Here is a 45,862-nt window from a genome sequence, read left to right as displayed (position 1 = left end):
TCCGTCAGAAGAAGATTGTAAAATGACAAGAATTGATCAGCAAGGGCGGACTGAACAGGCAAAGCCTGACAACACAAAGAGAGGTCTATTTTTTCGGAACTGACTGACTACTCGTTACCACCGCGCAAGCGGTTTAGTTCTGCAGGTCAAAACAAACGCCTTCAGATCTTTTCAGAGGTTTCTATTTCCAGGCGTACTCCTCATAGAGTTTCGACTTGTGATAACTGCGAAGAAGATGGTTCCGGCAGCGAGGTTCAGCAATGAAAAGAAGAAAGGGACCACCAATAGGAAGAATGGTAATAAGTATCTGTCCTGGGCTTATGCGGAGGCAGCAGAGCTTGCGCGGCGGTTTGACCCGGAAGCGAGGGCCTATTATGATCGGAAACGTAGGTACACAAACGAACCGGTTGCCTATAATGCGCTCGCAAACAAATTGTCGAGAGCAGCCTATCACATTATGAGAGACGGCGTTTTGTTTATGCCTGAGAGAATGTTTACATAACCGGCTGGAAGGATACGGAGTCGATCAGGGAGAGAGTCTCAGGCAGATCAGGGCTAGGGCGCGAAGAGCAAAACTCGTCCGGGAACTGGAACCGTTCCGGGGTAACGATATCCACGAGGGGATCGAAAAAGCAAGAGCTGAAGAATTCAGTTTTGCCCTCGCCGTCGTTCTTACCCCGCCCGTAATCGCGAGAGAAGTCTTAAGGCTGTTAAAGGCGCATCATGTGAGCTCATGAACGTCAGCAAGTATAATGACGCAAAATCATAGTCGGAAAGGATTGAGACTTTCGTTTGCCCAGACCAGGATGTATGAGGTCAAGCTGGTCAGCTATGGGAGTTGAAAAAAAGCTTGACATATTAATTTCTATTTGTTAATGTTGATAGTGATTATCATTATCGTAATGTCATTATGAGTGCGAACAACGCAAAAGACATTTTCAGAAACTGCATAATAGAAAAAGGATTGCGCAATACCAGGCAAAGGGAAGTGATTCTTGATGCATTCCTGTCTGCTAACAAGCATATCACGGTTGAGGAATTATTTAACGCAGTAAAAAAGAAGCATCCAGAGATTGGCTATGCAACGGTCCATAGAAATCTGAGTCTCTTCTGTGAGTGCGGCCTGGCCGACGAAATAAAGATCGGCAAACAGAAAACACGATATGAGCAGAAAGTCGGCCACGAGCACCATGACCATCTCGTCTGTCTGAAATGCGGACAATTCATCGAAGTTCACGATGAAAAAATAGAAAAGCTTCAAAACAAACTTGCAGAAGCAAACGACTTTATTCCGATGAGGCATAAGCTGGAGATATACGGCATGTGCAGTAAATGTAGATAATTTTTTTTACTCCAGTAATGATAATGCATATCAGTATTAAGAAGGCATAAGAGAATCCAAGGATGCTCAGGATGAATCACAGCATTTGTGAAAAAAGACGTCCATCGAAAAGATGCTCAGACGGAGAGCGGCAATTACGATGCGGATGCGGGAGTCTCATGGCGTGTGTAACAACCGGAGGCATAGAGCTCAAATGCCGCCGCTGCAAGAGGATTTGCATCATTCCTCTTGTAAAGGCAGATTTTGAGAAGTTGTGTCAGGGAAAACAGATATTAAATCAAGAAGACCAGCGGCCTCTGAGTCCAGAGTCAAGAAAGGAGAAAAAAGATGAAAAGGATTCAGAAGCCGGAAATAAAGAATAAGATTCTGTGGGTTGTATTGTTTTTTATGATTAACTCAGGAGAGGCATTTGCTGCCATTCCCCTCATTACGGATGATACGGGCACGCAGGGCAAAGGGAATGTTCAGATCGAGCTCTTTGGGGAGTACGGACATGACCGTGAAGGACGGGTTACGACAAAGAACAGCGACATCTCGGCAACATTGACGTATGGGCTCATCGATACGCTGGATCTAGCATTTATCAGTATCCCCTATCAGGCCTGGAGCTCTGACGGTGCCGGATCCTTGATAAAAGGGGACGGACTGGGGGATATGGCTATAGAGGCAAAATGGCGGTTCTATGACGAGGACGGGTTGAGCCTCGCCCTGAAGCCGGGCCTCACCATCCCCACAGGCAATGAAGATAAAGGCCTCGGCGCAGGAAAGATGACCTATTACCTCAACCTGATCGCCTCTAAGGAACTGAATCCCTGGGCGTTTCACATCAACCTCTCCTATGTCAGGAACGACAATAAGGTCGACGAGAGGAAGGACCTGTGGCATGCCTCTTTTGCCGCAACGGTTGATGTAATTAAGAATCTGAAGCTCGTGGGGGATATCGGCCTCGCGACCAACCCTGACAGTGCGTCGACTAATCCGCTGGCATATATCCTCGGCGGACTGATCTATTCTCTGAGAGAGAATCTTGATATCGGTCTTGGCTTAAAGGGCGGCTTAACAAAACCCGAAATGGATATCTCCATCCGGGGCGGCATAACCTGGAGATTTTGATGTCTCATGAAAAAGGAGGACAAAAGACGATGGCACCACTTGGGCTTCTGAGCAGAGGCGACAAGGCCGTGATTGTGGAGATAAAGGGACAAAAGGGCGTCTGTCATGGAACCAGCAGGAATCAATTATGCCATGCGGAGGATATGGGGCTTCGCATCGGGAAGAGCGTGGAAATGCTGAACAATGAGGGGCGAGGCCCTATCCTCCTGAAGATCGACGAATCGAGGATCGCCATCGGTCGCGGTATGGCAATGAGGATAATGGTGAAAAGACAATAGTCAGCAGGCATAGGCTTTCGCCTGCATTCAGAATGCGTAAGGAGGTGTTTTGATGAACTTAGCGATGTTGAAGCCGGGCCAAAAGGGGAAAATAACAGCAATGGGAGCGATTGGTCCGCTCAAAAGAAGGCTTATGGACATGGGAATACTCATAGGAGAGGAAGTAAAGGTAGAGAAAGTGGCGCCCTTGGGCGATCCCATAGAGGTGACAATAAAAAACTATAACCTTTCTCTGAGAAAGAAGGAAGCGGAAGGAATAGCAGTGGAGGTGCTGAAATGAGCTTAGAGTTGGGAGTTAAGAGTTTAGAGTTAAAAGAAAAGGGTGCAGAAACAAGGACAATAACCGTTGCAGTTGCAGGCAACCCTAACTCCGGCAAATCAACCCTGATAAATGCAATTGCAGGAACGAGGCTCCATGTGGGCAACTGGCCGGGCGTGACCGTAGAAAAGAAGGAGGCCCTTTTCGAATTTGAAGGGACGAAGATCAAACTCGTCGATCTTCCCGGTACTTACAGTCTCAGCCCTTATACGCAGGAAGAGATCATTGCGCGGGACTACCTTGTCCACAATAAGCCCGATGTCATCATTAACGTTGTGGACTCGACCAATCTCGAGAGGAACCTTTATCTCACCATCCAGATGATGGAGCTCGGCATCCCGATCATAATGGCCCTGAACATCTACGACGAGGCGGAGAAAAAGGGTTACAAGATCGATACGAAGGCGATATCGAAAATACTCGGGATCACCGTAGTTTGCACCGTTGCCACGAAAAAGGTGGGTATGGATGAACTTGTCAAAGCAGGGATCCTTATCGCCGGTAACCCGGCTGCTCACGCGCCGAAACGACTTAATTACGGCGGCGACATAGAGGCAGCAGTCCATGCTGTGGAGAATCATCTTTTCAAAGACCATTCTTCCGTTGCGGCGGCATACCCGCCAAGGTGGCTCGCCTTCAAGTTGATGGAAGGAGATGAGCATGTTCTCGAAGAGACCGGTCTCGACGAAAGCGGTCTCCTTGGCGAAACTCTCCGGCACCTCCGGGCAGCCCACGACGAGGATATTGAATCGGTGATGGCAGATGCGCGGTATGCTCAGGCAGCGGGTCTTGCGAGAGAGGTTTTGAAAAGACCGGAGATTAAGAAGATGGAGATGACCGAAAAGATAGACAAGATCGTCCTCAACCGGTTTCTCGGCATCCCGATATTTTTTGCAGCGATGTGGCTCGTCTTCAAGCTCGCCTTTGATGTTTCAAAACCCTTTTCCGACTGGATTGATGACGCAAGGACCGGTCCGCTTAAGAGATGGGCCGATGCAATGTTGGGTTTCATTCATGCACCCGGCTGGATACATTCCCTCGCCACCGACGGTGTCATTGCCGGCGTTGGCTTTGTCCTCGTGTTCGTCCCCGTCATCGCCGCCATGATGTTTTTCATCACCTTCCTTGAGGGAAGCGGCTACATGGCCCGGGCAGCCTTTGTGATGGACAGGCTTATGCACGCCCTGGGACTCCACGGAAAGTCCTTTATCCCCATGCTGCTGGGGTTCGGCTGCAACGTCCCGGCTATTTACGCCACAAGGGTCCTTGAAAGTGAGAGGGACAAAAAGCTTACCGCGTTCCTAATACCTCTTATGTCCTGCGGGGCACGGCTTCCCGTATACGTGGCATTCATAGGAGCCTTTTTTGTAAAAAATGCAGGAACGGTTCTCTGGTCGATGTACGTTCTCGGCATCGTCATGGCAATCCTTCTTGGTTATCTCTTAAAGAAGACCATGTTCAAGAAAGAGGCGCCCATGTTCATTATGGAGCTTCCGCCATACAGGATCCCGACTTCGAGAGACCTCATGATCCACACATGGCAGAAGCTCAAGCATTTTGTCGTGAAGGCGGGGACCTATATCTTCGCCGTTTCCATCCTTGTATGGTTCCTCCTTAACATTCCATGGGGAATCGAAAATAAAAGAGACTCGTTGTTGGGCAAGATGGGACAGGTCATCGCCCCGGTACTCGAACCAGCAGGATTCGGGAAATGGGAGGCTGCATCATCCCTCGTGGCAGGCGTAATCGCAAAAGAGATCGTTGTGGGGACGATGGCAGAGATATACGTTCCCAAGAATGAGGAGAAAAAGGAAGCGCCTGTTTTCATCGACGACTTGAAAAAGATGGGCACGTCCTTTCTAAACGCCTCAAAGAATGCGGTGGTCAACGTAGTTTCAGGGATTGGAATCACAAGTCTATCCTCTGAGGAATCGCAAGAAGAAAAAGAAGAAAGGTCCCCTTTGAGGCAGGCGTTACAGGGTGTTTTCAGCCCGCTCAGCGCCTATGCCTTCATGGCTTTTGTCCTTCTTTACTGGCCGTGCGTGGTAGTCGCCGCAGCGATGAAACAGGAGTTCGGGACCTGGAGGATTTACGGTCAGGCCGTGCTCATCCATTCGATTCTTGCATGGGTTGTGGCGGTAGTGATCTATCAAGGCGGGAAATTGTTAGGGATGGGAGGCTGAGATGGGGTTAGGAGATATCGTATTGATGGCAGTAATCGTCTCAGGGGCGGTATATCTTTTATACCGCCCCTTATGGAAGAAGAAAGGGCATTGTGCCGGGTGCAGTTCTGAGGCATGCGGAATGAAGAAGCATAATTCAACGAATTGCTGAAACAAAAATTCATCTTATGAAATCAACGGATGGCTTGACAGGGGCGGATAGTGAGGTAAAATTTAATTGAGAGTCATTACGGATTAGAGGTGCTTCACAAACCCTGTAGAGCCATAGCCTTTGCAGAGAGGGTTCATGCATCGAATCACCTTAATGCATTGAATGGAAGCAACCTCACCATCGATAACCTTGATACCGCCATTGATGGAGAAAAGTTCGAGGTCAATGAGATGTATCCGTCGCATAAAACAGTTGCAGAATTGCAGGATGAGAAAAAAGCGGTAAAGTCCATGCACTATGCCCTTGAGGCGGAGAAGATACACGCGGCGCTCTACGTAGAGGCAAAGGATTCCGCCAAGTCGGGGCAGGACATGGAGGTCGGCGATGTTCATATTTGCCCTGTCTGTGGTCATACTGTTGTCGGCAAAGCGCCGGATAGATGCCCCATATGCGGCGTCCAGGGTAATAAGTTCAAGAAATTCGAAAACATATGATGTTTTGAGTTTTGTTGATACTGAATTGCGTTTTCTGTGGTCCGAACTGTGAAGGTATTCCGGAATGACTTGAAGACCGGCCACATAAGGCAGACATATTGACAGGGGAAACCGACCGTGGTACTATTTCCAAATAGGAATCATTCCTAATTGATGAGCAAATCTCTGTGGCTGCCAGGGGAATAAAAGACAAACTCATCGAGACCCTCAGAAAAAACAATCTGAAGCTCACCAGGCAGCGGTTGGAAATTATCGAGGTCCTTGCCGTTGACAGGAGCCATCCGAGCGCTATGGAAATCCTGGCAAAGGTGAGGAAGAAGGTCCCAAAAATAAGTGCCTCTACGGTCTATTACACATTGAACCTCCTGAAAAGAGAGGGGCTGATAAAAGAGCTTGAATTTTACGATAGAGAAAACAGATATGAGGGGGACATAACCGACCATCTCAACCTCGTTTGTACGCAATGCGGGAAGATAGAGGACTTTCACGGAGAGATACCATTTCAGGCAAAGCACGTGGAGCGAAAAACAGGATTTCGGATTCAACAGATACGCTTCGAATACTATGGGTTATGCAGGGAGTGCCAGGCAAAGAGACGCTGATGTTTTTTTTCTTAATCGGAACAATTCCTGTTTGGATAAACATGCGAGACATCGCACCCCAGCCTTGCTAGGTACACCATCGTTTGTTACCCCGTCTTCGGGGTGAACACAGAAAGGAGATTGTTATGGCAGAAAAGAAGAGGAGGTATCACCAGAAGGGGAGATTTGCTGCTTGATAAAAGGAAATTAGTTAACAACTCATGGCGCATCAGTCAGATCGAACAATGGGATAGTCCGTTCACTCTAAGGGCTATGAATAGAAAGGAGGCATTACCATGAAAGACAACGACCGCAAACCCACAACAACAGATGCCGGGATCCCAGTGGCCAGTGAGGAGTTTTCCCTCACCGTGGGGCCCGATGGCCCGATTCTGCTGCAGGACCACTACCTGATGGAGCAGATGGCCAACTTTAACCGCGAGATGATTCCGGACCGCCAGCCCCACGCAAAGGGCTCCGGGGCCTTCGGATACTTCGAGGTGACCAAGGACGTCAGCGCTTACACCAAGGCGGCCGTGTTCCAACCGGGTACGAAGACCGGCGTACTGGCCCGGTTCTCCACGGTGGCCGGCGAGAGCGGCAGTCCCGACACCTGGCGGGACGTGCGCGGCTTTGCGCTGAAGTTTTACACCACCGAGGGCAATTATGACATGGTGGGGAACAACACTCCTGTTTTTTTCGTACGCGACCCCATGAAGTTCCAGCACTTCATCCACTCCCAGAAGCGCCGTGCGGACAGCGGCCTGCGCGACAACGACATGCAGTGGGACTTCTGGACGCTTTCGCCCGAGTCGGCCCACCAGGTCACCATCCTGATGAGCGATCGCGGAGTCCCCAGGAGCTATCGGCACATGAACGGCTACACGAGCCACACCTATATGTGGGTCAATGCTAAAGGCGAGCGCTTCTGGGTGAAGTACCACTTCAAGACCGACCAGGGCATTGATTTCCTCACCCAGGAAGAAGCCGACCGGATCGCCGGCGAGGATGCCGACTACCACCGCCGCGATCTGTTCGAGGCGATCAAGCGGGGGAATTACCCCAGCTGGACACTGAAGGTCCAGATCATGCCCTTCAAAGAGGCCAAGACCTACCGCTTCAACCCCTTTGACCTGACCAAGGTATGGCCGCATGGTGACTATCCGCTGCACGAAGTGGGCCGTTTGACGCTGAACCGAAATCCAAGCGATTTTCACGCTGAGATCGAGCAGGCAGCTTTCGAGCCAAACAACCTCGTCCCCGGGATCGGCCCGAGCCCGGACAAGATGCTGCTCGCCCGCCTGATTTCCTACGCGGATGCCCACCGGGCACGCCTGGGGGTCAACTATAAGCAGATCCCGGTCAACCGGACGAAGAGCCCGGTGCACAGTTACAGCAAGGGCGGTACGATGCGCATTGAGAACGTCTCCGATCCGGTCTATGCGCCCAACTCAAAAGGCGGCCCCAAGGCCGACCCCAAGCGGTATCCCGAGGTGGCCATCTGGAGTGCCAGCGGCGAGTTCATCCGCGCCGCCTACACCAAGCGCAAGGACGACGACGATTTCGGACAGCCCGGCACCCTGGTGCGCAAGGTCATGGACGACGCCCAGCGCGATCGGCTGGTGTCCAACGTGGTGGGGCACCTGAAAAACGGCGTGTCCGAACCCGTGCTGCAGCGTGCGTTCGAATACTGGCGCAATATCGACAAGGAGATCGGCGACCGCATCGCAAAGGGCGTAAAAGGTCGCTGAATCTCGACAGGCCCTGAGAGAGATGACCAAATGGGTGAAAACAGTCCTTTCACCCGAAGAGTTGTCACACGAACTCCGGGCCGGGTATCCGGCCCGAGTATATAAATTGGAGGAGGAGGGGCCCTATGGCAACGGACATCTCGGTGACCTCCCCGCCCTTTATGTGGCTTCTGATGGCAAGGCCACCCTCCCTGTTCTTGCACCGCGTCTGAAGGTGGCGGACATCAGGGGGAGATCCCTTATGATCCATGCAGGAGGCGACAATTATTCTGACAGTCCTGCGCCACTTGGCGGGGGCGGCGACAGAGTGGCCTGCGGAGTGGTCAAGTAACAGCAAAAGATGAAGTGGCCTCTCTTCTGGAAATGAGGGGCGCCGCAAAACACGCTCGGAAGTGGAAAGGGAGAACGCGACGATATCAGAGCTGGTCTGGAAAAACTGGACAGGGACATAAGTGGTAAAGCTGCTCTAAAATAGATAATCGAAGGGGTATCAGACATCGAGTGGGTGTCTGATCGTTCCCTACAGGGCATCTGGTGAAGCCGAATTTGACCGGCAGCCCTGTAAAAGGCCGAAAGGAGCAGCGAAATGAGTAAAAGACCGAGGAGGAACCACAGTCCGGCATTCAAGGCGAAGGTCGCATTGGAGGCACTGAAGGAGGGGCAGACGCTTGTGGAACTGGCTGAACGCTTTGAGGTGCATCCAAACCAGATCACGGAGTGGAAGCGACAGCTCTTGGAGCGGGCGGAGGAAGTGTTTGGAAAGGATAAGCAGGTGGAGGACGGGCCAGACGTTAAGGCCCTGCATGCAAAGATTGGGCAGTTAGCGATGGAAAACGATTTTTTATCAAGCGCGCTCGGGCGCATAGCCGGGCCGAGCGCAAAGAAATGATCGATAGGGAGCACGAGTTGCCCTTAACACGTCAAAGCCAAGCCGGATCCTCGAACTATCCCGGTCGAGCTTGTACTATGAGGCAGCACCGGCAAGCGATCAGGAGCTTGAGTTGATGAGGCTTATTGACGAGATTCACCTGAAATATCCCTTTATGGGAAGCAGGAGCATTCGGGATCAGCTTCTGGAGAGGGGGCATGAGGTAGGCCGTCAACATGTGGCTACGCTGATGAAGAAGATGGGGATAATGCCCATGTACCGGAAGCCACGGTTATCCAGACTTCATCCTGACCATAAGGTCTACCCTTATCTGCTGAGGGAGCTGGAGATCAGCAGATCGAACCAGATGTGGGCCGCAGATATCACGTACATACCGATGGCGAGGGGTTTCTGTTACCTCATGGCAATCATGGACTGGGCAAGCCGGAAGGTCCTCGCATGGAGGTTATCGAACACTCTGGATGCTTCATTCTGTGTCGAGGCACTACAGGAGGCTCTTGCACGGTACGGAACCCCAGAGATTTTCAATACAGACCAGGGCAGCCAGTTCACTTCGGATGATTTTGTTAGAGTTCTCAAAGGTCAGGGTATCAGAATCAGTATGGAGGGCAGGGGCCGTTGGATAGACAATGTGTTTATAGAACGTTTGTGGTGGAGCGTGAAGTATCAAGATGTATATCTGAAGGCATACAGCTCAATTGCCGAGGCCCGGACGGGCTTAAAGAGTATTTTGACTTTTACAACAGTCAGCGGCGGCATCAGAGCCTTGACCGCAGGACGCCCGATGATGTTTACTGGAGTACACTACCTCAGATGCAGGTAGCGGCATGAGGCAGCGCAGCTTATCACTTAAGAACTGCTTTCAGCTGTCCAAACAAACCCGACCACCTCTATCCCTCGCGATTGGCTTAAACGAATCAAGGAAGTATTTGTCCATGAGCAAAGCTAAAGAAGCACTCAAGCGTTATATGGAAACAATTGAAAAGGGTGGTTGTGTGGAATGGGCTCGGAAGACTAAGTTTGTTCCGCAGCCTGATGGTTCCCTGCGCCGCATGGTGACGAGGAAAGACGGCACTGTAGAGAAAGACGAAATAATCCCGGAGTATCTCAGGAAAAGTTTGCACAACTGCTCGGCATCTCTCCCCGTACACTGCGTGACTGGGAGCAAGGCCGCAGGAATCCCTCCGGGGCGGCCAAGACGTTGCTTCTCATTGCCGCAAAACACCCTGAGGTACTGAAGGAAATAGCAGCTTAGACAAACTCAGGCTCGGAGACTTTCAGGGCTGTAGGTCTCAGTATTGCTCAGGAAAAAACTGTAGTAGTTTTTCTGCGGTTTAAGTCTCTGTCAAATAACACCGGTCTGCTCGATGATCTATCAAGTACAACAACCGTAAATTATATCCTCATATTGTTGTATGATTCTTTCAGGCGAGAAATCCTTTATCCGTTCCTTTCCCAATCTGGACAACCTTTCTCTCAGCACCCTGTTTTTCAGTAAGCTCACGATCTCACGTGAAAGGGCATCGGCATCTCCTGTGGGGACGAGCAGGCCATAGTGACCATTTTCCAGGATCTCTCTGGGTCCATATTTGCAATCTGTGGAAACAACAGGTATTCCGCATGCCATCGCTTCCAAGATGACCGTCGGCAACCCCTCATAATGGGACGAAAGGACAAAGACATCAGCCTTGGATATGAAGGCAAAGGGGTTATTCAGAAATCCTACGAAAGACACCTTTTCTCCTATTGCCAGATCATTAGCCAGCCTTGATAGTGATTCCTTTTCGGGGCCTTCACCCAAGATCATGAGTCTCGCATCCATCTCTTTGACAACCATGCTGAAGGACTTAAGGAGAACATCGTACCCTTTTTGTGGAACTAATCTACCGACAGATACGATGATCGGAACTTCCTCCCTAAAAAAACGGTGTTCTCCAGGGCAGCCGCATAACGCAGGGATGCGCTTCAGGTCTATCGGATTATGGATAACCCTGATATTATGAGGCGCTATCCTAAATTTCTCAACGAGATCCGTCTTAACTCCTCCCGACACCGCAATGATTTTATCCGCAAATCGATAAAATATTTTGACCAGATGGGCTGTAGAAAACCACAGCATCTGCCTTCCTTCCTTTGTCTTCGTTATCTCACTCAGTGTGTTGTGCTCGCCGATGATGATCTTTCCTCCGAAGAGGAGTTTCGCGGAAATAGCCATGATATTACTGTAGGTTAACATGCTCATGACGACGTGTGGCTTCTCGTCGTAGACAATCTTCAAGAACGCAGCATACTGTTTGATCTTCTGAAGGACATTATCAGACGCCCTCTCTACCACGATGATCTTCAAGCCTCGAGGTAAGTAGTCCCTGTAAGGAGAACTGTCACAGGGGTACAACAGAATGAGTACGGCCTCGATTTTCTCTTTATTCATATGATGGAGAATCTCTGACATGGCCCGCTCGGCACCACCACCTTCCAGCGAGGGTATAAAAAAGAGGGCCTTCACCTTTTCAACCATGAATGTCCTGATGCGTCCATATTTTCCCGATGATTCTTTCGGTCTCCTCGAAACTGTGCCTCATGCAGCCGGTTTGCATGATAAGGCCGACGTTTTTTGAGAGATTTCACTTTCTCCTTAAAGAAGGCGACTGGATTGACGAGATCAGTTCTCAACCATGATGAAAGGACGACGAGGGAATAGATGAGGTTATTCTTGGCTGAGGGTGCCTTTGTCAGGAATTTTCTGAATTCCGATCGAGCATCCTCAAAGCATCGGAACATGAGCAGATACAGGGCGCTGCTGTAAGGGATATGCCTTCTCATGTCTTCCCAGTGTTCCCTGAGTTCTCCTCTGTCATGAGAAAGACTAAGGCCGGCCATTTTAACCCGAAACTCAAGAAGAAAGTGTTCGAGAAACCTGATCTCATCGCTAAAAGCTACTTCCCGATTCTGCACAAAGGACGTCGAGGAGGCATGCTTTCTGTAGTATCCAAGACAACGGGGGACTGCTGAGAACGTGCCTTCCAGCGCAAGTCTGACCCACGTTGGAAAATCTTGTCCCATTCCTTTCACTTCCAGAAAACCACCAATTCTCAGGAGAGCATTTTTTCTCATCATGACTGTTGGGTTGACGATGAAGCAAGACTTTTCGACCAACAGGATCTTCAAAGCAGACCCTTTCGGGTTATTATTGGCTGAGCTGAGATCTTCCGGAATACCGACGAAGCCTATCTTCTTTCCTCCATGGTCCACGAGATACGATTCGCCGTAACTGAGGATAACGGACGGGTCATCAAAACTCTCTACCTGTATCTGAAGCTTGTCATGTGGCCAGTAATCATCGCCATCGATTAAGGCAATGAGGTCGCCGTTACACATCATGAGGGCCCTATTGAAATTCTTCGCAAGATGCCGTGATGCAGCGTGTTCCTGGAAAATATACCGTATCCTCTTATCGTTAACGCCCCGGATGATATCACCCGTACCGTCTGTCGACCCGTCGTCTACAATGACCCACTCCCAATCTTCATACGTCTGATTCAGGACGCTCTGGATGGTCTGTCCGATATAGGGACGATTGTTGAAAACAGATGATACGATGCTTACAGAAGGCTTATGAGTCATAGGGCTAGTTCCGGTATGACCGTGCCTGCCAGGATAGGGATTTCACGATCGAGCATGACTACAAGATTTCGTTCATCGGTTCACCGTCGACTTGTGGCAAGGTGACACCAAAGAAGCTGCTGAACGTAGGCGCAAAATCCATGAGAGAAACCGTTCTTTCCAGTCGACCTGCCCTTATCCCCGGTCCAAGAACGATAAAGAGACCATCGGGTCTATGATCACCGCTTCGGCAGTCGTGATTGACTCCCTCAATTATCCCTGTCCCTTCGGAAGTGAGCGTCAGTTTGCTCCTGTCGACATTCCCTTTGCCCCCGCTGCCCAACAATTTCTTATCGCTCCACTCTACCAGGAGATCGGGCAGGTGATCGAGGCACTCTCCCTGGTACAAGGTGTCTGTTCTTCTTACACTCTTTATCATAGGGATTCCCGTATCGTAGTCAACAATGGTTAACAACGCTTTAGTCAGATCATCACAGAACATATCCATTTCCGCTCCTCGCTTGATGACGCCATCAGGCTCTCTGCCTGCCACATTGATGCGAATACCGCCGACTGGTCCCCCGTTGTCCAACGGGAAGCACTTACTTTTTCTCAGATCTATATGTAATACCGAAGAAGGAACGTGGACATGGCCACGGTGAATCCAATCATAAAAACGATCAGCAACGGGCTTGAGCCTTTGTTTGATCCCCTCCGGAGTATATTTCCAACTCCAGGCAAAGAGAGCGTCCAATCTGTCAAGAATGTCGGGTGACCTTCCCATGGGGATCTTAGAAGAACAAGCCTCCGCTACCTGCAAGCGGACCAAAATATCTCTGAGGAGAAAGGGTGCGCCAATATTGTGGGCCATGCCATGACTTGCAAGGAAGACAACCATGGTGTCGTCGTCGATGTGCGTCAGGATATCTCCGATCGCAGCATCGATAGCCCTATAAACATCGAGGATGGGATCGCCTGTTATAGCAACAATCTCAGGATCATAATCTGGATGATTCGGATCATGGAGATGCCAGCATTGATGACCAACGCAATGGCTCTCGGAAAAGACCTGAGCAAAGAAGTCCCAACCACCATTATTCAGATAATACTTGGTCAGTTCCGCCTTTTTCTGTGCGCCCTGAATGAGAAGGTCTCTGAATCTGCAAACCTCTTCCGGAGTCCGTGCATAGGAGTCGCACGACTTTCGTAACGGGTGCCGGCCGAACCGAGTCAGCACCTCCTTCTTCAGTTTCTCCGGCCAGGTGCACAATCCATAATTGCGATCATGAGAGCCCCATTCCACCATCTGAATACCATTGATTTCGCGGGAGATCCCGGACAGAGGGATGTCAAGTATGGCGACTTTTCGTCCGGCGCGGCTAAGGTAATTCCAGAAGGGCTCAGGCTTTATAAACTCGCCGGTGAAGCACCGGTGGAACTCATAGGTTCCCGGATTCAATTGAATCATCCTATGGAAGCCGTGATGGCCGGGTGTCACTCCGGTAACAAAAGACGGCCACGTTGCTCCTTCAAAGAACCCTTCCAGGCTTATGGTATTTCCGACCAACCCTTCGGCAAGCAACGCACGAAGGGCAGGTAATGTCCCGGCAGCGGCCCAGGATTCTATGAGAGACTTATCCCCAGCATCCATAGCCAGGAAGAGCACTTTCGCGGGTGAAGCCACTCAAGCCCTCCTTTGACCCTGTCGCAAACAGATGCCTGCTGTCAGTAAGAGTACATCCAGCCGCATCTCTGACAGCCTGGAAAATGTTTCTCCCGCAATAACACCCTGCGAAATTTGTGTGCCTCTTCGCTGTTCCATATATTATGAAAACTATCATTGAGAATGTTGCCGAGAATATAGTCGTCAATCCATTCGTCAGGACAAAACGTTACGTCGCCGTTCGGTTTGATAACGGCAGCAAAGAACGAAGCAATACATCTCTTTCTCACGGTCGGGCTTTTCGAATAATACTTTATGATTTGAGTATATGATAAATCAGGATAACTCCTTACCTTCGGTAACCTGCTTACGTCCATAATTTCCGCGGCTAATCTCGCCGGATCAAGCACAAAAGAACCGGGGATTACGTGACTAGCAGCGCCTACTGCACATCGGCTCAGTTTCTCCGTGACCGCTGACTGATGTCGAGACAGCTCGCTTGGCGTAGCATACCAAAGATGATGAAGCCGGTAAAGATCAGCACCGTCATCTGTTGCGTTCCTTATTGCATCCATCGACTCCTTCACATGACCGATCAGATCGGACCTTACCGCAATATTCACTATAATAAGGGGTTTCACACCCATTCTTCTCTTTTTTATTCCGGAAAGTTTTCGTACGCTCTGGGTTACCTGATGAAAGACGCCTCTCCCCCGCACGCGGTCGTGCAGCTCTTCATTGCCGTCTATTGAGAAATAGACAGCATCAACGCCAAGGGCAACAAGCGTTTCTATCTTTCCCGAATCCAACAACGTTCCATTGGTAGTAAAGGAGACCGCAAGGTTCTTACTCTTCATGTGTCTGAGGATCTCCATAAAATCTTCTCGTATGAACGGTTCAGATCCGCCTATATATATACTGGAGGTATATTTTCCGATGTCATCGACTACGCCAAAGACCTCACGCGTTGTGAGTTCGCAGCCTTCATACCGGTCGCCAATGCCCTTTTCTCCATGAAACCAGCACATCCTGCAGCGTAGATTACAACGGTTGCTCAGCTCTATATCGATTTGTCTCAACCTGTCGCAACGCAGGTTCCGTAATCGGTGGGGAAACAGCCTATGAAGACGATTGAACACACTTTCTCGGATCAACGTTGCTTTTCCTTGACTTCTGCATGAGCCGAGAAGGCGTGGTTAGACTTTTTCATAAGTGACCATATTGTACCGTAATTCCTGTGAAAACGTTACCCCATTTCTACGAACGGAGGAAAGGGAACAGTATTCTGGATGAGGGAATGAGCAACAAACGAAAGAAGGCTTACGATGAAAAGCAACTCCCCTTACGCCTGTCCCTCCCCTCGTGAGGCGAAGGATGACGTGAAGACTCTCCTGATAAGCCAAAAGTCGAAGAAGGGGTCTCGAAGTTCATAGAGCTCATAAGAAAAGGAAAACTCGAAATCAGGATATGCATGAGGCCAAAAGAATCGTGCGGCATCGCAATTATTCCTTCTTTGCCGGCTGTATGGCGAAGCAGTCATACACAACTCTGTCTCCCTGATAGTTGGTACTGCCCCGGCGCACAATACGCCATCCCTTCAATTCGTGCCAGCTCTTATCGGTAATGGCTGCACCAAGTGTTTCGTCGTCTTTTGTGAGGTCGGCCAATTCGCGGTTCTGGGTAAGAACCACAGTCTTGATTCCGGGGCCGGCGATAATCATAAGGGGCTCGATGATCATGTTTTCCAACTCCGGAATAGTCACAGGAGCCACGACGGCGCGCGCCTTCAACTGAATCATTCTCGCACGAGTATCGGGTCCTGCATCCTCCATGGCAAAATGCGCCATGTCCAGCAGCCTCAGACGAACGGCATTCAGATCCTCTATCTGCTCAAGATCCCTGCATTCCCCATGCTTGCCCAGCACTTTGACAAGCGTCGAAACCTCTTTCAGATAGGGGCTCCTCTGGTTATCAGGAACGAGGAACATTATGATCAGCCGCACCGATGGCTCACCAGGTTTGCCATAATCTATACCGGCGGGACTCCAGCCTATCGAACAGAGTAATTCACCATCAAAGGTGACCGGGGCATGGGGGCAGGCCCAGCCATTTCCCAGAGATGTGTTGGAGACACTCTCACGGGACAGCACGGCGCCGACGATGTCAGTCCCTGCAGGCACTGAGGGGACCGCTTCCAGAAGGCTTGCCAGGACCGTAAAGGCATCTTTCTTGTCATTGTCAGGGAGCTCGATGACGCGGCCGTCTTCCAAGGCCTGAAGAATAGTATGCAGCATCTCATTCACCTCCGAATGTCTTGAAGAACCATTTCTTCACGGTATGTGTCAGTACACTATACATCAGCAAGAAGGCTGCGATCCATCCCCAGTAACTGAGCGGCAGCTGAACAAAGCCTAATGTTGAGGCGAAGGGAGAATAGGGCAGCCAGGCGCCGACAGCCATGACAACGAGGGTCGTCATCGTCATCGGAAGAGATGCGCGGCTCTGAATGAAGGGCAGGCGCTTGGTACGGATGATGTGGACGATGAGCGTCTGCGTCAACAGGGATTCTACGAACCACCCGGTCTGGAACAGCTGCGCATGAACCTCCCGTCCAGCCTGCCCCTCGGCAACATCGAGAAAGGCCCGGCTATTGAAGACGAACCACATGAGGGCGAAAGTCGCATAATCAAAGATCGAGCTCAACGGACCGATAAAGATCATGAACCACTTTATGTTGCCTATATCCCATTTGCGAGGCCGAGCAATCTGCTCCTCATCCACATGGTCGGTGGGGATGCCGGTCTGGGAGAAGTCATAGAGGAGGTTGTTCAGAAGAATCTGGACGGGCTGCATCGGCAGGAAGGGCAAAAGATAGCTGGCCCCCAGCACGCTGAACATATTGCCGAAATTTGAACTCGCCCCCATCCGGATGTATTTGATGATATTGGAGAAGACCTTTCGTCCCTCCAGAATGCCGTCTTCAAGGACCAGGAGACTCATTTCCAGAAGCACGATGTCGGCAGACTCCTTTGCCACATCAACGGCCGAATCCACCGAAATTCCTACGTCGGCAGCGCGCAGTGCGGGAGCGTCGTTGATGCCGTCACCCATGTATCCGACGACGTGGCCGGCTTGGCGCAACGACTCGATCACCCGTTCCTTTTGGAGCGGCGAGAGCTTTACCATCACATTCGCCTCGATGACGGACTTAGCAAACTCCTCCTGGCTCATGCGATCGAGATCCTCACCGCTGACTATGCGATGGACCTTCAGGCCCACGTCGCGGCATATCTTGCCGGTCACAAGAGCGTTATCGCCGGTCAGGATCTTAACCTGCACCCCCGTATCCTGCAGCAATGTAACGGCCCTGGCGGCCGAGTCCTTGGGGGGATCGAGGAAGGCGATATACCCAAGGAGGATCAGGGCAGATTCATCCTGGACGGTGAATCGCGCCTGTTCCCGGAGAAACTCCCGGTAGGCTATGGCGAGGCATCGGTAGCCTTCGTTGTTGAGACGGGCGACCTCTTCAAAAAGATCGTCCCTGATCATGTCGATCAGAGGATAAATCTCTCCGTCCAACTGGTAGTGCTTGCAGCAGGCGTAAACCTCTTCGACCGCACCCTTGCATATCAGGACATGGTCTCCCTCAAACTCGACCACCACGGACATGCGCCTGCGCTGAAAATCAAAGGGAAGTTCATCCACAAGACGGCAGGTTCGTTCCACCTCGAATTCAGTATGTTCAAGGACAGCCCTGTCGAGGAGGTTGCGGAGTCCTGTCTGGTAATAACTGTTCAGGTAACCGTAACGCAGGACGCTTCCGCTCTCCTCTCCGGTCACATCAACGTGTTTCTTCAGGATGACGCGGTCCTGGGTGAGGGTCCCGGTCTTGTCAGTGCAGAGGATGTCGATGGCGCCGAAGTTCTGGATGGCGGAGAGTCTCTTTACAATGACCTTTTTTCGGGACATCGATATGGCGCCCTTGGCGAGGTTCACCGTCACGATCATCGGCAGCATTTCAGGGGTCAATCCCACAGCAACCGCTACGCCGAAGAGAAGCGCCTCGAGCCAATTCCCCTTTGTGAGGCCAACGATCATAAAGCAGCAGGAGACCATAATTATCATGAACCTGATCATGAGCCAGGTGAAGGAGCGCACACCAAGATCGAAGCTGGTCTCTGTGGCCCTGTCAGAAAGCCGTTCGGCAATGGCCCCGAAAAATGTCCGTCCCCCCGTGTTTACCACAATGCCTCGGGCCGTCCCGCTGCCGACGCTTGTTCCTTGGAAACAGGCATTACCGAACTCAAGCAACGGCCGTCCGCCATTGCCGGAGACTTCCGCGTTCTTTTCCACCGGCATGGACTCGCCCGTTAGTGTTGCCTGGCTGACGAAGAAATCTCTCGCTGAGAGAAGCCTGAGGTCTGCGGGGACGATTGAGCCGGCCTGAAGGAGTACGATGTCGCCGGGAACCAGTTCAGCCAGGGGAAGCTCTGTCTCCTTGCCATCTCTCAAGACTACGGCACGGGATTGCACTCTCTTGCCCAGAGCTTCGACAGCCCGGCTTGAACGCCGGTCAAGCACATACGACAACCCAACGCTCAGCACGATCATAAAACTCACGATAATCGCCGACTTGAGCTCTCCGATTATGCCGGAGAAGACCGCTATCACGAGAAGCTGGACTACGAGGGGGCTCTTGAGCCGCCGTAGTACGTCCTGAAGAAAATTGAGACGTCTCGCCTGGGTAATTTCGTTGCGCCCATATTTTTCGAGGAGTTGTTCCGCGTCTTCCGTGCTGAGCCCCCGATCATTGCTGCCCATCATTTGCAGAGCTTGAACATCCGGCACTGAGCAGACTTCCAGAAGGCGTTTCTCATCCTCGGTGCGGGCGTGAGGAGCACTCGCCATACTCCGTATCCACGACGGCATAAAGAAGTCGTAGAGGAACTTAAACATGATCGCCTCCTCTTTCAGAATCCTTATCGGCGAAATGGATCAATTGACCCGCGCCAACAATGTTCTTGTCAGAAGGTATGCGCTCTGCGTTTGTTAAGAGGATAACCCGGATTGCAGGGATACTGCTGTGGTCTTTCATGATTCACCTCCATTTCAACCGCAAAGATCGTGGCGGCCAGAGGCGAATCGCTCGAAAGAGGATCAGAGGATGGAACGATTCAACACGGAGGCCGCATGGACTAACCAATGCGGACCAGGCTCTTTCTGTTCGGCTTGATCGAGATCTTGATTGAGATTATGAATAACGCACTGGCTACAACTTCCGTCAGGGCTGTCCACACGTCCTCCTCTCATTCGGTTCTTTCTGGCTCAAACGTCGTCCATCTGAAATTATATATTATCCAGACTGCCTTTGTTAAGAAGAAATATCTCACGTTAGGCAAGTAATGAATATTTGAGGAACTTGATTCCTATTTCCCTATACAGAACTCACTGAATATCTTACTAAGGATCTCCTCAGTCGTGACCACCCCGACGATTTCTCCGAGACTGTCGAGGGCATCCCGTATTTCGATAGCAACGATCTCGAGAGGCTTATGTGAAGCCAGGGCTTCAGACGTCCTCCTCAGTGCTGAGACCGAATGATCAAGGGCGACCTTGTGCCTCACATTCGTGACGATAACACCGGCAATATCGCCTGAAGAAGCGCCGTTTGCCGCCAGGTCCAGAAGCCTGTCCTTCAACCCGTCAAGTCCGCTGAGGGTCTTTGCCGATATCTCCAGGATATGGTCTGAGTAATCGCTGAGGTATGCATCGAGGGAAGGATCAGCAGCCGGAAGGTCTGATTTGTTTATGGCAACGACGCTCTTCTTCCCTCTGATTCTTTCGAGAACCTCTCTGTCCTGATCATCGGGCAGGATGCTCCCGTCAACGAGAGCGATAACGATGTCAGCTTCATCAAGGGCCTTAAGACTCCTGACCACTCCCTCCCTTTCAGCCATCTCATGGGACTCCCTGATGCCGGCAGTGTCCATGATCCTCACCGGGAGGCCTTTGATATTGAGATGCTCTTCGAGAACGTCTCTCGTTGTTCCGGGGGTTTCCGTCACGATCGCCCGCTCTCTCCTGAGGAGGGCGTTGAGGAGCGATGACTTCCCGACATTCGGTCTCCCGACAAGGGCGACCTTGAGTCCCTCCCTGAAGAAACGTCCCTCTTCAAAACTGCCGGAAAGGACAGAGAGCTCTCCTCTCAAATCCTGAATCTCCTTCAGCAGACTCTCTTGAGACGCGGGCTCGATCTCATCCTCAGGGAAGTCTATATACGCCTCGATGTGGGCGCAGAGAGAGGTAATCCTGTCCCTCAGGGCAGTGATCTTCCCGGAAAGTCCGCCGGAAAGCTGTTCGAGGGCAACCTTCCTCGATGCATCGGTCTTCGCCCGTATGACGTCAAGAACGGCCTCTGCCTGTGAAAGGTCCAGCCTTCCATTGAGAAAGGCCCGTTTTGTGAACTCTCCGGGCTCTGCAAGTCTCGCGCCCTGTCGAAGGATCAGCTCAAGAACGTTTCGCAGGGTGACCATCCCTCCATGGCAGTTTATCTCGACTACATCCTCTTTTGTATAGGTGTGAGGAGCCTTCATCACCGAGACGAGGACCTCATCAATCGTGCCGCCGGTAAAGGGGTCTTTGATAGAGCCGTAAAGGAGTCTGTGCGACTCAGCCCCCGACAGCCTCTCGCCTTTTCGGGAAGAGAAGATCGGTCCGGCAACCGCGATGGCATCGCTACCGCTCAGCCGCACGATTCCTATGCCCCCTTCGCCGAGAGGCGTGGATATCGCCGCGATGGTATCATCAAGAGGTGTCACGATTGATTCTCCATCTCCACGAAGCGCGCAACAAGCCCGGGTACCCTGAGACGCGCAGGGTTGCTTCTCGTTACAAGCAGCCTATGGATCATGGTTGTCTGTAAGGCCTTCGGCGAATCCCCGGTAAACTATTCGTGTGGAAATATCTTTCCGGGATTCAGGATGTTCTTCGGATCGAAGAGGTTCTTTATTCCCTTCATGAGCCTCATCTCCCGTTCCTTTATCTCCATCCCAATATACGGCGCCTTTGTGGTGCCGATTCCGTGCTCTCCCGAAATTGTCCCACCGAGGTCGAGGGTGAGACGGAATATCTCCTTTATCAGGGATTCTGCCTTACGGTACTCTTCCTCTTTGGATCTGTCGATCATGAGATTCACATGGATGTTCCCGTCTCCTGCGTGACCGAAGGTCACGATCTTGATCCCGCTATCTTCTGAAAGCAGCTTCAGGCTCTTCAGTGCCTGAGGGATCCTGTTTCGCGGAACAACGATATCCTCGCTTATCTTCGCGGGGCTCAGGTGGTAAAGGGCAGGCGATACCGAACGTCTGCACTCCCATAACCTCTCCCGTGCATCATCGTCCTCAGCCATGCTTACATCACCCTGCAACTTCATGCAGATATCGGCAATCTTCTCCGCTTCTTTCCTGATTGCCTCAGGATGTCCGTCGATCTCTATGAGGAGGAGGGCAGCAGCATTGTCGGGGATACCGAGAGGGTGAATCTTTTCGACTGCCTTTATGGCTTCCCCGTCCATGAACTCGACGGTCCTCGGAATAATTCTTGCCGCAGTAATGGATGAGACCGCCTTACCCCCTGCCTCGAGATCGTCAAAAAGACAGAGGAGGGTCACAATATCATCAGGCAAGGGGAGGAGCTTGAGCCGTATTTTCGTGGCTACGGCCAGGGTGCCTTCAGACCCGACAAGCAGCCGTGCAAGGTCGTAACCGACCACCCCCTTGTGGGTTCGCACGCCCACCATGATGAGATCGGCGTTGGGAAGCACCGCCTCGATCTCCATGACGTAATCCCTCGTGACACCATACTTCAAGGCCCTGGGCCCACCTGCATTTTCGGCGACGTTTCCTCCGATCGTACAGAAATTCATGCTTGCCGGATCAGGTGGATAGAATAATCCCTGCGCCTCGACCGCTCTTTGGAGCCTGCCGTTTATGATCCCGGGCTCAACAAGGACATTCAGGTTGTCGCTGTCCAGATCGATGATCCTGTTCATCCTCTCCGTGCTCAGGACAGCAGCGCCTTTCAGGGGGACGGAACCGCCCGTCATCCCGGTCCCTGCGCCTCTCGGTACCACAGGGATTCCGTTTTCAGAGGCGCCCTTCATGAGCGCGACTACGTCCTCTGCGGTTTCCGGCCAGAAGACGGCGGAGGGGAGTTCATTCGTGCCGGAGGCGTCAAAGCCGTAGCAGATGAGGTCCTCAGGGGCTGTTGAGGCCCTTATGCCTGGCAATGCGTCGATGAGTCTCTTCATGGGATCCTACGCGCGGCTACAGGGCCTTGTGGCGATGCTGTCCCAAGTATCTTCGTCGATCTCGTCCAGGTATTCCGCAACCGGAAACATCCTGCTGCATGACATGCAGCAAAAGACCACCGACGTTCAGCGAAAAGTGAGTCGCACCTCTCCTTCACAGTCCCGGCACTTCACGGCTTACACGGCATCGGCGAGTTGCATCGAGATAACCTTCGAAACACCCGGCTCCTCCATCGTTATCCCGTAGATGTAGTCAGCAGCCTCCATCGTTATCCTGTTGTGAGTTACCACAATGAACTGTATCCTGTCCGAGAGTTCTCTCAGCATCTTCCCGAACCTGCCGACATTTGCTTCATCAAGGGGCGCGTCAACCTCGTCGAGGATGCAGAGGGGGGCAGGCTTGATGAGAAAACTTGCGAAGAGGAGCGAGAGGGCGGTGAGGGCCTTTTCTCCGCCCGAGAGGAGATTGATGTTCTGAAGCTTCTTCCCCGGAGGCTGAGCGATGATGTCTATGCCGGTATCGAGGATATTGTTTTCGTCCGTCATGACAAGCTCCGCCTTTCCGCCGCCGAAGAGATAGCTGAAGACCTCCGAAAATTTTGCGCTCAGCTGTTCAAAGGCGTCCCTGAGTTTTTTCCTTGTCGTACTGTTGATCTTGGTAATGGCCTCTTCCAACTCGGCTATGGATTTATTGAGATCATCCTGCTGTTGCGTGAGGAACTCGTACCGGGTCTTCAGCTCCTCATACTCCTCGAGGGTTCCGAGGTTTACCAGGCCGAGTTCCAGAATCTTTTCCCGTATTGACGACAGGCGCTCCTCATCTTCGGGGGCCACCGGTTCAACCTCGAGGGAGGCTAGTGCTATGCCGTAATTCAGCCGGATACCTTCCGTCAGGTTTTCGAGCTTTATTCTGTGCTCAGCCATTGAGACATCGATCTCAGCCAGCCGTGCCGTCAGGACATCCAGTCTGCTGCGGAGGGCCTTTGACTCCTGCTCTATATGGGCGAGTTCTTCGGATTCGTTGTGGATGATCTCCCTGTTCTCCGAAATCACTCCCTTGAGGCCGTCAGCCTTCACAACGAGTTCCTTCAATGACTCATTGTTCTTCTCGATCTCCTCCCCGCACCTCGCTATCCTCGAATCGATCTCAGCCCTCTCCTCTACGAGACGTTCCCTGAGCGTCGTGAGATCAGAGAGCATCTTCAGGCCATGCTCGGACTCTTTCTTGATGGATTCGAGCCGCTCCTTGTATGAATTGAGGGACAACCGCAATTCGGTTATCGAGGCTCGTGCGGCCTCATAGCTCTCTTTATTCTTCTGAATGGCATCCTGCATGTCGGCAATGATCCCTTCGACTTCCGCCTTCCTTGCCCCTACCTTTTCGATCTCCTTCTCTTTTTCAGCAGCCATTGCCCTGAGAGATTCTCTTTCCCTGAGAACCTCTTCCTTTTCGATGTGGAGATATGCAAGCTTTCTGCTCGTCTTCTCTCTTTCTCCTCTCTGAGTATCGGCTGTCAGCCTGAGAAGGGAAATCTCTCTCTCCGTATTGATTATTGCCGTTTCGACATCCTTCAGCGATCCCTTCTTGTCCTGAAGAGAGGCTTCGCTCAGGGCAAGGGTGCTGTCGAGTTTTTCGATCTCCCTTTTTTTCTGATCTGTCAGGGCTTCGAGCTCCCGTATCTCACGTTTCCTTCGCAGGACGCCTCTCCCTTCACCGACGATAACAGCCCCTGAAGGTTCGATGATCTCGCCGTCAAGGGTCACGAAGGTGCAGGTATTCCGGGAGCTCAGGAGAGCGAGCCCGGCTGAGAGATCGCGGACAACGAAGACATTATTGAGCATGGCCCTGATAACCGGCGAAAATGCATCCCTGTCAGTCTGGATCCTCACTAGGTCCACTGCCCTTGCAATGACGGCACTGCTTTCAGGATCGGGCGTCTCAGCATCAAAGGTATGGATGACATCCTGCGGAATGAAGGCTGTCCTGCCGACCCCCTTTTGCCTCAGCATCGATGCCGCATGTCGGATATCTTCAAAGGAAGGCACGATAAAGCCCTTCACTTTTTCTCCAAGGGCGTTTTCGATCGCCTTCTCATAGGGCTCATCGACCTCGAGAGCCTCGGCAACTGATGCGAGGATATGGAGGTCTTCGGTTCCTGGTATGATCTCCTTCGAAAATTCCTCATGCATGATCTCCCTGAGCGAACCGAGGCGCGAAGAGAGGGACGCCAGATCCTCGCGGGATCCTGAAATCCTGGTTCTCAGGTCGTCGAGCCTGGTCCGGTATTCGTCGGTATCGGCGATAAGCTTGCCCTTTCTTTCATTGAGAAGAAGCTGGTCATTGTTCTTGCCGACGATAGCATTCTCAGTCTCCCTGATGCTCTCTTCGACGGCGGCAAGCTGATGTCCGGCATCCTCGGCTTCCTTGAGGGCAGCTGCACTCTTTCTTTCGAGATTCTCTATGGATGTGACGATCCTCCCGGTCTCGTTGCTCAGCTGACTGAGGTCTTCGGCTATCCTGAAGACTTCTCTCCGTTTTGCCTCGATGAGCCCCTCTCTTTCTGAAAGCTCAGCCTCCAGATCCCGGACGGCCTCATTTCTCCCGGAGAGTTCCTGCCTGAGCGTCTCAATTTCGACATTGAGGTTCGACTCCACAGAGATCAGTTCGGCTCTCCTCGCCTCTGTTTCACCGATCCTTTTCCCAATATCTTCTTCCTGATGGGTCATTCTCACGAGAGATTCCCTGAGGTGACTGCTCTCTGTTGACGATACGGCAATGGTCCTCTCCACTTCGGCTATCTGCCTTTCGAGACCCTGAAGGGCTGATGTGAGGGACTCGAGATGTTTCTCCTTTTCGAGAAGTGCGATGCGTCTCGTCTCCCTCGTGTTTTCGATAGTGTTGATCTCTGCCCTGAGGAGCGTCTCTTCTTCCTTTGAAGCGGTATGGCTCTCGGTGATGGCCTGCAGAGATTCGCTGAGTAAGGTGAAGTCACGTTTTGCCAGCTTCAGTTCGATCTCCCTCATCTCGGCAGAGAGTTTCTTGAAGCGTTCGGCCTTTTTCACCTGCCTGTCGAGGGAGTTTATCTGACGCTTCACTTCGGCGACGATGTCGTTAATCCTCTGGAGATTGAGCCTCGATGATTCAAGTTTCGTGAGGGCCTCGGCCCTTCTTACCTTATACTTCATGACGCCGGCCACTTCCTCTATGAGGAACCTCCTGTCCTGGGGCTTAGCGTTGAGGATCTCGCTGATCCTTCCCTGTTCGAGGATCGAATAACTCCGTATCTCGAGGCCCGTATCGAGGAAGAGGTCTCTGATATCTTTCAGGCGGCATTGACTCCTGTTCATGAGGTATTCGCTGTCCCCTGACCGGTAAAGCCTTCTCGACACTGAAGTGAGTGAATGGGAATCCCCGTTGCCCTGCTCAGGAGAATCAAAGAGGAGGATAAGGTTCACCTCGGACATGCCCCTCGGTTTCTTCGTTGCAGAGCCGTTGAAGATGACCTCCTCCATCTTCTCACCCCTGAGGCTCTTCGCGCTCTGTTCTCCCAGGACCCAGCGGAAGGAGTCGACAATATTGCTCTTCCCGGAACCGTTCGGTCCCACGATACAGGTTATCCCGGGGTGGAGATTAAAGGTCGTCTTTTCAGCAAAGGACTTGAATCCGATGAGCTCGATCTTTTCTATACGCATAGGTGTCCAGAGATACGAAAAACGATTCGGGTTTAGGGTAGTATAACCTCTCGACAGCGATTCTGACAAGTGACAGAAGAGAGGCTGGGATGACGAGGTTCGGAAGTGTTCTTGACCTGAACATTTTTGATAAGCAATTGTGATTCATTGATTAAATTTATTTATTTGACCGAAATTGGACGCATATATTACCCTTGAATGGCTTTAGTCCCGGTCCAGCGTTTCGGCAGGATAATATAAACAAGGAGGATGTTATGCCAAAGAAGTATGAGACTCCCTTATTGGATGAGCTCGAAAAGGGGCCCTTTCCAAGCTTTGTCACAGAAATCAAGAAGGCCGCTGCAAAGAGTGATATGGCGGCCGACGAGCTTGGACAGCTCGAAAAGTCTTACAGGGATAAACGCGGTTACTGGAAGCATGGTGGCATCGTCGGCGTCCGTGGCTACGGTTCAGGCGTTATCGGAAGGTATTCTTCCCTTCCCGAGGAGTTCCCGAATGTCGCAAACTTCCATACCGTCAGAATCAACTCGACATCCGCGTTTTTCTACACCTCAAAGTTCCTGAAAGAGATGTGTGACATCTGGGACAAGTACGGAAGCGGTCTCACCAACCTCCACGGATCAACAGGGGACCTCATTCTCCTTGGAACTGATACCGACAAACTCGAGCCCATCTTCGCAGAGTTCTCATCCCGCGGCTGGGACCTCGGAGGCTCGGGTTCAGCAATGAGAACGCCGAGCTGCTGCGTAGGACCGGCACGGTGCGAGTGGTCAAACATCAATACCCTCGATATCACCTACAACCTAACCCAGGAATTCCAGGACGAGATGCACAGACCTGCCTTCCCTTACAAATTCAAGTTTAAGACAGCAGGATGCGCCGTGGATTGTATCGCATCGATCGCCCGCGCAGACTGCTCCATCATCGGGACGTGGAAAGGAAAGATAGCAGTCAATCAGGACGAGGTTGCCGCCTATGCAAAGAAAGGCATGAATATATCCGATGAGGTCGTCAACAAGTGCCCGAGCAGATGCATGAGCTATGACGGCAAGGCCCTGAAGATCGAGGATGAAGACTGCATACGCTGCATGCACTGTATCGCAAAGATGACAAAGGCCCTGAAGCCGACCGGAGAAAAGGGTGCAACGATCCTCATCGGCAGCAAGGCCCCCTTCGTTATAGGCGCCACCCTCTCCTGGGTCATCGTTCCCTTCATGAAGATGGAGCCGCCTTATGACGAATTCAAGGACCTCGTACGGAAGATGTGGGAATATTGGGACGAACATGGGAAGAATAGGGAGAGGATCGGAGAACTCATCATCAGGCGCGGAATGAGGGAGTTCCTCGAATATATTGGAATTGAGCCTACCCCTCAGCAGGTGAAAGAGCCGAGGAGAGACCCGTTCTTCTTCTGGACCGAAGAAGATCTGCAGAAATAAATCCGGTTTAACAATATAAGGAGGAAGATTATGTCAGCACCCCAGAGAAAAACAGATATAGGCCCCCCCCATTACAAGGATTTTCTGCCGCCCGTAATCCAGAAGAATTACGGTGACTGGAAGTATCACGAAGTCTTGAGTCCCGGCGTAATGGTCCATGTAGGCAACGGCGGTGACAAGATATGGTCGGTGAGGGTAGCTTCACCGAGGCTCCTCAGCACCGCTACCATCAGGGATATGGCCGATATGGCCGAGAAGTACTGCGGAGGCTATATCAGATTTACGACAAGGAATAACGCCGAGTTTCTTGTTTCCGACGAAAAGAACCTCGTCCCCCTCCAGAACGAGCTCAAGAGCAAGAAGTATATGATGGGAGGCATCGGTTCGAGGATAAGCAACATCGTCCATACCCAGGGATGGATACACTGCCATTCGGCAGCGGCAGACGCTTCAGGAATAGTAAAGGCGCTGATGGACGAGTTCGCCGACTACTTTACGACAAAGGAGACACCGAATAAGGTGAGACTGGCTGTTGCCTGCTGTGTGAATATGTGCGGCGCGGTCCATTGCTCGGACATCGCCGTTGTCGCGATCCACAGAAAGGTCCCTGTGGTGGACCATGACAAGGTCAAGAATGTCTGCGAGATTCCGTCCACGATAGCATCGTGCCCGACAGGCGCGATCAGCCCTGACCCGGCGAAAAAGAGCGTGAAGGTCAATGCCGACAAGTGTATGTATTGCGGCAACTGCTTTACGGTTTGCCCGCCCATGGAGATCCACGACCCTGCATATGACGGCGTTGCGATCGTTGTGGGAGGTAAAGTCGGAAACCTCAGGTCGAACCCGAAGTTTTCAAAGCTCGCGGTCCCCTTCATCAAGAACAATCCTCCGAGATGGCCTGAAGTGACAGCAGCGGTCAAGAAGATCCTTGACGCGTATATTGCCGGCGCAAAGAAGCATGAAAGGGTCGGAGAATGGATAGAGAGGATAGGCTGGGAGAAGTTCTTCAAGCTTACCGGTCTGCCCTTCACCTTCCAGCACATCGATGATTTCGTGATCGCACGGGAGACCTTCAGGACAGCGGCAACCTTCAAGTGGTAAGGTGAGATAGGAAGAGATCGAGAGGGGGTCTTCGGCCCCCTCCCCGTATAAACGGTCATGTAGTGTGAACGAGGGGGCAGAATGGAAAAAGAGGAAGTCAAACAGAGAATCTACGCATTAGTCGAGAAGTCGGTGGGGAAAAAGAAGCTGAAATCTTCCGATATCCAGAAGACCATATCTGCGGAGGCAGGCATTACAAGGGATGAAGTAAAGGACGCTCTAAAAGATCTCGTCGATGATGGCAAACTGATCTACACCTATTTCGGCGGGAGCTTCGTAGAGATTCCTCCGAAATAGCTGTTCAAGAACTTTTCCTTCAAAAAAAGGCAGGTTCACTGAATGAGGTGAGGACTGCCTTTTTTGCTTTTCAGCGCCCTTCCCTCGAGTGAAGATCGGTTATAATAAGCGATGGAGACTTATCCGCGACTCGTCATTGCCGGGCTCAGGGGCGGTTCCGGAAAGACGACCGTTTCCCTCGGTCTCATTGCCGCTCTCAGGTCACAGAAAGGCCTCACCATCGTCCCTTTCAAAAAGGGTCCGGATTATATCGATGCCGGTTGGATGTCCGTTGCGGCAAAGAGACCGTGCTATAACCTCGATCCTTTCCTCATCCCGAAAGAGGATCTCCTCGATTCCTTTCGTTTACATGCCACCGGTGATATCGCGGTCATAGAAGGCAACAGGGGGCTTTACGACGGTATGGACGCAGAAGGCTCTTACAGCACTGCCGAGTTGGCAAAGCTTTTGGACGCCCCCGTTGTTCTCGTTGTCGACGTCACAAAAATGACCAGGACAACGGCTGCCTTAGTATTGGGGTGTATGCACTTCGACAGAGCCGTGAAGATAAGAGGCGTTGTTCTTAATCAGGTATCCGGAGGGAGGCACGAATCGGTAATACGGGCGTCAATAGAGCAATACTGTTCCCTGCCTGTCTTCGGTGCGATACCAAGAATGAAGTCAGGGGATTTCCCTGAGCGTCACATGGGGTTGACGCCATACCAGGAGCACCCTGACACTGTCCAGGCGATCTCCTTTGCTGAAGAAGTCGCCGGGAAGTATCTCGACATGGATGGGATCCTGGAAGCGGCAAGGTCGGTTGAGCCATTGGTGCTCGAAGGAGAAAAGAGAGTACTCGCGCATGGGGAGAAAGGAGGTTCACATCTCAGTCTCGGTGAGGCATCGTGTCATAGCGTCAATGTTCTTCCTCCTGTAAGAATCGGCGTTGTCCGAGACTCGGCGTTCCAGTTTTACTATCCGGAAAATTTCGAGGCCCTTGAGGACTGCGGCGCAGAGCTCGTTGAAACAAGCGCCCTCACAGCGAGCCATCTGCCTGATATCGATGCCCTTTATATCGGAGGGGGGTTCCCCGAGACCCACGCCATAGCCCTTGCTGAGAATACTGAGTTCCGCGACTCCCTCAAGAATGCCGTCAATGAGGGGCTGCCTGTTTATGCAGAGTGCGGCGGCCTCATGTATCTCGGTGACGGTCTGCTCCTCGATAGCAAGGCCTATCCCATGGCAGGCATCTTTCCCCTGGTCTTCTCTCTTGAAAGGAAACCCCAGGCCCACGGATATTCAATAGCCGAAGTCGTCAATGAAAACCCCTTTTATGCCAAAGGTACGGTGCTGAGGGGCCACGAGTTCCATTATTCGAAACCCCTGTACGGCGCTGATGACAGGGCCGGGGTTACCTATGCCTTCAGGATGAAGAGGGGTCATGGGATGCGCGACACTATGGACGGAATCTGTTTCAAGAATGTTTTGGCAACGTATACCCATCTCCATGCGCTCGGCGCAAGGGAGTGGGTTGAAGGGATGATAAGGCAGGCTGCAGCACACCGGAGAGCAAGGAGTGCTAAGCAGAATGCATAGGTCCTTTTAGACAGTCAGATCACTGAGGGAATTTGTGCCCTTACTCAAAGACGAAATTAAAGATGCGCTCAAGAGGAAAGACTTCGAAGGGGTGATAGGGCTTGCCCTGAAGAACAAGAAAGTCCTTAGCATCCTCATATCCCTCGCCTATGACAAGGAAGACGTTCTATGCTGGAGGGCTATTGAGGCGATGGGAAAGGCGGCAGGAGCGGTTGCCGAGGAGGACCCTTCCGCGGTCAGGAATATCGTACAACGCCTCATCTGGTCCGTCAGAGAAGAGTCGGGCAGTATCGGGTGGAGCGCGCCGGAGATGCTCGGGGAGATTGTTCGGAACAGCCCTGCGGCCTTTGCGGATATACCGTCCATCATCCTCTCCTTCCATGAGGAAGAGATGTTCCTGAAAGGCGTATTGTGGGCGATGGGCAGACTTGCCGAAGCCGGCCTTGTCCATCATGTGACAGGAGCTGCTGAACTATCGATGGCGTGCCTTAACCATAACGACCCGCAGGTAAGATGTCTTGCGGCGATCGCTGCTTGCCATATGAAGCTCGGCGGTGCAAAGGATGCAATCTCCCGTATGATCTCGGATACGGAGCGCATTACGATTTATGAGGACCATGAGTTGAGAGCTGAGACGGTTGGAGATATCATGAAGAGCGTATCCGCGGGCTTTCCGTGCGCTCATTGACTTTTTGCGACCGGGGATTTATGATACTCGAACGAAGCGGACGCTCCAGACCGAGATGAAGCCGAGAGTTAGAGAAGACAAAGCCGAACCGGCAAAATGTCCCTTCTGTAGTGAATATCTCAAAGCCCCTGAGAGGATCAAGACGGCCACAGGGGAATCTCTTGGAGGACGGTGCCGTTGCGGTGCCGTCTATTGCCTCGACCCGACGGGGCATAATGTGGGAGAGGCCTATCTTGATGCCCTTACCCTTGCCTATGGGGAAGAACTCGATCTGGCAAGCGAGGATTCCTATGAGGAGGTCGTCTTGAATTATGATGCGAGAGCACACAAGCTCTCTCCCGTAAAAGAGATACGGCGGCTAGACTCTTCGGGTAAGATGGTATTCGTAAGAGTGCGAGACACCATAGATAAATGAGGCAAATTGATCAATAAGTTATTTTAATTTGACCGGCGGAGGAGTCATATATTATGGTTTATACCTAATGCGGTAATGCGCTTGTATGGATACGTCGAAAAATTACTGGGAGGAAAGAGGGATTATCCCTTCCATTTGGAAAAAACGGCTCAGAAAGGAGAATTAGGTTATGCCTACCATGGAATTTCAGGGGAAACAATACGAAGTCGATGATGACGGGTATCTCGTAAACCTCGACGACTGGAACAAGGACCTCGCCGGACACATCGCAAAACTGGAGGAGATCGAAATGACCGAGGCTCACTGGGAGGTCGTCAACTTCCTCCGGGACTATTATGCGAAGTATCAGATCGCTCCCATGATCAAGATCCTTGTCAAAGAGATCGGCAAGGTTATGGGTCCTGAGAAAGGGAACACGAAATATCTTTATGAACTCTATCCGGGCGGACCTGCAAAGCAGGCTTGTAAGATTGCCGGACTCCCGAAACCGACAGGTTGCGTATAGACGAAGAATCGGGAAAAAACTTTTGAGTTGCAGCAATTCTCTATGGATATGAAGGGGATTGCTTGATCTCTTCCGCTCCTCGCAATGACATCCGGAATGTCCCTCGGTCATTGCGAGTGAAGCGGATTGTGTTATGCCATATGCCCTTCGGGAATCGTTGCAAGTCCTTCATTTCGCTCTATGAGAGAAGGAGTAATGAATGTGAGTCTTGAGAAGTTCCTGTCGGAAAGACGATCAGCCATCGTAGCGAAATGGTTCGAAAAGACCATCGAGGTCTTTCCTCAGGATACCTCTCCTTTTCTGAGAAACCGGGAGAGCAGGTTCAGGAACCCCCTCGGGCACACGCTCTCGAAGGGCATAGAGGGTCTCTTCGATGAGCTCCTCTCGGGCGGGGGCGATCATGAAAAGCTCTCATCCATCCTCGACACGATCATCAGGATCAATGCAGTTCAGGAAATTCCCCCATCCCAGGCCGTAGCCTTCATCTTCAGCCTCAAGAACGTGATCAGGGAAGACCTCAAGAAGGAGATCAGGGAAGAGAGGCTTTATGACGAATTATCGGCATTCGAGTCAGGAATCGACGCCATGGCCCTCCTGTCCTTTGATCTTTACATGAAATGCAGGGAGAAGATCTATGATCTCAGGGTAAAGGAACTGAAGCAATGGGGCTTGAGACCTGTAGAGAGCAGATGAGACTTGCGTGGCTGCGCAAGAACCTGTCCGGCAGGACGGAGTTTTTAGTGACAACGTAACCCAGGAAAGAGGTAACCAATGAAAATACTGCTTCCCTTCTTTTCGGTACTCGTGCTTGTTTTGCTCGTCTTTGTCGGGGTCCAAGGGGCGAACCTGCATTTTCTCTTCGGTGTCATCATCCCCTATGCAGCCTTTGCCATCTTCACGGTCGGTATTATCTACCGTGTCTTAAAATGGGCGAGTGCGCCGGTGCCCTTCTGCATCCCCACTACCTGTGGACAGCAGAAATCCTTCCCCTGGATCAAACAGGATAAACTCGAAAACCCATCCACCACCCCGGGTGTTATCGGCAGAATGGCCCTCGAAGTCCTTGTTTTCCGTTCCCTCTTCAGGAACCTCAAGACCGAATTAAGGGACGGCCCGCAGCTTTCCTATGGATCAGAGAAGTGGCTCTGGCTTGCGGGACTCGCTTTTCACTGGTCATTTCTTCTTATCCTCATCAGACACCTGAGGTTTTTTGTTCAGCAGGTGCCTTTCCCTATCCGGCTGGTAGAGGCGCTTGACTCCTTTTTCCAGATAGGGGCGCCTCTGTTTTATATGACAGACGCAATCATCCTCCTGGCCGTAACATACCTCTTAATCAGGAGAGTATATCTTCCCCAGATACGGTACATCTCCCTTCCCGCGGATTATTTCCCCCTCTTCCTGATTCTCGGCATCGCACTATCAGGTGTTCTCATGAGATATTTCTTCAAAGTCAATGTCGCGGGTGTGAAGGAGTTGACGATGGGACTCATCAGCCTTAACCCGGCAATACCGCGGGGGATCGGAGCCATCTTTTATGTCCATCTCTTTCTCATCAGTATCCTTTTCGCCTACTTCCCCTTCAGCAAACTGGTGCACATGGCAGGGGTCTTTCTCAGCCCCACGAGGAACATGCCGAACAACAGCAGGATGGTGAGGCACATCAACCCATGGAACTACCCTGTCAAGGTCCATACTTACGAAGAATACGAGAATGATTTCAGGGATAAAATGAAGGCCGCTGGAATTCCAGTAGAAAAGGAGTAGCTATGGCGAAATTTACTGCAAAACCGAATGACCTGGCGAACATAAATTACACCCCGCCCAAGACCGAATGGATAGATACTCCTGTCGGAATCAGGGAGCACATGTTCTGTCATGGAGCAAAGCCGAAGGAGCTTGAGACCGTGGGCTTTCCCAATGCGAGGGAATGGAGGCCGAGCGAAGAAGACTGGAAGCTTCCCGAAAACTGGGAGAAGACCGTCCTCGAAGGAATGAAGAACCTTCTCGGAAAGTACCGTTCCTTCCAGGTCTTTATGGATATCTGCGTAAGATGCGGAGCGTGCGCTGACAAGTGCCACTTCTTTATCGGATCCGGTGACCCGAAGAATATGCCTGTGCTCAGGGCCGAGCTCCTCAGGTCGGTATACAGGGGGAACTTCACCGTTGCAGGAAAGATCCTGAGGAAGATCGCAGGCGCGAGGGAACTCGCCCCTGAAGTGATCAAGGAATGGTGGTATTACTTCTATCAATGCACCGAATGCCGGCGCTGCTCGGTCTTCTGTCCTTATGGCATAGACCAGGCCGAGATCACGATGATGGGCAGGGAGCTGCTCAATCTCCTCGGACTACAACTTGGCTGGATAGGCGGGCCGGTGGCGAACTGTTACATGAAGGGAAACCACCTCGGCCTTGAGCCCCATACCATCACCTCAAGTATCGACTTCTTCCTCGATGATATCGAGACGATCACCGGGATCAGGATAACCCCCACCTTTAACAGGAAGGGCGCCGAGATCCTCTTCGTAACGCCTTCGGGCGACCTCTTCGCCAACCCCGGGACCTATACGGCGATGGGATATCTCATGCTCTTCCATGAACTCGGGCTCGACTACACCTGGAGCACCTATGCCTCTGAGGGCGGAAACTTCGGGTTCTTCACGACGAATGAAATGGCGAAACGGCTGAACTCAAAGATCTATGCCGAAGCCAAGAGACTGGGAGTGAAGTGGATCCTCGGAGGCGAATGTGGCCATATGTGGAGGGTCATCAATCAATATATGGATACCTGGAACGGTCCGGCTGATTTCCTCGAGATTCCGAAATCGCCCATCACAGGGACGGTCTTTGAGAATGCACGCTCGACGAAAATGGTCCATATCGCTGAGTTCACTGCGGATCTGATCAAGAACGGCAAACTCAAACTCGATCCGAGCCGCAATGACCACCTCAAGGCGACGTACCATGACTCTTGCAACACAGCACGGGGAATGGGGTTCTTTGAGGAGCCCCGGTACGTGCTCAAGAGCGTCTGCAACCATTTCTATGAGATGCCCGAGGATACGATCAGGGAAAAGACCTTCTGCTGCGGCAGCGGCACCGGTCTCAACGCCTCTGAGAATATGGAGCTGAGGATGAGGGGAGGGTTCCCCAGGGCCAATGCCGTCACCTTTGTCAAGGAGCGGCATGGGGTGAATATGCTCGCCAATATCTGCGCCATCGACCGCGCCACCCTTTCGACCTTGATGGACTACTGGGTGCCTGGCGTGGCAGTGGCAGGTCTTCACGAGCTGGTCGGTAACGCCCTTGTGATGAAGGGAGAGACGGAGAGGACACAGGACCTTCGCCTCGAACCGCTTCCGGGAAAGGAGGGGAAGGAGTAATGAAGATATACAATGGCGGCAAGATCTTTATCGGGCTGCTCATCTTCGCGGCGTTTATGACGTTCCCATTTTTCTACAATATGGGAAGGGCCAATCCAAGACCCGAGCCGAAGACCGATACGCCGGCCATCCTCCAATGGGAAAAGGAATACGGGAAGAAGGAATGCGTGGAGCCGAAGGCATTCATGAGGGCCGAGCATATGAAGCTCTTGAATAACTGGAGAGACTTTGCCGTGCGCGACGGCCAGAGGCTCTATGTGAATTCTGAAGGGAAGAAGTTTACGATCAGTCTTCAGAACACCTGCATGCATTGCCACTCGAACAAGAAAGAGTTCTGCGACTCATGCCACACCTATATGGCTGTGAAGCCTTATTGCTGGGACTGCCATATCGCACCTAAGGAGAAGACGTCATGAACAGGAGAGAATTCTTAAAGATAGCGGGAATGTCGACGGTCCTCGGGCTTGGAGGCGCAGCGCTCAGGCTCCATTCAAACGAAGTCGAGGCCTCCCATGTGCTTGTCGATGAGAAGGCCCTCACGGCGAAGAGATGGGCCATGGTCATTGACATGAGGAAGCTCAAGACAGAAGAAGACTACCGGAGAGTCACGAGTGCTTGCCATCGCATCCATAATGTCCCTGATTTCGGGAACCCAAAGGATGAGGTCAAGTGGATATGGACCGACACCTTCGAGCACACCTTTCCGAGTCAGGAGAGTGAGTATATTGAAGAGGAACTCAAGCACAAACCCTTCCTCCTGCTCTGCAATCATTGTGATAATCCGCCCTGCGTGAGGGTCTGCCCCACAAAGGCCACATTCAAGAGAAAAGACGGAATTGTGATGATGGACCAGCATCGCTGCATCGGGTGCAGGTTCTGCATGGCTGCCTGTCCCTTCGGCGCACGGAGCTTCAATTACCGGGACCCGAGGCCCTTTATCAAGGAGCAGAATCCTGAGTATCCTACGAGGACGATCGGCGTTGTCGAAAAGTGCACCTTCTGCTTCGAGAGGCTTGTCAAGGGGCTGAGACCTGCCTGCGTCGAGGAGTCGAACGGCGCACTGATCTTCGGCGATCTCGACGACCCGAACTCGGAGGTCAGGAAGGTCCTCAGCGCGCACTTTACGATTCGGCGCAAACCTGAACTCGGGACTCAGCCGAGTGTCTACTACATCATAGGAGGGAATGAGAATGCTTGAAAAGGCGCTCGTCGGAAGCCGAAGATACTGGACATGGATGCTCTTCCTGCTCGCCATTATCGGAGCGGGTTTCATTGCCTATATCTATCAGTTTAAGAATGGTCTGGGAGTGACAGGCCTGAGCAGGGATGTGTCATGGGGCCTTTACATAGGACAGTTCACCTTTCTTGTCGGCGTAGCCGCATCCGCGGTGATGCTTGTCATCCCCTATTATCTCCACGACTTCAAGAAATTCGGGAAGATCGTCATCCTCGGAGAATTTCTGGCTGTCTCTGCAGTGACCATGTGCGTCCTCTTTATCTTTGTTGATATGGGCCAGCCAATCCGCATCTATAACGTCGTGCTCCATCCCACTCCCAATTCAGTGATGTTCTGGGATGCCCTTGTGCTCATCGGGTATCTGACGCTGAACCTCATCATCGGCTGGACCACCCTCGGCGCGGACCGCAAGGCGGTGGCGCCGCCTGCATGGGTGAAACCCCTCATCTATCTTTCTATCCCCTGGGCGATCAGTATTCACACCGTCACAGCCTTTCTTTACGCTGGACTTCCGGGAAGACATTTCTGGCTTTCAGCCATCATGGCTGCCCGTTTCCTCTCTTCTGCCTTTGCCGGTGGTCCTGCTCTTCTCATTATCCTTGCCCTCATCGTGAGAAGGCTCACGAAATTCGATCCCGGCAGGGAGCAGATCCAGGCCCTCTCGAAGATCGTTACCTATGCAATGGTCGCAAACGTCTTCTTCCTCGGCCTCGAATTCTTTACGGCCTTCTATAGCAGCATCCCGGGGCACATGAATTCCTTCAAGTATCTCTATGTAGGACTTGAAGGCCATGCCAAACTCGTTCCCCTCATGTGGGTATCAAACATCCTTGCTGTCGTATCTCTCGTCATCCTCATCAACCCCATCACCCGCAGGGATGAGAACAAACTGGCGGTGGCATGTGCATCTCTTTTTATCGCTCTCTGGATCGATAAGGGTTTCGGCCTTGTTGTTGGCGGATTCATTCCCAACCCCTTCGAGAAGATAACAGAATACTGGCCAACCGTACCTGAAACGATGATTGCCCTCGGTATCTGGTCGATCGGGTTTCTCGTTCTTACCGCCCTTTACAAGATAGCGATCTCGGTGCGGGAAGATACGGAAGGAATAGAAATAGAACACTGAGAAGTCAGGGATTTCTCCAGAAGAGGCTCGTTCCCCCGGAATGAGCCTCTTCTGTCTTGAGAGACTGCAGGGAGGCTCTTTCGCATTGTGTTCTAACCCATATTACAGGCCAAGGAGGTCCTATGAACACCCTATGGAATTTCCTCTATAATCTTGTCCTCAGCCTCTGGATAGGCGGAATGTCCATCTTCACCTTTATCATTACCCCGGCCATATTCAGGTCCTTCGGGCGGGATATGGCCGGGGAGATTGTAGGCAAGCTCTTCCCCGGCTACTTTCTTGAGAATATTATTTTTTCCGTGGCTGCCTTGGTCTTTTTTCTCCTTACGGGATTCCCCCCTTCAGCGGCGGGCCATAGGCTATCGCTCTTTCTCATTGTCGTAGCAATCCTTATCAACCTTTTCGTCTCCTTCAGATTGCACCCAGAAATCAAGAAGGTGAAGGAAGAGATCCATTCCTTCGAGGCCCGTCCTCCCGACGCGCCTGCCAGAGTACAGTTTAGCCGCCTCCATGCCGTGAGCGCGGTGCTGAATCTCATAGTCCTTGCAGACGGTTTAGTGCTGCTGCTGATTGTGACGAGCGTGAGGAGATAAAAATCCAACCCCAGATTGGGACAATCACAGAGGGACATTTATCTGGCCCATCTATCTGCCTGAATGCCCTTATCGCTCGATTTGGGAATACCGTAACTGCACTGCATGTGAATTTCAGTTCGGCCCCGAATTCTCCGATGCCAATGTTGCATCTCTGCTGTTGAAGGCGTTTTGAAGTGAATTTTGTAAACCAAAATAGGAAGGATATCTATTTAATATTATTTATAATTTTGGTGCCGAAGGCGGGACTCGAACCCGCATGGGTTGCCCCACACGCCCCTCAAACGTGCGTGTCTACCAGGTTCCACCACTTCGGCATACAGGGATGATACTACAAAAAAGCCCTCTATTTCAACTCGACCTTCTCCATAGGAGCATCGAGGATTTTGTCGATGAGACTACCCTCCTCGATGCCAAGCCTTGTTCGGCGATGATTTCTCTTTCTTTTCGCTCCTCTGGTATAATAGCGGCGTGGCAGAAGGAGGGGTGGCCGAGCGGTTGAAGGCGACGGTCTTGAAAATCGTTGTAGGGGTGACTCTACCGTGAGTTCGAATCTCACCCCCTCCGCCACCTGACGTGCTGCTTCTCTCGAAGAGCACCCCTGAAAGGCGGAGATTCGACTTCGCGACGTCTGTCGAGAACAGAAATCCCGGCGCCTTCTGCCATGACAGAAGAGTTTAAACGGTGTCTTTCAATCATGGGCCTCCTCATATCCGGAGGTTCATTTCAGGTTTGCCATAGGTATGGAGATGCATGATTTCAGAGGCACGATCGCTTTAGTAACGGGAAGCTCCCGCGGTATCGGGCACGCTTTGGCCCTCGCCTTTGCACGTTCCGGCGCCGATGTGGTCATCAACTACAGGAAGTCGGGAGGGAAGTCCGAGGAGCAGGGTGCGATGCTGTCGAAGCAGATAGAAGAGATGGGGCGACGTGCATACCTCATCCAGGCCGACATAGCGGTGAAGGCGTCGGTGAATCACCTGTTCAGCGAGATCAGGGAGCGGTGCGGCCGCCTGGATTTTCTTGTACTCAACGCTGCAAAGGCGCCCTTTAAGCCCTTGGAACAGCTCTTTGAACGGGAGCTTCGTCAACTCGTGGAGACAAATTTTCTAGGGAACATCTTCTGCGTTCAGGAGGCCCTTCCCCTTTTCGAGAAGAGAGGAGGGGGGAAAATCGTTTTCATATCGAGCCTCGGAAGCCGCTTTTACAACACTTCCTATCCTCTGGGAACGATGAAGGCTGCAATGGAGGCGGCTGTGAGGGACCTCGCCGAGAGCCTGAGCGACAGGAAGATATCGGTCAATGGGGTCTGCGGCGGAATCGTCAAGACAGACTCCTTCAAGATACTGAGGCGGCTCTGGGACGAGGTTGCACAGATACCTGATGAACTTTTTGTTGAGCCCGATGAGATAGCTGATGCTGCGCTCTTTCTCTGCGGCCCGGCAAGCAGAGGGCTATGTGGCCAGACGATTGTTGTTGACCGGGGGCTCAGCAACAGGCTCCACAGACCGGTAACGGTAAGACAGAGAGAAAATCAGTAGCACAAAGCGGAGGACTCTTGTATGAAAGAGAAGTTCATTTCGGAAGAAACGGTTCTTGAAGAGGTAAAGAAAGGGGTCGCTGAGACCCTCAACAGGGATAAGGCCTCAATCGGGCCTGAGGACTCACTCATGAAGGACCTGGGAGCAGAGTCCCTGGACTTTCTCGACATAACGTACCGTTTGGAGCAGACCTTCGGGATCAAGATGGCTCGCCATTTTGTCCTCGAACATGTGGAAGAGATGTTCGGTGAGGGCTCGGCAATCGATGAGAACGGCCAATTGACGGACAAGGCCGTTGAACTCCTGAAGATCAGGGCGGGAGGAGACCTTCCTGCTGAAATCCATGCGGGAATGGATATGGACGAGGTGCCTACCCTCGTTACGGTGAAGACCATGACCATGGGAGTCATGGATATCCTCGACAGCCTTCCCGGAGCATGCGCGGCCTGCGGCAACTCAGCCTGGAAGACGGAAAACGGTGTCCGCATCGTCTGCGGCTCCTGCGGCGCAAACGCAACCTTTGACAACGGCGACGATCTCATGAAGGCCTGGCTTAGCAAGGTTCAGGAAGAGAAAAAGCTCTTCTGAGCGGGGTATTGTTCACAGGCGTGTCATGCTGACATCATCTTCCAGACGGAGGGTCGTCATTACCGGATATGGTATGGTGACGCCTCTGGGAAAGAATACCGAGGATACCTTTGAGAAGGCCTCTCAAGGGAAATCGGGAATTGATTATCTGTCGAGGTTCGATACCTCGGGCCTTCCCTGCAGGATAGGCGGAGAGGTTAATGACCAATGGCTTGAGAAGGAGGAGGACGAGAAGTCTCTCAGGCTTCTTGCCTTCTCTTCCCGTGGCCTCAGGCTGATGGCAAAAGCGACCCGCGAGGCTGCGGGTCAGGCAGGTCTGGACCATGTCGTGAAGAGGGAGAGAATCGGCTGTGTTCTCGGTTTTCACGGAGACAATCCTTCGGTCGAAGACCTTGTCTTGCTCCACAGGTATTATGACGGAAAAGGATGGGATAGTCGCGGACTCCTCTCCCTTGAAGGATACTCACATCTAAACTTTCTCCGGAGAAAACCTGACGTTGGCGGTGCGATCCTGTCGAGACTTTTTCGGTGTGCGGGACCGGCGCTCTCTATCGCATCGGCCTGTGCTGCAGGTTCTCAGGCCATCGGTGAGTCCTTCCGGATCATTCGTGACGGCAGGGCCGATGTGATGATTGCAGGAGGATGTGATTCCCAATTGAATTTCGTCGGCTTTGTCGGCTTCGTCCTTATCAAGGCCCTGGCTGAGAAATACAGTACCCCCCAGAAGGCGTCACGACCCTTTGACAGGAAGCGGAGCGGCTTTGTCATGTCGGAGGGAGCCGGAGCGGTTATCCTGGAGGATCTTGAGCACGCTAGATCGCGGGGGATTCCCATACTCGGCGAAGTGCTCGGATATGGGGTCTCAGCCGACGCCTATCGCATCACTGACACCCATCCCAAGGGGCTCGGCGCCGTGCTGGCGATGAGGGGTGCTATAGAGGACGCTTCGCTCTCTTCTGCGGACATTGACTACATCAATGCCCACGGGACTTCCACGGCGCAAAACGATCCTACCGAGACGACCGCGATAAAGGAGGTCTTCGGAGAACGGGCGCGGGAGATTCCTGTGAGCAGCAACAAGTCCATGCTCGGCCACACCATAGGTGCTGCCGGGGCGATCGAGGCCATACTGACGCTTGTGGGCATGAATCGTTCGATCATCCTTCCGACGATTAACTACGAGTTTCCCGATCCGAAATGTGACCTCGATTATGTACCGAACGAGGCGCGAAGAAAGAAGCACGGCAGGGCACTGTCCAATTCTTTCGGGTTTGGAGGGCAGAATGCCTGTCTCTGTATCGGCAGGTATGATGACCGAGACGACGGACCTTCTCTTTGCCTGGACAGCCATGCCCCATGACCGCGTCGTGATCACAGGGGCAGGCATCGTCTGTTCCCTCGGCAACAGTCTGCCGTCTGTATGGGATGCGATCATTTCCGGAAGCTCGGGAATCAGGCCCGTGGACGGTTTTGATGCCCGTGGCTTTGATTGCTCCGTCGCCGCTCAGGTACGGGATCTCCAGCAGTCCCTGGGAGTCGATCCCAGGGAGACGCGGATCATGAAGACCCATTCCTCCATGCTTATGAAGGCAACACGTGATGCCTTTTTCGCGTCCGGTCTTGACGGGGCTCAGATCCCGAGGGAATCGATCGCTTTTTTTGCTGGCATGGGGATGGTTGATTACAGCGTAGACGATCTCCTTCCCGCTGTCATGAAGTCCCTCGATGGCCGGGGAACCATCGACTATGCCGCCTTTTATGCCGAGGGGTATAGGGAGATCCATCCCCTTTGGCCGCTCTCGATGCTCAATAACATCAGTTTCTGTCAGGTGGCTATAGACCTTGACATTCAGGGAGAGAACACGGTCCTTTCCCCCCATGCAGACTCGGGCGCCCAGGCTGTTTCAGAGGCGATGAAGTCCGTTGAGGACGGGAAATGCATCGCTGCCCTCGCGGCCGGTGTGAGTGAGACAATAACGCCCTTCAGTCTTGCGCGCGGCCACCTCTCAGGCATTCTCAACAGGAGCGCCGGATCCGCGGAGGATTGCGTGAAGCCTTTTGATGCGAATCGGAAAGGAACGGTCCTCGGTGAGGGATGCGGAGTCGTGGTGATCGAGAAGGCTTCGACCGCGGAGAAGAGGGGCATCATCCCCCTCGCCGTGATAACGGGCTATGGAAGCGCCTGTGAGGCTGAGGCGCATCTCCCCGGGCCCACGGTAAAGGCCCTTGGAGCCTCGATGAAGAAGGCCCTCAGCCGTGCGGAGATCGGTCCCTCCGACATCGACCTCATCATTTCCCATGGCGAGGGGACACCGAAGGGCGACGGGAACGAGATCGAGGCAATCCATGAGGTCTTCTCTCAATCTCCTGAGCGTGTTCATGTCTTCTCTTCAAAGGCCGCGGTCGGGCATCTCCTCGCGGCCGCTCCTCTCGTTGATCTTGTCCTGGGCATATCGATCCTCGGGTACGGCATCATACCGATGACGCTCAATACCCGTAATCCCGATCCCGCGATACGGTTTAGCCTTGTCACCGGCGAGCCCCGGAGATGCGATATAAGGAGGATTCTCATCAACTGCCAGAGTACCGAGGGTCAGGCTGCATCGCTTGTCATCGAAAGTACCAGCAGGTAGATAGCATTATGCGATTCCTCATGTATGATTCGGTGATTCAGATCGAGAAAGGGGCATCCATAACAGGGGTGAAGACCTTTTCCCTTACCGAGGAATTCCTGAGAGGGCATTATCAGAAGAAGGCCATCGTACCCGCAGTGCTCCTGATCGAGGCCATGGCCCAACTCCTCGGCTGGCTCATCATCTATTCCTATGATTTCAAGCTCTCCACGTTCCTGGCCCTTGCCGAGGAAGCCGTCGTGGCACCAGACCTGAGGCCCGGATTCAGCGCAGAGATCCATGCCGAGCTCATCTCGACGTCGAAGAGGGACTCCCTGGGAAGGGTTAGCATGTCTGTCGGCGGGAGAGAGATAGCCCATGTCAACCGCATCATTTATGGCCATCTCTCCGGGGTCAATCCCGAAGACCTGCGGAGACTCTTCGGATATTACAGCGGCCTGAGCGAAGCGGAACGATGAACGGTGCAGCGAGATGAAGAAACGGCGAGTCGTCATTACAGGCCTAGGACTGGCAACGTGCCTCGGCCTCTCTGTGGAAGAGAACTGGCAGAGCGTCCTGAAGGGCGAGTCGGGCATACGGAAGCTTGACTGCCCTTTTTCCGACAGCTCACCCATCCAGGCTGCCGGTGCGATGCGTGAAGAGGACATGGAGGCCATCGTCAGGGAATTCAGGGAAGAAGGGAAGACGGAAGGAGAGAAGAAGACGCTCATCGCCCTCTGGGCTGCGCAGCAGGCTTTGAGGGACGCTGCCCTTCCTATGGAGTATGGCGACCGAGAACGATACGCTGTCGCCCTTGCATCGGGAATAGGGATTAACCGTTTAGAGGATATCGCCCGGTGGATCAACAAGGACCGTACCTTCGATATGATCCGCTTCGGCAAAGAGTTTTCAGAGGTGCACAGGGAGTCAATTATGAGGAACCTTTCTCACAGGCCTTCGTCGCTCATCGCCAAGAAGTTCGGGCTCCTGGGAATGAATGCCACGGTGACTGCAGCCTGTGCTTCTGCCACTCAGGCCATAGGCATAGGGTACCGGGCGATTCAGCGGGGAGAGGCCGATGTGATGGCAGTGGGCGGCTCCGACACGATGACCAATCCTGTGGGCCTCATCTTCTTTGTGCTCCTGAATGCTGCATCAACCTCTCACGAAGAGCCCCGAACCCTCTGCAGGCCCTTTGACAGGAGGCGGTCGGGACTGGTCATGGCGGACGGGGCAGCGGTTGCGGTCCTTGAGGAGGAATCACACGCCCTTCAGAGAGGGGCGCGGATCTATGCTGAAGTCGCAGGATACGGGGCCTCCCTCGATGCATACCAGCTCACCCGGCCCCATCCTGAAGGACGGGGAGCCGTGCAGTCAATGCGGGCCTCCCTTGATGACGCGGGCCTCGGTACGGATGAGATCGACTACATCAATGCCCATGGAACAAGCACAAAACTGAACGACGTGGTCGAAACCCTGGCCGTCAAGGAGGTCTTTGGAGAGAAGCGCGCGTACCGGATTCCGATCAGTTCAAGCAAGTCCATGATAGGCCACACCCTGGCAGCCTCGGGCGCCCCTGAATTCGTCTTTACCGTGCTCAGTGTGCAGCGAGACGCGATCCATCCCACAATAAACCTCTCTCAGCCCGATCCCAAGTGCGATCTCGATTACGTTCCCGGCGTCATGAGGACACAGACCGTCAAGGCCGCCATATCCAACTCCTTTGGGTTCGGCGGTCAGAATGCATCGGTCGTGGTGAAAAAATACCGGTGAGGAGCGGTGATGAAGATAGACTTGAGTAATAAGGTAGCCCTCGTTACCGGAGGGTCCCGGGGAATAGGAAGGGAGACGAGCGTCTGCCTCGCAGAGGCAGGAGCGCGTGTCATCATTAATTACAACAGGTCTCACGGAGAGGCCGAAAAAGTGAAGGATCAGGTTATGCGCTCAGGGGGAGATGCCGAAATATTCCAGGCTGACATCGGTCTTCCGGAAGAGATCGAGAGGTTGTTTGCATGGATCAGGAAAGACTACGGCAGGCTGGACATACTCGTGAACAATGCAGGCATGATAAAGGACAACCTCCTCTTAAGCATGACGCTGACCGAATGGGACAAGGTCGTCAATCTCAACCTGAGAGGGGCATTTCTCTGCACCCGGCATGCTGCAGAGATGATGCTCTCCACCCACTCAGGGAAGGTCATCAATATTGCCTCCATCAGCGCAATCAAGGGAGGGAGGGGGCAGACAACCTCCGCGGCTGCAAAGGGGGGGCTCATCGCATTCACCCGTGCCTGTGCTGTAGAGCTCTCCGGAAAGGGGATACAGGTGAATGCCATTCTGCCGGGCATGATTACGACCGATATGACGACGAGAGTGAGAAAGAGGGCAGGAGAGATG

The 45,862-nt window shown here is 52.5% G+C and carries 40 protein-coding genes, 2 tRNA genes and 1 pseudogene; 33 read left to right on the top strand and 10 right to left on the bottom strand.

Annotation, left to right across the window (positions count from 1 at the left end):
• The first annotated feature begins 217 nt into the window (after positions 1-217).
• The 11 genes and pseudogenes from VFG09_00585 to VFG09_00535 all read left to right on the top strand — a co-directional run bounded on the left by VFG09_00585 (position 218) and on the right by VFG09_00535 (position 9,932).
• Positions 218-502, top strand: coding sequence for a hypothetical protein (locus VFG09_00585; protein ID HET6513633.1), 285 nt, complete (start codon positions 218-220; stop codon positions 500-502).
• Positions 503-910: 408 nt separating this feature from the next.
• Positions 911-1,342, top strand: coding sequence for a transcriptional repressor (locus tag VFG09_00580; GenBank protein HET6513632.1), 432 nt, complete (start codon positions 911-913; stop codon positions 1,340-1,342).
• Positions 1,343-1,669: 327 nt separating this feature from the next.
• Positions 1,670-2,455 (top strand): transporter, encoded by a 786-nt coding sequence (locus VFG09_00575; protein ID HET6513631.1) that lies wholly within the window; start codon positions 1,670-1,672, stop codon positions 2,453-2,455.
• 29 nt (positions 2,456-2,484) lie between these two features.
• Positions 2,485-2,733 (top strand): FeoA family protein, encoded by a 249-nt coding sequence (locus VFG09_00570; protein ID HET6513630.1) that lies wholly within the window; start codon positions 2,485-2,487, stop codon positions 2,731-2,733.
• 52 nt (positions 2,734-2,785) lie between these two features.
• Positions 2,786-3,013: a FeoA family protein gene (locus VFG09_00565; protein HET6513629.1), complete on the top strand. Its 228-nt coding sequence runs from the start codon at positions 2,786-2,788 to the stop codon at positions 3,011-3,013.
• Positions 3,010-5,235, top strand: coding sequence for a ferrous iron transport protein B (gene feoB / locus VFG09_00560; protein HET6513628.1), 2,226 nt, complete (start codon positions 3,010-3,012; stop codon positions 5,233-5,235). The genes VFG09_00565 and feoB overlap by 4 nt, the downstream gene beginning before the upstream one ends.
• Before the next feature lie 240 nt (positions 5,236-5,475).
• Positions 5,476-5,880: a rubrerythrin family protein gene (locus VFG09_00555; protein HET6513627.1), complete on the top strand. Its 405-nt coding sequence runs from the start codon at positions 5,476-5,478 to the stop codon at positions 5,878-5,880.
• A 167-nt stretch (positions 5,881-6,047) separates the two neighbouring features.
• Positions 6,048-6,482 carry a Fur family transcriptional regulator gene (locus VFG09_00550; protein ID HET6513626.1) on the top strand — a complete coding sequence of 145 codons (435 nt, stop codon included), beginning with the start codon at positions 6,048-6,050 and terminating at the stop codon, positions 6,480-6,482.
• 275 nt (positions 6,483-6,757) lie between these two features.
• On the top strand, positions 6,758-8,212 hold the full coding sequence (locus tag VFG09_00545; protein ID HET6513625.1) for a catalase: 1,455 nt from the start codon (positions 6,758-6,760) through the stop codon (positions 8,210-8,212).
• A 22-nt stretch (positions 8,213-8,234) separates the two neighbouring features.
• Entirely contained in the window at positions 8,235-8,543 is a 309-nt protein-coding gene (locus VFG09_00540) for a superoxide dismutase family protein (protein ID HET6513624.1), read from the top strand.
• A gap of 255 nt (positions 8,544-8,798) precedes the next feature.
• A pseudogene (locus VFG09_00535) lies at positions 8,799-9,932 on the top strand (IS3 family transposase).
• A gap of 544 nt (positions 9,933-10,476) precedes the next feature.
• Here VFG09_00535 and VFG09_00530 read toward each other — a convergent pair.
• The 9 genes from VFG09_00530 to smc all read right to left on the bottom strand — a co-directional run bounded on the left by VFG09_00530 (position 10,477) and on the right by smc (position 26,368).
• Positions 10,477-11,619: a glycosyltransferase gene (locus VFG09_00530; protein HET6513623.1), complete on the bottom strand. Its 1,143-nt coding sequence runs from the start codon at positions 11,617-11,619 to the stop codon at positions 10,477-10,479.
• Positions 11,604-12,725, bottom strand: coding sequence for a glycosyltransferase (locus VFG09_00525; protein HET6513622.1), 1,122 nt, complete (start codon positions 12,723-12,725; stop codon positions 11,604-11,606). Before VFG09_00525 ends, VFG09_00530 begins: the two co-directional genes overlap by 16 nt.
• Positions 12,726-12,783: 58 nt before the next feature.
• A complete protein-coding gene (locus tag VFG09_00520; GenBank protein ID HET6513621.1) occupies positions 12,784-14,388 on the bottom strand; it encodes an alkaline phosphatase family protein in 1,605 nt (534 codons plus the stop codon).
• Positions 14,389-14,429: 41 nt separating this feature from the next.
• Positions 14,430-15,446: a radical SAM protein gene (locus tag VFG09_00515; GenBank protein ID HET6513620.1), complete on the bottom strand. Its 1,017-nt coding sequence runs from the start codon at positions 15,444-15,446 to the stop codon at positions 14,430-14,432.
• A gap of 423 nt (positions 15,447-15,869) precedes the next feature.
• Positions 15,870-16,661 carry a PTS sugar transporter subunit IIA gene (locus tag VFG09_00510; protein HET6513619.1) on the bottom strand — a complete coding sequence of 264 codons (792 nt, stop codon included), beginning with the start codon at positions 16,659-16,661 and terminating at the stop codon, positions 15,870-15,872.
• Between the two features lies 1 nt (position 16,662).
• A complete protein-coding gene (mgtA, locus tag VFG09_00505) occupies positions 16,663-19,323 on the bottom strand; it encodes a magnesium-translocating P-type ATPase (protein ID HET6513618.1) in 2,661 nt (886 codons plus the stop codon).
• 470 nt (positions 19,324-19,793) lie between these two features.
• Complete coding sequence (mnmE, locus tag VFG09_00500; protein ID HET6513617.1) at positions 19,794-21,185, bottom strand: tRNA uridine-5-carboxymethylaminomethyl(34) synthesis GTPase MnmE; 1,392 nt, start codon at positions 21,183-21,185, stop codon at positions 19,794-19,796.
• Positions 21,186-21,313: 128 nt separating this feature from the next.
• On the bottom strand, positions 21,314-22,675 hold the full coding sequence (locus VFG09_00495; protein HET6513616.1) for an FAD-linked oxidase C-terminal domain-containing protein: 1,362 nt from the start codon (positions 22,673-22,675) through the stop codon (positions 21,314-21,316).
• Between the two features lie 177 nt (positions 22,676-22,852).
• The gene (gene smc, locus VFG09_00490; GenBank protein HET6513615.1) at positions 22,853-26,368 is read right to left on the bottom strand and encodes a chromosome segregation protein SMC; all 3,516 of its coding nucleotides are present in this window, start codon (positions 26,366-26,368) and stop codon (positions 22,853-22,855) included.
• 254 nt (positions 26,369-26,622) lie between these two features.
• Between smc and dsrA the strand changes: the two genes are divergently transcribed.
• The 14 genes from dsrA to VFG09_00420 all read left to right on the top strand — a co-directional run bounded on the left by dsrA (position 26,623) and on the right by VFG09_00420 (position 38,724).
• Positions 26,623-27,807, top strand: a complete 1,185-nt coding sequence (gene dsrA, locus VFG09_00485; GenBank protein ID HET6513614.1) for a dissimilatory-type sulfite reductase subunit alpha — start codon at positions 26,623-26,625, stop codon at positions 27,805-27,807.
• Between the two features lie 30 nt (positions 27,808-27,837).
• Positions 27,838-28,908, top strand: coding sequence for a dissimilatory-type sulfite reductase subunit beta (gene dsrB, locus VFG09_00480; GenBank protein HET6513613.1), 1,071 nt, complete (start codon positions 27,838-27,840; stop codon positions 28,906-28,908).
• Between the two features lie 81 nt (positions 28,909-28,989).
• On the top strand, positions 28,990-29,205 hold the full coding sequence (locus VFG09_00475; GenBank protein ID HET6513612.1) for a hypothetical protein: 216 nt from the start codon (positions 28,990-28,992) through the stop codon (positions 29,203-29,205).
• Positions 29,206-29,316: 111 nt separating this feature from the next.
• Positions 29,317-30,780 carry a cobyrinate a,c-diamide synthase gene (locus tag VFG09_00470; protein ID HET6513611.1) on the top strand — a complete coding sequence of 488 codons (1,464 nt, stop codon included), beginning with the start codon at positions 29,317-29,319 and terminating at the stop codon, positions 30,778-30,780.
• Positions 30,781-30,814: 34 nt separating this feature from the next.
• Complete coding sequence (locus VFG09_00465; GenBank protein HET6513610.1) at positions 30,815-31,468, top strand: hypothetical protein; 654 nt, start codon at positions 30,815-30,817, stop codon at positions 31,466-31,468.
• Positions 31,469-31,523: 55 nt separating this feature from the next.
• Positions 31,524-31,883, top strand: a complete 360-nt coding sequence (locus tag VFG09_00460; protein ID HET6513609.1) for a hypothetical protein — start codon at positions 31,524-31,526, stop codon at positions 31,881-31,883.
• Positions 31,884-32,052: 169 nt separating this feature from the next.
• The gene (locus tag VFG09_00455; protein ID HET6513608.1) at positions 32,053-32,388 is read left to right on the top strand and encodes a TusE/DsrC/DsvC family sulfur relay protein; all 336 of its coding nucleotides are present in this window, start codon (positions 32,053-32,055) and stop codon (positions 32,386-32,388) included.
• 195 nt (positions 32,389-32,583) lie between these two features.
• Positions 32,584-33,081 carry an RsbRD N-terminal domain-containing protein gene (locus VFG09_00450; protein HET6513607.1) on the top strand — a complete coding sequence of 166 codons (498 nt, stop codon included), beginning with the start codon at positions 32,584-32,586 and terminating at the stop codon, positions 33,079-33,081.
• A 78-nt stretch (positions 33,082-33,159) separates the two neighbouring features.
• Positions 33,160-34,152, top strand: coding sequence for a sulfate reduction electron transfer complex DsrMKJOP subunit DsrM (gene dsrM / locus VFG09_00445; protein HET6513606.1), 993 nt, complete (start codon positions 33,160-33,162; stop codon positions 34,150-34,152).
• 2 nt (positions 34,153-34,154) lie between these two features.
• Complete coding sequence (locus VFG09_00440; protein ID HET6513605.1) at positions 34,155-35,768, top strand: (Fe-S)-binding protein; 1,614 nt, start codon at positions 34,155-34,157, stop codon at positions 35,766-35,768.
• Positions 35,768-36,184, top strand: a complete 417-nt coding sequence (gene dsrJ / locus VFG09_00435; protein ID HET6513604.1) for a sulfate reduction electron transfer complex DsrMKJOP subunit DsrJ — start codon at positions 35,768-35,770, stop codon at positions 36,182-36,184. Before VFG09_00440 ends, dsrJ begins: the two co-directional genes overlap by 1 nt.
• A complete protein-coding gene (locus VFG09_00430; protein HET6513603.1) occupies positions 36,181-36,966 on the top strand; it encodes a 4Fe-4S dicluster domain-containing protein in 786 nt (261 codons plus the stop codon). The genes dsrJ and VFG09_00430 overlap by 4 nt, the downstream gene beginning before the upstream one ends.
• The gene (nrfD, locus tag VFG09_00425) at positions 36,959-38,131 is read left to right on the top strand and encodes an NrfD/PsrC family molybdoenzyme membrane anchor subunit (protein ID HET6513602.1); all 1,173 of its coding nucleotides are present in this window, start codon (positions 36,959-36,961) and stop codon (positions 38,129-38,131) included. The genes VFG09_00430 and nrfD overlap by 8 nt, the downstream gene beginning before the upstream one ends.
• 122 nt (positions 38,132-38,253) lie before the next feature.
• Complete coding sequence (locus VFG09_00420) at positions 38,254-38,724, top strand: DUF4149 domain-containing protein (protein ID HET6513601.1); 471 nt, start codon at positions 38,254-38,256, stop codon at positions 38,722-38,724.
• A 231-nt stretch (positions 38,725-38,955) separates the two neighbouring features.
• Here the strand turns inward: VFG09_00420 and VFG09_00415 are convergent.
• Positions 38,956-39,041 (bottom strand) — tRNA-Leu (locus tag VFG09_00415).
• A gap of 163 nt (positions 39,042-39,204) precedes the next feature.
• Here VFG09_00415 and VFG09_00410 point away from each other — a divergent pair.
• The 8 genes from VFG09_00410 to VFG09_00375 all read left to right on the top strand — a co-directional run.
• A tRNA-Ser gene (locus tag VFG09_00410) sits at positions 39,205-39,294 on the top strand.
• A gap of 173 nt (positions 39,295-39,467) precedes the next feature.
• A complete protein-coding gene (locus VFG09_00405) occupies positions 39,468-40,265 on the top strand; it encodes an SDR family oxidoreductase (protein ID HET6513600.1) in 798 nt (265 codons plus the stop codon).
• A gap of 21 nt (positions 40,266-40,286) precedes the next feature.
• Complete coding sequence (locus VFG09_00400) at positions 40,287-40,853, top strand: phosphopantetheine-binding protein (GenBank protein ID HET6513599.1); 567 nt, start codon at positions 40,287-40,289, stop codon at positions 40,851-40,853.
• Between the two features lie 25 nt (positions 40,854-40,878).
• A complete protein-coding gene (locus VFG09_00395) occupies positions 40,879-42,213 on the top strand; it encodes a beta-ketoacyl-[acyl-carrier-protein] synthase family protein (GenBank protein ID HET6513598.1) in 1,335 nt (444 codons plus the stop codon).
• Positions 42,137-43,486, top strand: a complete 1,350-nt coding sequence (locus tag VFG09_00390; protein ID HET6513597.1) for a beta-ketoacyl-[acyl-carrier-protein] synthase family protein — start codon at positions 42,137-42,139, stop codon at positions 43,484-43,486. The genes VFG09_00395 and VFG09_00390 overlap by 77 nt, the downstream gene beginning before the upstream one ends.
• 8 nt (positions 43,487-43,494) lie before the next feature.
• Positions 43,495-43,944, top strand: a complete 450-nt coding sequence (locus tag VFG09_00385; GenBank protein ID HET6513596.1) for a hypothetical protein — start codon at positions 43,495-43,497, stop codon at positions 43,942-43,944.
• Between the two features lie 13 nt (positions 43,945-43,957).
• Positions 43,958-45,238 (top strand): beta-ketoacyl-[acyl-carrier-protein] synthase family protein, encoded by a 1,281-nt coding sequence (locus tag VFG09_00380; GenBank protein ID HET6513595.1) that lies wholly within the window; start codon positions 43,958-43,960, stop codon positions 45,236-45,238.
• Positions 45,239-45,247: 9 nt separating this feature from the next.
• A partial coding sequence (locus tag VFG09_00375; protein HET6513594.1) for an SDR family NAD(P)-dependent oxidoreductase occupies positions 45,248-45,862 on the top strand: 615 nt, incomplete at its 3' end.

This window comes from Thermodesulfovibrionales bacterium, assembly GCA_035686305.1.
Lineage (GTDB): Bacteria > Nitrospirota > Thermodesulfovibrionia > Thermodesulfovibrionales > UBA9159 > DASRZP01.
Note: the sequence above shows the minus strand (reverse complement) of the source record. Positions and strands in the feature narration are given on the sequence as shown.

Bases quoted from the DNA above. Each gene is read 5' to 3' on its own strand.
- VFG09_00580 (HET6513632.1), top strand. From the start codon at position 911: ATGAGTGCGAACAACGCAAAAGACATTTTCAGAAACTGCATAATAGAA.
- VFG09_00575 (HET6513631.1), top strand. From the start codon at position 1,670: ATGAAAAGGATTCAGAAGCCGGAAATAAAGAATAAGATTCTGTGGGTT.
- VFG09_00570 (HET6513630.1), top strand. From the start codon at position 2,485: ATGGCACCACTTGGGCTTCTGAGCAGAGGCGACAAGGCCGTGATTGTG.
- VFG09_00565 (HET6513629.1), top strand. From the start codon at position 2,786: ATGAACTTAGCGATGTTGAAGCCGGGCCAAAAGGGGAAAATAACAGCA.
- feoB (HET6513628.1), top strand. From the start codon at position 3,010: ATGAGCTTAGAGTTGGGAGTTAAGAGTTTAGAGTTAAAAGAAAAGGGT.
- VFG09_00545 (HET6513625.1), top strand. From the start codon at position 6,758: ATGAAAGACAACGACCGCAAACCCACAACAACAGATGCCGGGATCCCA.
- VFG09_00540 (HET6513624.1), top strand. From the start codon at position 8,235: ATGACCAAATGGGTGAAAACAGTCCTTTCACCCGAAGAGTTGTCACAC.
- VFG09_00530 (HET6513623.1), bottom strand. From the start codon at position 11,619: ATGGTTGAAAAGGTGAAGGCCCTCTTTTTTATACCCTCGCTGGAAGGT.
- VFG09_00525 (HET6513622.1), bottom strand. From the start codon at position 12,725: ATGACTCATAAGCCTTCTGTAAGCATCGTATCATCTGTTTTCAACAAT.
- VFG09_00510 (HET6513619.1), bottom strand. From the start codon at position 16,661: ATGCTGCATACTATTCTTCAGGCCTTGGAAGACGGCCGCGTCATCGAG.
- mgtA (HET6513618.1), bottom strand. From the start codon at position 19,323: ATGTTTAAGTTCCTCTACGACTTCTTTATGCCGTCGTGGATACGGAGT.
- VFG09_00495 (HET6513616.1), bottom strand. From the start codon at position 22,675: ATGAAGAGACTCATCGACGCATTGCCAGGCATAAGGGCCTCAACAGCC.
- smc (HET6513615.1), bottom strand. From the start codon at position 26,368: ATGCGTATAGAAAAGATCGAGCTCATCGGATTCAAGTCCTTTGCTGAA.
- dsrA (HET6513614.1), top strand. From the start codon at position 26,623: ATGCCAAAGAAGTATGAGACTCCCTTATTGGATGAGCTCGAAAAGGGG.
- dsrB (HET6513613.1), top strand. From the start codon at position 27,838: ATGTCAGCACCCCAGAGAAAAACAGATATAGGCCCCCCCCATTACAAG.
- VFG09_00475 (HET6513612.1), top strand. From the start codon at position 28,990: ATGGAAAAAGAGGAAGTCAAACAGAGAATCTACGCATTAGTCGAGAAG.
- VFG09_00470 (HET6513611.1), top strand. From the start codon at position 29,317: ATGGAGACTTATCCGCGACTCGTCATTGCCGGGCTCAGGGGCGGTTCC.
- VFG09_00460 (HET6513609.1), top strand. From the start codon at position 31,524: ATGAAGCCGAGAGTTAGAGAAGACAAAGCCGAACCGGCAAAATGTCCC.
- VFG09_00455 (HET6513608.1), top strand. From the start codon at position 32,053: ATGCCTACCATGGAATTTCAGGGGAAACAATACGAAGTCGATGATGAC.
- VFG09_00450 (HET6513607.1), top strand. From the start codon at position 32,584: ATGAATGTGAGTCTTGAGAAGTTCCTGTCGGAAAGACGATCAGCCATC.
- dsrM (HET6513606.1), top strand. From the start codon at position 33,160: ATGAAAATACTGCTTCCCTTCTTTTCGGTACTCGTGCTTGTTTTGCTC.
- VFG09_00440 (HET6513605.1), top strand. From the start codon at position 34,155: ATGGCGAAATTTACTGCAAAACCGAATGACCTGGCGAACATAAATTAC.
- dsrJ (HET6513604.1), top strand. From the start codon at position 35,768: ATGAAGATATACAATGGCGGCAAGATCTTTATCGGGCTGCTCATCTTC.
- VFG09_00430 (HET6513603.1), top strand. From the start codon at position 36,181: ATGAACAGGAGAGAATTCTTAAAGATAGCGGGAATGTCGACGGTCCTC.
- nrfD (HET6513602.1), top strand. From the start codon at position 36,959: ATGCTTGAAAAGGCGCTCGTCGGAAGCCGAAGATACTGGACATGGATG.
- VFG09_00420 (HET6513601.1), top strand. From the start codon at position 38,254: ATGAACACCCTATGGAATTTCCTCTATAATCTTGTCCTCAGCCTCTGG.
- VFG09_00405 (HET6513600.1), top strand. From the start codon at position 39,468: ATGGAGATGCATGATTTCAGAGGCACGATCGCTTTAGTAACGGGAAGC.
- VFG09_00400 (HET6513599.1), top strand. From the start codon at position 40,287: ATGAAAGAGAAGTTCATTTCGGAAGAAACGGTTCTTGAAGAGGTAAAG.
- VFG09_00395 (HET6513598.1), top strand. From the start codon at position 40,879: ATGCTGACATCATCTTCCAGACGGAGGGTCGTCATTACCGGATATGGT.
- VFG09_00390 (HET6513597.1), top strand. From the start codon at position 42,137: ATGCCTGTCTCTGTATCGGCAGGTATGATGACCGAGACGACGGACCTT.
- VFG09_00385 (HET6513596.1), top strand. From the start codon at position 43,495: ATGCGATTCCTCATGTATGATTCGGTGATTCAGATCGAGAAAGGGGCA.
- VFG09_00380 (HET6513595.1), top strand. From the start codon at position 43,958: ATGAAGAAACGGCGAGTCGTCATTACAGGCCTAGGACTGGCAACGTGC.